Source organism: Aquimarina sp. Aq107 (assembly GCF_943733665.1).
Lineage (GTDB): Bacteria > Bacteroidota > Bacteroidia > Flavobacteriales > Flavobacteriaceae > Aquimarina.
On record NZ_OX030782.1, the window covers coordinates 2202227 to 2259897 of the forward strand.

A 57671-nucleotide genomic window follows, 5' to 3' on the forward strand; every position below is an offset into this window, starting at 1 on the left:
AGGAATTATGTTCTCAATAGTAGTTTTGAGACGAATTTAGGATTTTTAATTACCTGCAAGTAAGACAAACGAATTACCTGACACTGGCGACACATTATAACTTTTTACATTTTTAAGTGTCTTCATATATTTTTCTGCTTCTACAAAAGCACTTTCTAAAGGACTAACTGTCGATTTTTTATTCAACGTAATTGTTTTAGAAATTTGTTCCCCATTGGTATATTCTATTGTGATCTTCCATCTTTTTACAGAATGAAAATTTCTAGAGATTAAAGAATTATCTTCTTTAACACTCTTCTTCTCTTTTTTAGTTTTTTCCTTTTCGTTTACTGGTTCGGTTGTCGCATAACCTAGAGATACACAGAGTAAGGCAGTAATAAGTAAGAGTTTCATAGTAGATGATTTTTGGTTTTGACGAATATACATACATAATTTGATTAATCAAATTTTTTTTTAATAAAATTTTATTTGAATATTAAAAAAATACATGTATGTTTGAATTATGGTAAATAAGAATTTAAAAAAGCTCCTGAAAAAAAGTAAAGGAGCCAAAACGGTATACGGTATTTCTAAAACATTAGGAGTAAGTCCGCAAGCAGGAGATTATGTAGTAAAGCGTAAAAACTTGGCTAAAGATTTCGAAAGACTGCAAAAAATTGCAGATTATATGGAAGTAGATATAAAAGATATTATAGACGGAAAATATTAAACAACTACCCTACTTATTTGTTTGTATATAAATAATTTATGATACTTATATACTAATTATCACCTTATAAATCTTTCCAGAAAATCATTATTTAGTAGATAGTTAATTGGATAAATAGAAATTAAACTCAAACTTTATAACTATATTTCCAAAACAAACAACTTATACAACATACTATTTAATGAGACTGACCTTCATTATTTTTATTTCCTTTTTATTATATAATTCTTCTATTTCTCCTGAAACATATATCGGAAAATGGCAAATAGAAGGAGGTTCAATTATTGAAATTTACCGGAATAAAGATCTTTTTTTTGGTAAAATAAATAGACGCGCCGAGAATCCTATTTCTAATTTTAATGGCCTAGACAACAAAAATCCTGACCAAAAATTAAGACAACGTCCTTTATTAGGGATGGATATACTTAACAACTTAAGTTTTATAGACGGAGAACTAGATGGCGGAACAATTTATAATGCCGATAGCGGAAAAACATACTCAGTAAAAGTATGGATTGATTCGGATAACCAAGATAAATGTTACATAAGAGCCTACAAAGGTATTTTATTTAAAACTTTTGAAGCCATACGTGTAAAAAACTAATTAACTAGTTTTTTCTTACCATACGGTAAAAAAAATGGGTACAACTACATTGCACCCAATTAACTAATACCGCTATAAATTAACCTATTCATCTTCTAATAAAGTTATTTTATTCTTCAATCTACCTACTTGTTCACTTGTAAATTCTTTTCTTAGATAGGGTCTTATCTCACTCATAATATTTCCCTCTACGGGATAATGTAACAATCCTAAAGAATGACCAATTTCATGAGGTGTTGTTGATGTATACAGAAAATCATCAGTAACCAAAGCTCTCTGATCTTTTCCTATTCCTGCAATACCTATAGTATTTGATCTTTTAATTATATATATACTTACTCGATTATGATGGTATGAATCCTGAGTTTGTTGTAAGAACACACTACACTCTTGACCTCTGTTGTCTTTTAAATCATATAATTCATCATTAATTATTGTTCTAACATCTCCTTTCTGCAACTCAACACCATATCGATGAAAGAAACTTCCATTAAGAAATTTTATAAATTCCACTTCATTAAGATCATATTGCATAACTGAAGATCTTTGAGATGAAGGTAGTACATAGATTATATCTACTTTTAAAACTACATCAATATCTTCAGAAAAAACTTGTTCAATCTGATATGGTGTGTAGTCATCTTCTACTGTACAGGAAACAAACGCTAATAATAAAACTACTATTTTTAATAATTTCATGGCTATTTTTTTTAAGTTAAACATCTATCATTTAGATGAGATATATTTCCGAATAGAGATAGGTCGGGAACAGAATACTCATCACTGAGTTTTACTAAGCCATTTTATTTAAAAACAAATAAATTACACGAAGATGATTTTTAAGAAGATCGATCTATTCAAATATAATTTTAAGTATTAATAAATTATATGATAATTATCAGTTTAAAGAATACAAACATCTATAAGACACGTAAATAGTTAGCCTTAACAATAAAAAACATCCATAAAATGGATGTTTTTTAGAATTGAATTAATGCAGAATAATAACTGCTCTAAGGGTAAACACAGATTTTTCTTATTAAAAATCAAACAGATTAAATTGAAATAACACAATCTGTTTGATTAAAGGTTGTACAAACGCTCTTTAAAATAGTACTTAAAGAGCGATAATGCACACATACTAAAAGGGGATGTTCGAATAAATTGGGGCTATTGGTTGGGGCCTGAAATTATTTTTATTTTTCTTCTTCTATTTTCTCTAATGTCTTTTTAAGTCTATCTATTTGTACACTTGTGAAATCAGTTCTAAGATAAGGTCGTATCTGACTCATAATATTTCCCTCTTCTGGATAATGATGAAGACCTAAAGCATGTCCTATTTCGTGTGGAGCCGTGGATGTAAACAAAAATTCATCAGTAATTAAAGCTCTTTTATCTTTACCTATTCCAGCAATAGCAATTGTATTTGATCTTTTCATTACAAAAATATTTATTCTATCCTCACGGTAATAGTCCTGGGTTTCCTGCAAAAACACACTAGATTCGCGCCCTCTATTATCTTTTAAATCATATAATTCATCACTATTTAACGTCTTTATGTCACCTTTCTCTAAACCTATTCCATATCTATGAAAGAAACTACCATTTAGATTCGCTATAAAATCATTTTCATTTAGATTATAAGAAGATTTTCCCGAAACACCTGTTGGCTGTACATATATAATATCGACTTTTATAGTTTTCTCTAAGTTATCCGAAAAAATTTGTTCAATCGCATACGAATCAGAGTCATCCTCTGCAGCGCAGGAAACAAAAATCGATAACACAAATAATAGTTTTAATAATTTCATGGCTTGTTGTCTTTTTTTTGATTGTTGATCTTATATTTTAACTATATCAGTAAGTCTATTCTTACCTATATTTAATAAATTAAAATGAGTCTAACTTTTTAATTAAATAAGCCTTTAATTAATTTCTAACGAGCGCAAGTAATTATTGCTTGTAATCGTTATTAATACTTGTGTGAGAGTGAGTGTGATAATCGATCAATTCAAAGATAGAGAATAATGTCGCTTACATAATGGGGTATTTTCCCCCATGTATAAATATTAACTATTTATAAAATAGCGTGTTAACTTAAATTTTAACAAAAAGTAATTGTTAATATTAAAACTAGGATATTAAGCTGAAATTCTTTTGAGTACAGCGTAGAATAAGGAGTTAAGGATTTTAACAGTTGAAATGTTAAATTTTATTATTTACGGTTAAACCGTATTCATGGTACTGCAAAAATAAAGCATGACTAAAACCCAGTATATAAGCACTTTAACATATAAAAATAGAAAGTTTAACAAAATTAACAATGTATTTTAACGGCATTAAACGTTATTTCAACGAAAGTATTACGTATTTCACCTAAATTTTACCAGGACAGAACACAAAAACATATTTTTCTTTTCCAAAATCGATGAAAGATTACAAATTATCAATCAAAATAATATGGTTTGAATATTGTTATATTTGACTTCATTATATACCTGTATCAATTGCATCCAAAAAACAAACATAATTCTTCGTATAATTTTGAAGAACTTAAAAGTAATCATAGGGAATTATCTGATTACTTAATAAGCAATCCCCATAATAACAACGTCACTATTGATTTTTCTAATAGTCAAGCTGTTTTGGAATTAAATAAAGCAATTCTAAACTATTATTATGAAATTGAGAATTGGGATATCCCAAAAGGATCCTTATGCCCTCCTATCCCAGGAAGAGCTGATTACATACATCACATAACTGATTTACTAGCTGAGGATATAAAAAAATCAAGTCTTATTAAAGGATTGGATATTGGAGTTGGTGCTAACTGTATATATCCGATTCTGGGAGCAAAGATTAATGGTTGGAAAATGGTTGGATCTGACATTAATTTAGATTCGGTTTCTTATGCAAGAAAAAACATAGCATCTAATTATAATTTAAAAGATTATATAGAAATAAGGCATCAAGAGAACAATGCTAATATTTTTAGAGGTATAATTCAATCAGAAGATTATTTTCATTTTACTATGTGTAACCCTCCTTTTCATTCTTCTCCTGAAGAGGCAAAAAAAGGAACACAACGAAAATTAAATAATCTGTCTCGATCAGATAAAACGATTATTCCGCTAGAATTAAATTTTGGTGGACAGGCTAATGAATTATGGTGTAATGGTGGTGAAGCTTTGTTTATCAAAAGAATGATCAAGCAAAGTACCGATTTTAAAAATCAAGTCGGTTGGTTCACATCACTAGTATCCAAAAAAGAAAATTTACCTAAGATTTATAAACAACTTAATAAATTAAATACCATCTATAAAACCATTGAAATGTCACAGGGAAACAAGAAAAGCCGTTTTGTAGCATGGAAATTCCCTAAAGAATAGTACTTATAACTTATTCTGGTGGTCTTCCATGAATCTCTTCAAACTTCTCGTCAAAATTCTCTCTTAAATAAGAGTTAAGTTTTTTCCTATAGTCATCCTTCAACCAAGATAAAAAATTGTGGGTACTTCTACTGATACATTTTGCATAGCTCTGAATTCTGTGATCAATATCATCTCCTAACATTTTAGCTAACGCAATAGCATCATAAACATCTTCACTGTTTTCTATACAAATTTTAGCATGCTGAGCTATAGATCTTTCTAGTACAACTTTAGAAGACTCACCTTTTCGTACAGAATCTAAATATGTTTCTTTAATATCAAAATAAACTTCCTCGGAATTCGCAAACTCTGCTCTTAATTCCGCAGGCATTTCATGCTTAAACTTACTCTCTATATCCTCATCATTAAGGAGTTTATCCATATAATAATCAGGAGAGTTGAATATTTTTTGCCAATCCAAATCAGCTCCCCAAGGACCAAATCTATGATAGTTATTTCCTAAATCAATAACATTAAATGAAGATTTGTTCTTTAGAATTCGTGAGCCTCTACCAATCATTTGATAATATAAAGTCAAAGATTTTGTAGCACGATTTAAAATAATTGTATCTACTGTAGGTTCATCAAATCCTGTAGTTAAAATACTCACTGATGTCAAAATAGCATCCGGAGTTTCTTTAAACCACTGAAGTATCTGTTTTCTTTGTTTTTTCGTAGCTGTATTATCTAAATGTGCAATCGGATATCCCGCAGATCTAAAAGTGTCATACACATGTAATGAAGTGTTGATACCGTTATTAAAAATTAATGTCTTTTTACCTTTAGAATGTTTTTCATATGCCTGTAATAATTGACTAAGCATATTACTATTAGTATATAAATCTTCGGAGGATTTTACAGTATAATCACCATTAGATCCAACTTCTAAGGAAGTTAATCCCATGTTATACGCAAATACTTCTGCACGTGCCAGAAATTCATTTTCTATTAGGGACTCTATAGTTTCACCAACAATTAGTTCATCATAATTGTCCTTCATTGGTAACTTTATATTAGAACTTAACGGTGTTGCGGTAACTCCTAAAATAAAAGATCTCTCAAAAAACTTAAATAATTTAGTAAAAGAATTATAATGTGCCTCATCTATAATCACCAAACCTATATCAGAGATATCCAATTTATCTTCATTTAACCTATTGTTCAAGGTTTCTACCATTGCTACGAAACAACTATATTTTTCTTGATCATCTAAGTTAGCTTTACTATCAACTACTTTATTATCTACACCAAAACCTGTAAGCATATTAGATGTCTGCTTACATAGTTCTATACGATGCGTCATCACCAATACTTTTCGATTATGATGTTTTAGATATTGTCTAACTATTTCAGAAAAAATAACCGTCTTACCTCCTCCAGTTGGTAACTGATATAAAAGATGGTAATCCTCTCTAGCATCCTCAAAGCTTTTAAAAATCCTATTTATAGCCCCTTTTTGATAGCTATATAAGTCTTTTCCTGTTTTCTTTTCTTGTAATTCTGTAGTTGACTCCGACATATTTTCTCATTTCTAGGGCTGCAAAACTAATTCCTTTTATGCATTTTTGCAGAATTTTTATCATAAAATATGTCATTATTTTTTTACAATTGGTTGTTAAACAAGTAAAATTGGATATCTTAATTGTATTATTCGGTTAATAATTTGACTTCAAAATGTATTTCATCCGATAATAAATTATTTTTTAAGTTCCCGAAAACACTACCTGATGCGTATGTTATATCCCACCTTGTTCTATCAATTATAAATTTAGAGATAAAAATCAGCTTACTATTATTATATGTAATGTTCGCCTCAAACTCTATGGATTGTTTGATATCTTTAATAGTTAAATCTGCTGTTATTAAAACATTGGAATCATCATTGTAGGTTACATTTACTATAGAAAGTTTAGCTACAGGAAAATTCTCTGTATCAAAGAAATCAGAATTTTTTAAATGATCTACTAACATCTCACTATACCCTCCATCTATATTGGCTATGGTATTCATGTTTATTATGAATTCTCCTCCAGTAACCTTTTCTTTTTCTTTAAAAAATTCACCACTAATGAAATCTACAGTTCCATAATGTCCGCTAGTATGGAGTTTATTAAAACCTTCCCATCTAATTTCACTGTTTTCCTTATCTATTTTTAGGCTATTGCCGTTTGTAGTTTTTGGAATTGGTTTCTTTTCGAGAATATCAATTAATTCTATATCGTAATGTAATGTAGAATCAGGATGCGGGAATGAAATGTTTCCAGTTCTTTTGCTTAAAGAAGGGGGAACTATTAATTTTCGTACCTCTCCTTTTTTCATACCTAACAACCCTTCATCTACTCCTTTTATGACTTGATCTCCGCCTACTAAGATCTTAAGAGGCTCTTTTCTGTTTCTAGAAGTATATACTAAAGAATCATTTGTGTACTTTGTTGTTTCGTGAATAAGGACTTCTTGTCCTTTCTCTACCATAGGTCCTGAACCATTTTTTACAACCTTATACCGAAGTCCCGACTCCGTTGTAATAAAACTCGTTTTCCCAGAACATCCAATAAACAATATACTTAATACTAAAACTATATATATTTTAACAGTATTATTAATCAATTTATAATGTTGAATTGTTACTTTAGTTTTCATCAATTTTCTTATTTTTAATTTTATAAAAACGAAAGTAATTTAGGGCTTACCTTACTTTACTAAATCAATTGTAAAAAAGTGTATCACAATTGTAAATTTTTATTTATTTATAGGATAGAATCATATTATGAAGGATAAAATCAAAATATTTGTTGTTATAGTTATCTCATTAATAGCGTTTCTATCGATCCATAGTTTTTCTTCTAAAAAAGTTTCATTTTATCCGGAAAAAGTTAAAATAGCCTTAAGAAATGTTGGCAATAAGTTATTGCTTAAAAATGGTGATTCTACATCATTGGTGTTACCAGTAAAAGAAGTATCAAAACAAGTGTTTGAGCTATCATTTCAAAAAGATGTAGCCATTAATCCAGAAATATTAGTATCTATTATTGATAATGAGCTAAGAAATGCAGAGCTTCCTGATGAATATATTACTGAATTAATTAACTGTAATACAAATGAAGTTTCTTATAGTTATGAAATATTTGGACCATTAATAGAAAATGACATCCCGTGTCTAGGAAGAAATCTTCCTAAAAGTTGTTATACAGTAAAAGTAATTATGCTAAAGGATCAAAACTCTTCCTTATATAGTGCGATGGGTAGTACATATACTATTTCTTTAGGATTATTACTTATTGTTCTTGTTACTGGAACAACTTTCTTAAAAAAGAAAACAAGAAAAGACAATATAGATCAAACATCAAATCATATTCTTTTAGGGAATCTGATATTTTATCCTAATGAACAAAAATTAAGTAATAATACCGGCGAAACATCATTAACAGCAAAAGAAAGTGAACTCCTTGCTATTTTTGCACAATATCCAAACAAAATTGTAAAAAGAGAGCAATTGATTAAACAAGTTTGGGAAGACAATGGAGTTATTGTTGGAAGGAGCTTAGATATGTTTATTTCTAAATTACGTAAAAAACTAGGTAAAGATTCTGAAGTAAAGATCACTAATGTTCATGGTGTAGGTTATAAATTAGAAATAATCTCATCTAATTGAACCAATACTGACTTTTTTTGAAAGATTTCTCTACATTCTTAACATACTCTGGAATTAGTACCATTTTTTTTCTAATGCTACTACTTACTCACACTTGGAAAAAACGTGAAGCAAACAGAATTCTTGCAAGTATTCTTTTAAGTTTTTTATTTCTTTTTATAACCTATGCTTCTTCGTATCTAAAATGGAATTTTCTTAGTATCATAGTATCGCCTATCGGTTTTGTTGCTCCTTTTGTATTAGGTCCGTTAATCTTTCAATACATCAAAACAATTTATACATCCAATATAAATAGCAAAAGTTTTATATATAGTTTACTACCGTTTGGGATTGCTTTTATTTTTTATAGTATTCCCCAATATATTTTTGGATTACCTGTAGATGAGGAAATAACCTTGTTAAGAATTGTTTCTATCGTTATTCCTTTTTTAGGTATACTACACCTCTCCTATTACCTGTTTTTAAGTAATAAGTTATTAAATCGTTTTAAAAAACTAGTAAAGAATAATTATGCCAATTTAAAGAGATTAGATCTAAAATGGTTATCAATATGGATTCGAGGATTTATTGTTTTTTTAATTATAGATCTGATTAGTGGAGTAATAATTGTTTCTTATCCTATTATGCCTATTTTCATATACACCAATCTCTTTTATTTAGTATTACTAATTTGGTATATTGGATATTTTGGTATTAATCAAACTCAAGTTTTTTTGATTAAAGAAATATCTCAAAATCCGATTAATGATTCTGCAAACAGATCTAAGTCATTTTTCAATTGTGAATCAGAAGAACTTTTAAATCTTAAATCTCAATTACAAATCAAGTTTAGAGAAGAAAAGCTTTTTAAGGAACAAGATCTTTCCTTGAAAAAAACAGCCGATATTCTGAATGTTTCCGACAAAAAGTTATCGCACTTATTGAATATCTGTATGGATTCTAATTTTTATGAATATGTAAATACCTATCGGGTTTCTTATTTTAAAGAACAGTTAGAACTTGGAGTTGCAGAGAAATTAACTCTATTATCTATTGCTTTCGATTCTGGTTTTAACTCTAAAGCTACTTTTAATAGAGTTTTCAAACAACAAGTTGGAATGACACCAATAAAGTTCAAAAAACAATTAGAAAAAAAGTCTCAAAGCTTCCATTGAGTCGATTGAAACATTGTTTATCTATTTATTTGCCAATCAAATTAATCTGATAAATAATATCTTATGAATTCAATCAATAATACTAATGATTCTATAACATCAGTTACAAATCAATATCAAAAATCAAAAAAATACATCCTATTAGTACTTGGTATTTCTTGGATCTTTGGATTTTCTACTACTACCCTTTTAGATTTTTCAGATCCTATTGCATACACTATTATAACTTTCATTTACGCATTTATTCCTGCCATTATCGCAATTATAATTAACAAAAATGAAGGAGGATCCTGGAAGGATTTAAAATTTTTTAAACCAGATTTCAAAAGTTCATTATATTCATTTATAATTCCTATTATTTATTTTGCCGCCGTTATTAGCATTCAGATGCTCTTAGATATAAGAATTATAAAAAGTTTAGATCAGATTAATCAAACTCCATTAACCCTTTCTCTTTTATTGATATTTGGATATCCAATTACAGTATTTCTAATACTCGGAGAAGAAATTGGATGGAGAGGATATCTTCAAGAAAAATTAATGAACAGTTTCGGAGCTTTTACAGGAATTTTTCTTCTTGGATTAGTTTGGGGTATTTGGCATATGCCTATCGCGCTTCAAGGCTATAATTTCCCAAATCACCCTTATATAGAAGCTTTTATAACCTACCCACTAGTTGGTATGGCACTTTCCCTAATTATTGCTTACCTAGGTTTTAATCGTTATTCTATTTTTATAGGAGCATTAGTACACGCTAGTAATAATCATTTCGGAGGTACATTTCTCACCTTAACAGAAACTAATAATGAATTTGCTCATTCTATGATTTTTAATGGTTTTTATGTAATAATCATATTAATTTTTGGATACTTATGGAGAAGAAAAACATTTAAGAACATAAAATCTTAAAGACTTAAAACAGGATATCTTCTCGACACTGAGAAGATATCCTATTAAATAAAGTTACTAATGATGCTCTTTTTGTCCAAAAGGTTTAAGTATGATTCCTGCACTTAGTATAAATCCATCTGTAGGAGCATAGATTTCTGCAAAAGTAGGGTCATTAGCAGGAGGCAAAACTAAAGGAGAAAACCTACTCTGTCTTCTGTCTGTAAAGTTTTCGAAGTTGACAAAGATTGTCCCCCAATTAAAATTACGCATTCCTAGCAATCCCATTAAAACATAATCTGTAGTTTCTGAACCATTAGAAAGTAATTGTTTACCTGTATAATAGGTTTCAAAACCTATTCGCCATTTTTCATTTTCATACATAAAAACACTTCCTGCGTTATGTCTTGCCGTTAATGGTTTTTGTGGGTTTCCATCCAAATAATTTAGTTGAGTATCTATAAAAGCATAATTAAGAAACCATCTAAAGTCTTTATAACTAAACTTAATATTTGTTTCGGCTCCTTTGCTTACAATATTATCATTCGCATTTTCATATTCAAAAAAACCAGTACCAGTATCACTAAGTAATAATCCATCTTGGATAGCAGTTACATAGAATAACTGATTAATAGAAAAATCTATCTCATCCGTAAGGTAGGTCTCATAATTAAAATCTAGGTTTACTCCGTAAGACCTTTCTGCTTCTATACGAGTATCATCAATAGCTAAAACATTATTGAAATTAATTAGTTCTGCTTCTTCAGTAAAGATATCTGGGATCTTATACCCTAATCCACCTCCAATCCTACTGGAAAAGGAATTATCTGATTTAAATAACAATGATACTTTGGGTAACGGAAAAAATCCCCAATCATCAGCATAATCAGCTCTAAAACCAGTTTCTAATATCCAGTTTTCAGAAAAATCATAAATGTTATTAATAAATAATCCAGCAGTTACATCATTCTGATCTCTTTCTAAAGAACTAGAATCTTCATCAAAATCTATGGTATATAAATTAGCTCCAAAAATCCAATCAGTTCTCTGCCCATCTTTCTTATATGCTATTTCTGTAAAAGAATTAATTTGAGTTCCACTAAAATTAATATCTGGAACGATTAAATCACGATTAAAATAAGCGAAACTATTTTTTATGTTTATGGATCTTAAACTATCAATTTCTGTAGTATAGACGGCTTGTGTACTTACTCTTTTTGAAACATTTTCTTCTGTGTATAAATTATTATCGTCATTTTCAATCCCATTAACATCTCCTCCTATTCTATCATCATACGTTCCATTTACACCAAACCAAAACGTAGTTTTATCTGATGGATAGTAGAATAACTTAGGGTTTATAGAAATAGACTTAGTACGCGGTAAATTACTAAAACCATCATCCTCAGGATCATATTCTTTTTGATAATGACCAGATCCATAGAGGGTAATCCCAAACTTATTATTACGCTTACTAAAGAAAGTATTAAGTGTAGTTCCTAAAGCGTGTGTTTGCGTAAGCATAATATCTAAATCTGGTTCTTTTTCTGGTGTTTTAGAAATTAAATTCACTAATCCTGCAATAGCTCCACCACCATAAAGTGTAGAAGAACTTCCTTTGATGATTTCAAATTGCTTTAAATCTAAAGGAGGAATATGCAAAATACTAAGACCACTCGAAAACCCTGAATATAAAGGAAATCCATCCCTTAATAACTGAGTATATCTACCATCTAATCCTTGAATCCTTATATTAGAATTCCCGCTACTTAATGATGTTTGCTGCATCTGTATTCCTGTACTTTCTCTTAACACCATAGAGATATTGGTAGCATTCATAGCATTTTTCTCACTTAGCTCTTCGCCACCAATAACTTCTATCCTAGTTGGAATTCTTTTTATAGTTCGAGTGCTTCTATTAGATTCCAAAAACACTTCCTCCAAAGCTTCCCCATTTTCCTTAAGATACACAATCAATACTTCCTCATATGGAATTTCTAAATTGCGATCTAAAGAATTGAATCCTAAAAATGATATTTTAATATTATAATTTCCTTTAGGAATATCATTAATAGTTGCCATACCATCAAGTCCGGTTATACTACCTTTGTCCATATCTTGGATATAAACGGAAGCACCAACTAAAGGTTCTTGATTTGTCTCATTAAGTACTTTTATATTTAAAACACTATTTTGCGCATGAGTATATGCACATAGCGATATGAAGAGCATTACGCTCCATATTATGTTTTTCATTCTAAAATGATATTATTTATTAGATAAATGTATTCTTCCACTTTTATTCTGTGAAAGCCAATATTATATTCATCAAATAAATTGAGGCGGTTGCCAAATATTAGGAAGATAAAAGAAATTGTACTCAGGTTGATCTGTAAAATCATCTTTTGATATGATTGTACTTTTAACCTCTATATCAAATGGTTTTATCAATTCGTAAGTAATTGTAAGTCCACAACAGGTACAAACACATAAGGAAGCACAAGAATCATCTGTATCATCGGAATGATTATGGTTCTTATCATTTATTGACAATTCATCTTGATGTTCTACATTAAAAGAATCAGAGCATGGCGCTATTGTCATAGCTAATAAGAAAACAGATAATATTACGGTTAGAAATCTCATGTGTTTTACAAAGATATATGAAATAGATGGCAATGTTTACTTCTCTCCAACTAAAATCCAAATTCGTTTATCTTTCTCGTTTTTCCACCTACCAAAATCTTTAATTTCTGTTTTAATTCTAAATCCAGAATCAATCAATTCATCTTTTACATAGTGTATAGCTAACGTATGTGCTTCTGTTTGTTGATTTCTTGATTTATTAAGCATATGTTGTTTAAACTTTTCTATAACAACTATTTTTCCTTTAGACTTAAGAGCTTTCTTTACATGTTTTAATATTTTTATATAATCCTCCATTTCGTGATATGTATCAAGAATAATTGCAACATCGAGAGACTCATCTAGTAATTTAGGATTATCATAATCTCCTAAAATTGTAGTTACATTTTTTAAGTTTCTTTCAACAAGATATTTATTTAACTTTTCTAGCCTATCCTTTCGAACATCAACTGAAAATACTTTACCAGTTTCTCCTACTTCCTTGGAAATATGAATCGACAAGTATCCTTCGTGACAACCAATATCTGCAACAATACTTCCTAATTCAATTCCGGCTATTTCAAAAATTTCGGAAACTTTCATCCAAGTATCTCTTTCTTCCCAATCATATGCTTTATACTGAGCATTTGTTATTTGAAACCCTAATAGAATGAATAGAAATAAAACGATGTTATACGCTTTCATATTGTTAATATTTCATGATTAACATTGATTATATGATAGTTAGGTAAATTAAAATAGCTTATAATTAAACTACATCTATGTTTTTTAAGAAAAGTTTGTGCTTTATTTATAGGAAAAAAAGGATATTGAGCTAAAATTCTATGTAACACAGTCATTAATTATTCTTCTTATACAATAGATCATAAATTAATAATGAAAAAAGAACTACTTATTATACTTGGGGTATACCTATGTAATTGGATATTAAGTCTAATTCTTTTTGTTATAGGTGCCATGGTAATTGCTGATGTTACCTTTTTAGATTCTTTTACATATTTTTTTGAAGCATTACAAAGAACTAACTTTCTTAAAGCAATTCATGTTTTATTTATTATACTTTATTGCTGTTTTCTAATTTTCAGGTACTTCATTAGGTTACAGAGAAAAAAAGGTTTCAAATTAATGGCAAAACAACTATCACTAAGACTCTTTACCCCTGCCATCGTATTATTCGGTATTTATAAATTTATTGTCATTAAAAATAGCTACGAAAACTTCCAATATAATTGGATTCCTGCGGTAGAAAACAAAAGTGGTATATCTAAAGATTTATATGAAATAGATGGGAAACATCGTGGAATGAATGTTTTTGGTTGGAATAATGATCATACGAAGGCAATCAATGATTTAATTAAATCTAATATAGAATGGGTTGCTATTGTTCCTTTCTTAGATCAAGAGGATGAACAAACATTAACAATGCGGGTTCCTAACGAAATTGGGCAATGGTCGCGAAGAGATAGTTTGCATATCAAAACAATTAAAGAACTGAAGAAAAAAAACGTACATATCATGCTTAAGCCTCACCTGTGGTTATCTAATGGATGGAGGTCAAATATTACACATACGAATGAATCCAATTGGGATACTTGGTTCGACTCTTATCGTGCTAATATGATACATTATGCGAAAATGGCAGCATTAACAGAAGTTGAACTGTTTTGTATTGGGACTGAATTAAAAAGCTCGCTAAAAGCTCAGCCAAAAAAATGGAACTTATTGGTTAAAGAAATCAGAGCTATTTATAAAGGGAAACTCACCTATGCTGCAAATTGGGATGGAGAATATGAGTTAATTGATTTTTGGAATGATATGGATTATATAGGTATTCAAGCATATTTTCCTTTAACCCAAAAATCAAATCCAGAAATTAATGTCGTTAGGAGTGGGTGGAAAACACATATAGATCTGCTAGAATCATTATCCAAAAAACATAATAAACCCATCTTATTTACAGAAGTAGGATATAAAAGTGAAGCTTCAGGAACCATCAGGCCTTGGGAGTGGGGTTCAGCACTGAGTATTTTATCTAAACAAAAATCTGATAAAACTCAGCAAATAGCTTTTGAAGCATTATACCAAGAATTATGGAATAAAAAATGGTTTGCTGGCACCTATATTTGGCAATGGAATACTCAATCAAAAAAAGAAAATGCTGCCACAGACCTTGATTTTTCTCCAAGGTATAAGCCTGCAGAAAATACAATAGCCAAATGGTATTCTACTACCAATTGTGATTAAAATTTAGATAAAAAGACAGCTGGATTGTCACGCGCTATAATATCAAATTCTTCTACAGTAAGATTCCCAGTTGTAGTAGCTACCAAATTCTTTTCGGCAGAATGATTTCTAACGACATAGAAATCGGTCCCAAATAAAACTTTATCTCCTAATTTAGGATTATTAATAGTTTGCCTTAACAATGGAAAAATTTGATCATCATGTAGGATATAACTAATATCGGCATATACATTATCATGTTGTAACATCATACTACAAATAATAGAATACCAGTCAACATATTTCCAGCAATCCTGGAGTTTTTTCCAACTAAATTTTTGATTAGCAGTGTATAAAAAATCTATTCCGAAATCTGGTTCTTTTATTAATTCATTACTGTATCCGTATCGATCTAGCTCTAAATACTTATTCCACTGATCTTCTCCACCAAAATGAGCAAAACAAATTTTAAGATGAGATAAATTATATTTTAATTCTGTATTTAAATCAGTAAATCCAAATAGATCTCTTATATCCTGTCTACATTGGCTTACTAAAATTCGTAATAATTCTTCTTTAAGTAACACCAAGTAATTCATAGGATGTGTAAAATTTAAAGAAAAGTCCTTGTTTTTACGTTGTGGTAATAATAAAGGCTCATAAATTTCATTTTTAAGGTTTACAATCTCTTTAAAGATTGGATGCGACTCCCATTCCTTTTTCTTTGCTCCTCTATAAAATATTGTTCCCTTAATACAATGTGTCATAATTGGAAGTTGGTTATCTGCTGCATATTTCCAAAGTGGCAATAACTCTTCATCAAAAGGATAATAGCCTAATGCCGGGTAAATTTTAAACCCATCAAATTTTTTATCCTCTATGTATTCTTTTATAAAACAATCCTCTAATGTAACTGTGCCATTATTAAAAGTGTATTTAAAATGATCCTTTTCGTCTTTTATTCTGCGCGGTTCAGCAAACACGAATGGAAGAAAAGCATCTTTATTAATACTGTTTTCCTTTATATCAGCTAATTCTTGCATCTGATGTTGATAAGAATTTTCTGGTTTTAATCTACCAGCTCCCATATATTCCATATCCATTGGTAGAACTATAAATTTTGTTCCAGGCGGATATTGTTCTTTCATGGATGAAAAAATTTTACTTTGATTTTTATACAGAGTAAATCTCCCTAATAACAAATATCTTTCTAATAAATCTTTAGTCATCTTACCTGGTAGAATAGCGAAAAACTTAAAAGTCTTACTTAGAATAAACCAAATGAAATTACGTCCACTCTTGAAATAACTAAAAAGTATGAAAGAAAGAAGAATTTGCAGATATACATTTTTTATTGGAATCAACAGGTTATGATCTATTAACCAAGTCTGAAGTTTAACAACATATCCTATTATTTCATTTTGTTCGGGATTAAAAACAAGTGATAGCCATTTAAATATTATAAAAAACACATGAATAGTCAGTAACATTCCAATTAAAGACAACAATCCTGAAAGCAGTTTGTTTCTTCGTAATTTAATAGCTTTTAGTATTCTTTTACGTCTTTTTTCTATATAAGGATCCTTATATTTCCTATTATTACTTGATATGCTATTTTTAAATATTTTAAGTATTAATGTTGTATTTAATAAATAACTAAATGGCCAAGGAACAAAAGTTTTAGCTAAATATGGAGGAACATGTTCTCCTCTAAAAATATGGGTGTGACAATTTATTACAGGTTTTTTAGTACAATCACTCATAATCAATTGATTTAAAAAGAGTTATTTATTGTGGTTTATATCAAAGGGCTATCTATACTATATGTTCATTGGGATCTGAGCATATAAGGGTGCAATTATGAATTCTAAACCCAAATCTAATTTAATTTAGATTTAAAGTTGAATTATTAATGAAGTTTTTTTACCCTATCCTGGTACTCCTTCTTCTGAAGAAATTATATCATCAAGACAAATTACTATTTACAACAATTATGGTTAGTACTATTGGGAAACTAATTATTATGAAGTTTTGATAGAAAAATATTAATCTAAACTTATAGTATCATATATCTGTACTTTATTCCATAGCGAAGAAGCTTCTTTAATAAATAACAAATGAGCTTCTTCTTTTTGATATAAATCCTGCTCTTCTTTTGATGAAAAAGTAACGATTATAGAATACGTATATGTATTATCCACTACTTCTCGATCTGTACCTGCTGGAGTTCCAACAAAGTTAGTCTTCGCATATTTTGATGTATTAAGGAATTTAGTGAGAGATTTTTCAAAAAGTTCTCTTTCTTCAAGGTTATCAGGATTATTAAGCCATATGTAAACGGAGTGAACAAAGTTCTTATCAAATACTGGTTCTTTTTTATTGCAAGATAATACCGTAGAAATTAGTACAACAAAGATTAAAAACAAGAATTTTTCACCTATGTTATTATATATTTTTTGAAGGTTCATATTATTAATGATTAGTTAGATTTCTTAAAAATACGAAACAACTAGCAATCTTTATAATTCTAATATATTGAACAATAATTTACAATTAACAGCCTAAAGAAATTTGCGTTTAATTAGGTTTCTGCATACATTGTTAGCTCAAAACAACTTAATAATCAATTAATTATGAACACAACGAACAAATTACCTGTATGGTTTTGGGTCATCAGTATTATTGCTCTTATATGGAATATTATGGGAGTAATGGCCTATTTAGGTCAAGCATATATGACAGAAGAAATACTTAATGCAATGCCAGAAGCTGATCAAAATTTTTATAATAATATTCCTGCTTGGGTAACTGCTGTATTTGCTATAGCAGTTTTTTCTGGACTATTTGGTTGCATAGCTCTTTTGATAAGAAAAAAAATTGCCATTATACTTTTTATAGTGTCATTATTGGGGATATTAGCCCAACAAACGTACAACTTTTTCATACAAGATTTTGTAGAGCTATCTGGTCAAAGAGTGTATATGCCAGTTATAATCTTAGTATTCGCAATATTTTTAATATGGTTTTCTAAATTCTCTAACTCGAAAAGGTGGATTTCGTAAATCGTAATAAATAGAATTTAAAAAAAATCACAAATGGTATCTAATTTTAGATACCATTTGTATTATGTTAAAACAAACTTATTCATTGGATTGTAAGTCTTTTAATATATCTTCTGCATCATTGATATTCTTTCCATAGCATTTTTTAACCCATTTAGCAAAAAACACAAAAAAGGTAATCCCCATAGGTATAAAAACTAATAATGGCCAGAGGTTTTTAACACCTGTAAACATATCTTTTCCTCCCAAAATTTTAGAAGTAACTGGTAAAATAAAAAAGATTAGTAAAAAACTAAGGTAGTAGGATGTTTTTTGAAGTGATTGGAATTGTTTTTTATTTCTAGTATACTTTATTAATGTATCTCTATAACTATTTTCATAGAAATTGATCCCACTCATTTTATTAATAGACCTTAACGATAATATTGGTAATATAATTAGTATAATGGCGGATGATATACCAAAAAACATATTATACCAAGTTTCTAACTCATTAATATTCAATAAAATTAATAACGCCATACCGAAACAAATAATTGTTCCAAATATTTCTGGGTAAGCAATTCTATTCCATTTTTTTCTATACTGTTCTTGTGTCATCATCATAATCATTTTATCTGTTAGTTTTTTTTGTTTTTCTAATTGGCCGCTTATCTCAGACCATACGTTTTGCATTTCTTCTAATTCCATCTATTACCCTTTTTTAACTATTTGAGTTTTTAATTTTTGTTTTATCCTAGATATTCTAGTTCCCACATTGGTTGGTGTTAATCCTGTAATCAATGCAATTTCTTCATATTTCTTACCTTCTAGCAGTAATAGGATGAGTCCTTTTTCTAAATCACTAAGCATTTTAATATGTGCATACAGTATTTTTAATTTTTCTTCGAACTCTGTATTATAGTTTTCAGTTTGTTTAAGTACTATTTGATCAATCCCTACTCTATTTCCTTTTCTCTTTTCTTTTTTTAATCTTGTAATCGCAGTATTTAATGCTACTCGATACATCCAAGTACTCACCTTAGCATCTCCTCTGAAAGAATCATACGCCTTCCATAATTGATATACTATTTCTTGATATAAATCTTGCTGGTCTTCGGATTGATCTGTATAAACTGTGGTTATTTTAAAAATAACACCTTCGTTCTCTTTAATAATCCGAGTAAACTCTTCTTCTTTACTCATATTGAGTTTCTTTTTACCATTAGTATATGGTATTCCAAAAAAATCACAAAAAAATTAAAAATTATTAATAAAGCTATGAATTAAATGTGCTCAAAGCCTATAATACAAAGTGAAATATTATGCAGAAAAAAATACTGTAGTAAATAAGTGAAGAAAACTTATATAGATAATCGGATTAAAAAGAAAGAAGAAAATTGAATGATAAATAGTAGTTAAAAATCACTCCTTAACAACAATGATAGTTGCTTTTACTCCAGTAGTCAAATTCCATTCGTTGGCTGTAATAATATTACCTTGATCATCGTGGAGCTGAAACTCTGCTGTATTGGGTCCAGAAGTACCTTGATTAAGAGCTTCTATATCAATTTTATTAAATCCTTTAATAAGATCTATCTTAAACCCTTCGAAAATGCTATTTAAATAAACATTAGATCGGATTACATCATCATTTAAAAAGATACGGACTAAATCACCATCTACCGACTGATGATCGCGATAAATAAGATAGACAAATTCTGATTTACTTTTAAAATCTCCCAGATACTGATCTGACTTATACTCTTCCTTTATTTCTTTATCCTTTTGGAACCATTTAGGAACTACTTTAAAGTTAGGTTGTAATAGACCATTATCACCAGTCATATCAAAAGGCTTTTGAGTTCTATTAAACCTTATAGAATCTTTTGGACTTTTATATAAACTGAAGTTATTTTTCGGTTTAGTCAAACCTGGAGTAAGTTTATATGTGCTTGTTCCTAAAGTATTACTATTGTCATCTATTTTTATAGATGACAAAGGCTTTTCTATCTGTGAAATCATTGAATTCACAAAAAATAATAATAACACCGATATAACTGTAGATTTCATCTTCCTCACTCCTTTATCAGATATTGTCGTTAAAGATACTCATTCCCTTACTTTTTTTTATTATTAGTTATCAAAAACTCGACCAAACCACCAATATATTCAGTAAACCAATAAAAAAACCACTTTTATGAAAAAAACTCCTTTTTAAACTTGTAAGATAAATCCGATATCTTTTATTTTGTCATAAAAACAACCAATGATCTCTTATGCCGTCTGGACCTTATTATCCATCTTAGTTATTTTTTTAAGTTACAAGTGTTATTTATTAGCTTCTAATCTTAAAAAAAAGGACCAAGAACTAAGCTCTTTAAAAAATTCTTCTGAAAAGAAAGTACAAAAAAATCAAGAGTTTATATCGTCACTTAGTCAAGAATTAAGAACTCCTCTTTATGGAATTATGGGCTTGACTAATATTTTATATAATGAACATCCAGAATTAGAACATAATAAAAATCTTAAGTCTTTAAAATTTTCTGGTGATTATTTATTAACTCTTATTAATAATGTTTTACAGGTAAACATTCTGGAGTCGGATACAATTATTACCGATAAAAGACCAATTAATCTACGTGAACTTACTCAGAATATTGTACAATCTTTTGGTTATGCCACGGAAAACAGTGGTAATACTTTAGATTTAGATTTTGATAATGATATTCCAGAAAAATTACAAGGAAATCCAGCTATCCTATCACAGATATTAATGAATCTAATTAGTAACGCTTTACGATTTACTAAAAATGGAAACATTGTTTTTTCGGTGCATTTAATCAATAAAAAAGGAAAATTCAATAATATATCCTTTAAGATTAAGCATGATGGAAACGAAGTATCTGAAGAAGATGAAAAATCTATCTATCAAGAATTCATAGATATAGAAAAGGTTAAAAAGTCCTATTTAGGAACAGGAATAAATTCTACAATAGTAAAGAGACTTGCTAAATCAATAGATGGAGAAATCATTTTACAGAATAATTCTCAAGCAGGTTCTGAGTATGCTTTTGTATTAAACTTGGAAACAATTAACCCAAATAACAAAGGGGTCAATCCAGATGCAAATAATAACAAACAAAAAGCATTAATTGTTGATGATAATAAGCTTAATCTATTAGTTGCAGATAAAATACTCTCCAAAGAAAATTTTGAGTGTACGACTATCGATAATGGTTTTGATGCTATAGAACTTGCTAAAGATCATTCTTATGATATCATTTTGATGGATATAAATATGCCAAAGCTAAATGGAATTGGTACTACCAAAAGAATTAGAGAATTTGATAACAAAACACCTATAATTGCATTGACCGCAGTTGATGTCACGCAATTAAATAGACAAATTATGCAAGCTGGATTAAACGATTATATCCTAAAACCATATGACAAAAGCATCTTACTAGAGATGATTAACAAATACGTAGAAAATTAATATCTAGTAGATCACTATTTCTTGTCCTACGTTAAGAACAGAATTATATCTGATTTCATTTATTTTACATATTTCGGAAACATTAGTATCATGTTTCCTAGCTATACCGTGCAGCGTGTCACCCTTTTTTACTATGTAAATACTTTTTGTAGGATTTTTAATTTCATTTAAAGTTTCATCAATGTTCGTCTGAACTACAATCTTACTCTTTCTAGTAGAACGGTGAGATCTTGGCGTTATCCACTTCTTAGTAACCACTATATCATTTGCTCTTATTTTTGTGTCCGGAGAAAAATCAAATAGATATTCTGGGTGAATACTTTTTCCGTGATATCTTACTTCTAAATGTAAATGACTACCTCTAGCATTTCCTGACACCCCACCTTTACCAATTACCTGACCTTTTTCGACAATATCATTTTCTTTAACCAAATATTTCGAAAGATGTGCATATACTGTCTCTAAACCATTATAGTGCCTAATAACGACTGTTTTTCCATGACCTCCATGTCTTCTAGCATATCTAACCTTTCCTCTCAATAATGCTTTTACATTATCACCAGTCCTAAGATCAATATCTATTCCTTGATGTGGTCTACCCCTTCTCCATCCATATCTAGAAGTTACAACCATTTTATGATCTACTGGAGAAGAAAAAATTGTATCTTCAAAATGTAATAAAAAAGGATGTTTATTTTGCTTACTTCTCCAATAAGTATTGAATACTGTAGTACTCCAATCTTCATTATAAATTTTACTAAAATCCTTCTTAACAATGGTATCTACAGCATTGACAACAGGCATAACTTTTTTTCTATTTACTTTATATATAGGTAAATATGTTATACTTCCATCTAATACTAGTCTTTTATAATTCTGCAATATTACGTTATCTACTTTATCTGATTTTTGTGCAACAACCGTTTGCATTGTAACACATAATATTATTAATAAAGTTAATTTTCCCCTATTCAAAAACATGAAATTCCAAAAATTTAAATTCTAAAGTAAAGTTCATTCTGGGCGTTTCGTTTGTTATAAGACGATTTATTTATGGTCTCGTTACAACTATAATTATTTATTAACCAAACATTAGATTTATTAGCCAAACAGGCTAAAAAACTAAAGTATTGTAATTCAATTTATTACAAATAATTCGGCGATAAATTTACCGTAAAAATAATACGGTATACTAATTTTAGCAATTTTTTTTAACAATTTTTAAGAATTCAATGTGAAAAGTTTAGTAGGTAAAATTATAATAAAACTAAGAACAAGTAGTTTTAGGTAAGTATAAAAGATTAATTAAATAACCATGAAAAAAGTATTCACATTAATTGCAATATCGGGGGCTTTAATGACCACATCTTGCGTTTCGAAAAAGAAGTATTTAGCTCTGGAAGAAGATCTAAATAACACTCGTAGTACATTACAGAAAACAACAGTTGAAAAAGAAGAATTAGAATCTAAATTTGCTAAAATAGAAGCAAGAGTAGCTGATTATAATGCAAAAATAAATTCGTTAAAAGATTCTAATGATGAGAAAATGGTAATGGTAGATAACCTTGCGGTAATATCTAACAATACTAAAGAAAAAATGAAACAAACATTATCTCAGGTAGATCCAGAAAAACTTCAAGGAGCAAGAACTCTAGAAGATTCAATGAATTTAGCTGTTTCTCATAACCTAAAAAGTTCTTTAGACGATAGTTTAAAGGAGGATGAGGATATTTCTATCGACATTGATAACACTGTTGTGATGATTTCTATTTCTGATAAAATGCTATTTAATAGCGGAAGCTATCGTGTTAGTAACAAAGCAAATGATATATTAGAAAAATTAGCTCAAGTTATTAACTCTGAACCAAGTCTTGATGTAATGATTGAAGGTCACACTGATCCAAGAACGATTAGCACACCTGCATTAGAAGATAACTGGGACTTAAGTGTAAAAAGAGCAACTTCTATCACAAGATTATTACAAAAGAAGTATAATGTTGACCCATCTAAGTTAATCGCCTCTGGAAGAAGTAGCTATCAACCTTTAGTAGAAAATGATACAGAAGAGAATATGGCTATTAATAGACGTACTAGAATTGTATTATTACCAAATCTAGACAAGTTCTTTGCGATGCTATCATCAAACTAAGAAGAGAAAAGAAATTTTAAAAAAGGGATATGTATATAATACATATCCCTTTTTTCATTTGCATTCGTACAATTACAACCTAAAACATCAATTATCTTCTCAAAACACATTGATAAAACAATACTGTTTTATGATGATCTATTTTAATCAATATATGTATTAACACTTGTAGTCAATTTACAAGAGCTATGTAACATCTTTTTAAACTTTAGAGCCAAATGCTCATCATTAAACTTCATTGCTTCACTAATACTATTAGACAACACCAATTCCCCTATTAGATATTCTACAAAATAGGTTTGCTCATCAGTTAACAAAACATATTCAGTCATATAACATTCTTATTTTGGAACTCTATCATATTTTATATTCAGAATAAAATAATACAGATATATCATTTTTCTTGCCCAAATTTAAGTTTTAAGAACTTTACTTTTATCAGCCTCTCAAGTATGTTATCAAATTCTTATTCACAATCTCTCCTAAAGAAATTATAAAGCCTTTTTAAAACAAAAAAAAATCATATTTTTTTCGTAACTTATTGATGTTCAATTCTTAAAATCACTCCATCATGAAATCCTTCTTATTAATCATTTTTAGCTTTTTCTCCATAAATTCAATTTACAACACATCTAACACCTCTGATATCAATAATTTTAATCTAGAAGGTGTTTGGGATCTAAAACATCAATTTCTATATGATGATCATAATGAAATCTCTGATACTATTTTAAACCCAAATGGATATCGTCAGGTAAAAATGTATAGCAAAGGTAAAGTGATGTGGACTAGATATGACCCTGCTGACAGTAATGAATGGTTTGGTTATGGGACGTATTCTATTAAAGGTAATATCTTAGAAGAAAGATTAGAATACGCATCTGGACCAATGATGAAAATAGTAGACACTACTCAAGTTTTTAAATTTGAACTGGTTATGGATAAAAAATCCTATCAACAAATAACTATTGATGAAACTGGTCATTATTCGCAATCCGAAAATTATACTAAAGTAGAATAATTAGTATTTTTACTTTCCACTTCATTCCTTAACATAATATAAAGGGTATTCACCCAACAATTTGGGTTGTATACCCCTTTTTCATTGTATTACTAAAATGTAGTTTTGAAAAATAAATATTTGCATGATATAAAACCACACAAATATTATACAATTATCCCAACAATATTTTTCATATAGCACTTGATGTTTAAAGGAACACTTTTGCAAGAACTTATCGTAAAATTCAAACTAATCAACTGAAATTAAAATACACTACGATGAAAAAAATCACATTGTTAATGCTTTGTCTTATGGTTCTTATAACCAACTTCTCCTGTCAGAAAAAAGAAATTAATGAAGAAATCCAAGAAACACATAAGAAACCTACTAAAGAACAACTCACCAAGCTATTTAATATGGGAGTGAATATTGACGATGTTACTATCCAAGAAATTACCACTTTGGATGGCAAAACGAATACCTATTTAATATCTGGGGATATTACTATCCCAATAGATAATCTTAAATCTTATTCAGATTTAAAACCTTTAAATGGTGACAATAAACAATATAGAGATACTAATTTAGTCTCTCCTAATTATAGAGATATTGATATATTAGGATATACTGGAGGAAATTTTGCATTGACTTCTAAAATGCAAACTGCACTACGCTGGGCAGTTAATAATTATAATGCATTATCCAATAGTTTAAATTTCAATCTTACTTTTGGTACTGATTTCAGTAATGCGGATATGGTAGTTTATAAAATTAATATAGCCAGCGGAGGTGGAAATGCTAGTTTTCCGAACACACTTGGAGAGCCTTATAAATGGGTTAGAATCAACGCAGGAACAGATGCATATACAACCAACGTAAATGAACACGTAATAGGCCATGAAATTGGCCATTGTATTGGCCTTAGACATCAGGATTGGTATAATCGACAAAGCTGTGGTTACTCTGGTCCTCTTCCAGCAGAACCACCTGCTATTTGGATTCCAGGAACACCAACATCTGCTTACGCTGATTCTATAATGCAAGCTTGTTTTGGAACTACAGAAGATGGAGAATTTACCGATACGGATAAAACAGCATTAAACATTTTATATTAATACAAATATTATAAAAAATATACCTATTGGGCTACATACTTGAAGTGTATGTAGCCTATTTTTTTAAAAATTATAATTAAACCTTTAGTAATTAATATGGTCTTACTATTAAACACTAAAACATTGAATTATGGAAAATAAAAAAAGGCAAAAACTAATCCTACCATTTTTAATGGTATTATTTTTAGTAGCAAGCAGCTTTAGTACAGCTAAAATAAAATGGGAACATTTAGGGTCTAGAACAGTAAATTATAAAATTGATAGAGATGTTATTAAAGTAACAGCAAAAGATGGTGCATTTAAAAAACTAAAAGTAAAGGTTACCAATGGTTCTATAAATATGCATCGAATAGTTGTACAATATGGAAATGGAGAAAAACAAGTAATTCAAGTAAAAAAGAACTTCAAAAAAGGAAGTGCGACTAGAGTCATTGATTTAAAAGGTAACAAACGAATAATAAGAGATATTACTTTTTTCTACGACACCAAAAACTTTTCTAAAAACAGAGCAAAAGTACATGTATTCGGAAAGCACTGATAACAAAACAATAACAGATCCTAAATTTGGTTGAAGCATTTTATACATAATATTAATATGCTTCAACCTAGTTCAGGAATTAGTTATTTACATTAACTCATTTGATAATACACACACTTTAAATACGCTCCTTCTTCAAACGTTATCGGATGGTCTATATCGTGATATGTTTTTTCTAAAACACTAAAATTTCTTCCACTCTGAGAAATGTTTTCATGACATATATTAAAAAAATCTTCTGCTTTAATCCTAGAAGAACATGAAGCTAAAACTAAAATTCCTTTTTTACTAACCAATTGAGTTCCAAGTCTAGCTAACCTAGCATAACTGTTTTTTGCTTTAACAATTTCACTTTCTCTCTTAGCAAAAGATGGAGGATCAATGACAACAATATTAAATTTCCTGTTATTATTTATAAGACTCTGTAACCCTTCGAAAGCATCTACAACCATTATATCGTGGTTTCCCGAATGTTTATTTAAAGAAGCATTATCCTTTGCCATTTCCAGAGCTTGTCTACTTATATCGAGGCTCACAACTTCTGTAGCATTACCAGCTAACGCATGTACAGAAAAACCACCCGCATAAGAAAATACATCCAACACTGTTTTACCATTAGCAAGATCACCTACTCTTTTTCTATTATGCCTATGATCTAAGAAATATCCAGTTTTATGACCTTTAATTACATTAGCAGAAAACAAAACTCCATGTTCTTCGAACACTACTACTTCGTTCTCTAAGTCACCAAAGACTACATCTCCATCTTTTAAATTATATGTTTCCCCTCTAGTTTGTAATGATCTGCTTAGTCTCATTACAACAGTTTTACATCCTGTATTTTCAATTAAATGAGGTAAGATCCAATTTATATATGGAAACCAAATATGAGAATATAATTTTATCACTAAAACAGTATCATATACATCTGCAATAAAACCTGGCATTTGGTCATTCTCACCAAATATTAATCGATAACTATTTGTCTTTGATTTCAATAACTCTTTTCTAATATTATAAGCTTGCAGAATTCTATGACCAAACCATTCGTCATTTATTTGTGCTGCTTTCTTAAACTGAATTACTTTAATTCTAATTGGAGAGTACGGATCATATAAGCCTATTGCAATAATAGTATTCTTTTTGCTGTCATATATAATAGCTAAATCTCCTGAATTTCCTTTAGCACTTTGTTTAATAATACTATTTTCAAAAACCCAAGGGTGGCCTCTTTTTACCATTTTTTCTGCAGAGGGCTTAAGTTTTATTGCTAATCTTTGAGTATTGATTTGCGGGATAATATTCATCATATGCAAGAATAGTAATATTTTTTAGCATACAAGAACTATAATATATAAAAACGGGATTGTATCTGGAAACAATCCCGTTTTAACCAAAACTTTTCTAGCTAATGAACCTATTGAGGAATCGCCATTTTAGACTATTATAGGTGTGACATTTTAACTTCGGATTTTAAGAGATTTCCATGTGTAATATATATGTTGGTTGACAAAAACATGAATTAAAAAATAAAGTCTGGTTTACAAATTAAAAGTAAAACATTTATACAACTTATGGTTGCGTGTAAACCTCAAAAAAAGTAAACTAAAATAGTCCAATTTAGTATATAAAATAAGAAAAGCGCTTATCCCAAGGAGTATCAGGATAAACGCTCAAAAAAATATTGTTCGAACTTGTAATTATTTAGTAAAGTAAATCTCGCTTTTTGATTGTAAGTTAAACTTATATACTTTTTCTAAAAAGCATCAATCCCAAGATGTATCAGGATTAATCCCCTTTAAGTATTTACTCAACTTTTTTATCTAATAATAGATCTTGTTGATTTCTCTACTGTTTACATCTATATGACGAGCATCACTAAATTTTGTTACACTTTTTTCTTATAATTTTTTATTTTAAAGATCTAAAAATTAAAATAATCCAGTAAAATCAATAGTTACAATCGATATTTTTTTTGAAAAAAAATTATTCAATATTAAATAAATATCAAAAATTATAATTTTTTAGCATTCTTTACCTTACTCTTGGTTAATGCCAACTCTAAGACTTCACTCATTTCTTTAACGTAGTGGAATTTTAATCCTTTAAGATATTCCGCTTTAATTTCATCAATATCTCTCTTATTATCCTCACACAATAATATTTCTTTGATATGAGCTCTTTTTGCAGCCAGGATTTTTTCTTTAATTCCACCAACAGGTAACACCTTACCTCTTAGTGTAATCTCACCTGTCATAGCAATACTCTTTTTCACTTTTCTTTGAGTAAATAGTGAAACTAATGATGTAAGCATTGTAATTCCTGCACTAGGACCATCCTTTGGCGTAGCTCCTTCTGGAACATGAATATGAACATTATAGTTGCTAAAAATATCTTGATTAATTCCTAAAACATCTGCATTAGCTTTGATATACTCCATAGCAATAGTTGCAGATTCCTTCATTACTTTTCCTAAATTACCGGTAATTGTTAGGCTTCCTTTTCCTTTAGAAAGAATTGATTCTATAAATAAAATATCACCACCTACACTAGTCCAAGCTAATCCGGTAACAACACCCGCTACTTCATTATTCTCATATTTATCACGCTCTAATCTAGGAACTCCTAAAACCTCTACAACATCGTCATTACTTACTTTTACATTATAGGTCTCTTCCATTGCTATATTTTTAGCAGCGAACCGTACCATTTTAGCAATTTGCTTTTCTAATCCACGAACACCAGATTCTCTTGTATATCCTTCTACGATCTTCTCTAATTGTACCTTTCCAATTTTCAAATGAGATTTATCCAATCCGTGTTCAACCAATTGTTTTGGTAATAAATGCTGTTTTGCAATTTCAACTTTCTCTTCTATCGTATATCCGGTTACATTAATAATCTCCATACGATCTCTTAAAGCTGGCTGAATTGTATTAAGGCTGTTAGAAGTAGCAATAAACATGACTTTAGAAAGATCAAACCCCATTTCTAAGAAATTATCATGAAATTCAGAGTTTTGTTCAGGATCAAGCACTTCTAATAAAGCAGAAGAAGGATCTCCTTGGTTTCCTACAGAAAGTTTATCTATCTCATCCAAAACAAAAACTGGATTGCTTGTTCCCGCTTTTTTAAGGCTTTGGATAATACGACCTGGCATGGCACCTATATATGTCTTTCTATGCCCTCTAATTTCTGCTTCATCTCGCAAACCACCTAATGATATACGTACATATTCTCTACCTAATGCTTCGGCAATAGACTTCCCTAATGATGTCTTACCAACTCCCGGAGGACCGTACAAACATAGTATCGGTGATTTCATATCATTACGCAGCTTTAGTACTGCTAAATATTCTATGATACGTTTTTTAACTTCATCTAAACCGTAATGATCACGATCAAGAATTTTCTTGGCACGTTTTAGATCAAATTTATCTTTACTAAATTCATTCCATGGCAAATCTAAAAATAGATCTAAATAATTACGTTGAATAGAATATTCGGCTACTTGCGGATTCATACGACGCATCTTAGACAATTCTTTGTCAAAATGTTTCTTTACATTTTCATCCCATTTCTTATCCTTACTTCTAACCTGCATTTCCTCTATTTCATCTTCATGTGAGACACCACCTAGTTCCTCCTGAATGGTTTTCATCTGTTGATGAAGGAAATACTCACGCTGTTGCTGGCTCATATCATGCTGAACCTTATTTTGTATATCATTTCTTAGTTCCAATTTCTGAAACTCTAAATTCATATACTTCAACGTAGCTAAGGCCCTATCCTTGATATTATCAATCTCTAATATTTTTTGTTTTTCGTCTACTGGTAAATTTAGATTAGAAGAAACAAAATTGATTAGAAAAGAGTTACTTTCAATATTTTTAATAGCAAAAGATGCTTCTGAAGGAATATTAGGACTTTCCTTTATAATTTCTAAAGCCAATTCTTTTATAGAATCAATAATCGTATTAAACTCCTGATTTTCTTTAGCAGGTCTGGTTTCCGGAACTTCTAATACTCTTGCTTTAATATATGGTTCTTCTTCTAAGATCTCATCTATCTTAAACCTTTTTTTACCTTGTAAAATAACAGTTGTATTTCCATCTGGCATCTTAAGAACTCTTAAGATTCTCGCTACTACTCCAATTTTATTTATATCCTTAGAAGTAGGATTTTCTACATCTTCTTCCTTTTGAGAAACTACTCCAATCGTTTTGTTTCCATTATTTGCTTCATTAAGAAGCTTAATTGATTTATCACGACCAGCAGTAATTGGAATCACTACTCCTGGGAATAAAACAGTATTTCTCAATGGCAATATAGGAAGTGTTTCCGGAAGTTCTTCTTTATCGATTTCCTCTTCATCTTCAGGTGTCATTAAAGGTATTAATTCTGCATCTTCATTTATTCCTTGAAATGACAAACTGTCAAGAGTTGTTAATTTGGATTTCGTCATAAGTATATATACAAAGTCATTTTGTCATCTAATCAAAATGACATTCTTTAAAAGTTTATTAAATCTAATTTTAGAATCGATAACACTTGCAAAATAAGGCATTTGTACCTGATTCTACTTAGATAAGTCAATTGTTATGCCATAAACTTCAAAAAAATATTTTAAAAACTGTAACAAAAAGGATCTATCCATATCTTTATATAAAGTAAACTGAAATTTTTGACACTAACCAAACTAAATACTGAGCAACTGATAGAAAAGTGCCGTAAGCAAGATCAGAGTGCGCAGATGGAAATTTATAACAGATACTATAAAGCTATGTACAACACAGCTTATAGAATTATAAAAAATTCTGCAGAAGCTGAAGATGTGATGCAAGAAGCTTTCTTAACAGCATTTACCAAACTGTCAATGTTAGAAGACAACAAGGTATTTGGAGCTTGGTTAAAAAAGATAGTTGTTAATTCTAGTCTTACAATATCTCGTAAGCGAAATATTTATGGTGAGGTCCCTTTAGAAACCATTGAATATGCACTTACAGATGAAACAGAAGGGATTGTAAGAGAAGATTTGACTAGTGTTAAAGCTAATACAGTTTTAAATACTTTAAAAGAATTAAAAGAAAGCTATAGTACCGCATTGTCATTGCACTTGATAGAAGGTTATGATTATGAAGAGATTTGTGGAATATTAAATATATCATATTCTAATTGCCGTACACTGATTTCTCGCGCGAAAGAAAGTTTACGTAAAAAATTAATAGTTACATGAAAAAGGAAGATGAAATAGACAAGTTATTTGAACGTTTAGAAAATCAACTTGACGTATTTGAACCATCAGTTGATCATAAATCACATTTTTTAGAGAAATTGCAGGAGCAAAATAAAGTTGTTTCTCTTACATCTAAAAAAATAAATTGGATAAAACCATTAGCAATTGCAGCTTCTATAGCAATATTAATAGGTACCATATCAATAGCTCCTATATTTAACACTAATGAGAAAGCTGATTTAGCAAGTGTTTCTCCACAAATGGAGGATACTCAAAATTTCTTTACAGTTGCGATCAAAAACCAACTGGAAGAAATTGACAAAAACTCATCAGCAGAAACAACTGAACTAGTTGCGGATGCTATGAAACAATTAGAAAAATTAGAATCTAGTTATGAACATCTAAAAAAAGATCTAGTAGAAAGTGGCAATGATAAAAGAGTAATCAGCGCGATGATTAAAAACTTTCAGAAAAGAGCAACTTTACTAGAAGAAGTATTAGAAAAAATTGACAACATCAACAAATTAAAATTAAACGAAAATGAAACCAATATACTATAAACTAATATACATATTACTTCTTATACCAGCTATTTCTCTAGGGAATGGAGACATTAGAAAGAAAGGAAAATATACTAAAGAGAAATCTATGAAGAAAGAGTTTTCTGTAAGTAGTGATGCTTTATTAAAAATAAGCAATGATTACGGAAATCTAGATATTACTTCTTGGGATCAGGATAAAATCGTAATGGAAATTAACATAAAAGTTAATGGAAACGATGAAGAAAAAGTAATAGAAAAACTTGAAAGTATCGGTGTAGATTTTGAAGCATCATCGAAAATGGTAAGTGCAAGAACTACTTTTGATAAAGATAGCAAATCGTGGTGGTCTAAATTCTCTGATAGTTGGGGTGGAAATAACCTAAAGCTAGAAATTAATTATACAGTAAAAGTCCCAATCACAAACAGTGTAGATCTAAATAATGATTATGGAAGTATAACTCTTGATAAGACTAAAGGAAATGCTAAAATAAGTTGCGATTATGGACAGATCATTGTAGGCGAATTACTGGGAAATGATAACTATATTAGTATAGATTATACTCACAATAGTACCATTAAATATATGAAAAGTGGAAAAATAAATGCCGATTACTCCGATTTTATTTTAGATATGGGAGATGAAGTTCTACTTAATGCTGACTATTCTAAATCAAAAATAAAAGCAGTCAAAGAGCTTAATTATAACTGTGATTATGGTAGTTTAAAAGTAGAAAACGCAAGAGTTTTTAAAGGAAACGGTGATTACCTAGACACTAATATTGGAAGCGTAAGTAATAGTGTGAATATTAACTCTGACTACGGATCTATTGATATTAAAAATTTAGAATCTACAACAAAAAATGTCAATATTAGAACCGATTATACTGGTGTAAGTATTGGGTATGATTCTAATCTAAACTTTGATTTTGTTGTCAAAACTTCCTACGGAGGAATTAATCTTGATGACAGCATTAACACAATGAAAAAGAGTAAAGATAATTCTAGTAAAGATTACAGAGGATATCACGGAGAAAAAAACAGTGGAAATTCCATTGATATTTCTACCAGTTATGGTGGAGTTAAACTAAGAAAAAATTAATTCAAATATTCAATCAATTATGAGAACAGTAACAATCATTTTAGGCTTAGCATTATGCAGTATAACATCAATAAATGCGCAATGGTGGGGAAAAGGAAAAAAAATAGAAGGAAATGGCAATGTAGTAACTAAAAACAGAAATTTATCAAGCTACGATCAAGTAAAACTAAAAGGTAGTTTAGATGTCGCTTTAGTTGCTGGAACCGAAGGTAATATTAAAATTGAAGCAGAAAGCAATCTAATTCCTCACGTAATCACTGAGGTAGAAGGCGATGTTCTAAAAATCTATGTAGAAAAAGAATATTATTTAAAACCAAGTAGAAATAAAATAATTCTTATTACAGTACCTTTTAAAGATATATCTAAAGTAAGTTTATCTGGATCAGGAGATATTTATTCCAAAGATACTATAAAGGCAGAATCTTTTGAAACTAGAGTTTCTGGATCAGGAGATGTTGGATTAGAAGTACAAGCTAAAGAACTAGAAGGATCTGTATCTGGTAGTGGTGATTTAACGTTAAAAGGTTCTGCAGAAAATCTAGAATTAAATGTAACTGGTTCTGGAGATGTGAGAGCATATGACCTAAGAGCAAAAAATGTAGATGCATCTGTGACAGGTTCTGGAGATATTAAATTAACATCTACCCATTATTTAAAAGCACGTGTAACAGGTTCAGGAGACATTGATTATCAAGGGAATCCAGAAAAAGAAGATAAAAAAGTTTCAGGATCTGGTGATATCACAAAACACTAAAAAGAAGCATATTTCAATAATCCGAAAAACTGTTTAAGAAGTTTTACTTCTTAGGCAGTTTTTTTTACGTCTAATAATCTTTACTTTTGTAAGTAACTTGATGTAAGCTATTAAGAGATACTTGCATCACATTAAAGTTTAATACTTTAATTAACCCCAAAACAAGAACGAACACGTTGCATTTTTTATCAAAGAAAGAAATTCATCTTAAAGAGATCATTCCGCAAGGTTATGTAGATATGCATTCTCATTTATTACCTAATATAGATGATGGAGTCAAAACTGTATATCAATCTGCTTATATTATTGAACAATTTGGAAATTTAGGAGTAAAAAAAATTATTACTACACCACACGTAATGCAAGAGGTATGGCCAAATACCTCGGAGATAATTAAAAGTAAGCATCAAGAAATGAAACGAGTCTTATCTACATTAGATCTTGATATCATACTAGAAGCTAGTGCAGAATATATGTTGGATGACTTATTTTATCAAAGAATAAAAGCAAATGATATTATACCATTACATGAAAAATATATACTCGTTGAAATGTCTACTTTTAGTGCGCCAATTAATTTAACTGAACTTCTTTTCGAAATTAAACTAGCAGGGTACTCTCCTATTTTAGCACATCCAGAACGGTATTCATTTTACCAAGATCATATGGATAAATACATCGAATTAAAGGAGTCAGGATTTTTATTTCAACTCAATTTACTTTCTGTTTCGGGGTTTTATGGAGAGAAAGTTAAAAACAAAGCGATAAAACTACTCGCTGAAGGTTTTTATGATTTTGCCGGCTCTGATGTGCATAATTATCATCAGTTCGAGGTTCTTGAAAAAGGTTTTTTACCAAAAAATGCCGAAAAAATTTCGGCATTGATGAAAAAGAATCTATCCTTTAACTAGTCTTTTGCTCCGTATCCATAACCATAACCATATCCTACCTTATCACCTGCTGCATTTAGTAATACCGCCATATTAGGAAGACGTTTTTCTCTATAGAAATTTTCTGGAACTTGGAGTATTCTTTTATCTGAGTAATTTTCTCTTACGATGTAAATGCTTAAATCAGAAAAATGCCCAATCAATAAAGTATCCGTTACCAAACTTACTGGTGCTGTATCTACAACTATATAGTCATAATTATCTCCTAAATAATCGAACATTTCCTTCACTCTATCATTCATCAATAATTCAGCTGGATTAGGAGGTATCACACCAGAAGGTACTACAAAAAGAGGGTCATTTTCTCCTTGTTCATATACAACATCTTCTGGCTTAATATCCAAATTCATAATAAAATTGGTAAACCCAGGAGTATCTTTCCCTTTTTGTAATTCAAAGAAATTATGAAATTTTGGATCACGAAAATCAGTCCCTAAGTATGCCACTTTTTTTCCGGATATTGCCAATGTTTTTGCTAGATTAGAAGAAACTAAGGTCTTCCCCTCTCCAGAAATTGTAGAAGTAACAAAAATAATTTTACCAGTTTCCTTATGCGTACCTGCCATTAAGAAACCTAAATTTGTCCTAAGAATCCTGAAGGCTTCTGCAATAGATGATCGGCTATTTCTAGAAACCACAATCTTACTTTTCTTACTTTTTGTTTTTGGTATAGCTCCTAAAATTGGCATAGATAACGATCTTTCTAAGTCTTCTCTAGAATTTACCTTAGTATTGAATAGATCTAATAAATAGATAGTCAAAAAAGGCAACGCAAAACCAAAAAATATCGCTCCAAAATAAATCATCTTTTTATTTGGTGATACTGGGTAAGAACCTAAAGTAGATGCCTTATCAATTACACGTGCATTCGATAATGTGATATGACTTGTAATCTCGGCTTCTTCTCGTTTTTGTAATAAATATAGATATAATTGTTCTTTTATACCTTGTTCTCTTCCGATAGCAGTCAACTCCTTTTGTCTTAGTGGCGCATTATACAATTGTCCACTAAAATACTTGTCTTGAGTCCTTAAACTATTCAAACTTATGTTAATAGAGTTTTTTGCACCGTTTAAACTAGCAATTAACCCTTGTCTTAAAGAACCAATTTGCTCATCAATATTAACTACAACGGGATTTTGTACACTAGAAGATTTTAATAGTCTTTTTCGTTGACTTATTAATCCATTATAACGAGCTACGGTTGATGTAATCGAAGGATCATCAAAACCAAGTGTTGAAGGTAAAATATCATATTTACCATCTTGACTAAGCACAAAACGTCTAGTTGATTCAATTTTTCTTAATTGAGTTTCAAATCTATTAATTTCTTGTAAATTTCTAGAATCAATATCGGCAACTCTTTGCGTTTGTGCAGACACATCATTAGTCAATCCAAATTTAGATTTATAACCTGCAGCTTCATCATCCACTTCAGACAAGTCACCAGAAATTAGATCTAATCTCTCATTAATAAAACCAGCTGTTCTAGCAGATGTCAATTTCTTATTTTCAATAGTAGATTTATTATACTCCTCTACCAAATTGTTGATGATATCTTTTGCCTTTTCCTTTACTGGATCATTTAAAGACAATTTTACGATTGAAGATCCTTTGCCTATCGTAATAACAGATAATTTATTTCTATAACTCTGAGCTACAATATTTACCGGAGTTATTTTAATATGTATAACTTTTCCTTTGTTTGATTCTATTCCATCAATGTTTGGAGTTATTACGATATCTCCAATACTAGTATTAATAGTCTTTCCAAAAGAGTGATCACTCAATTTCTGTCCTTCTTTATCTACGAACGAAAAAGAAGTCTGCGAATTAATTAAAACTCTAAAATTCTTTGATTTTGTATGAACTATAGAATCTGCAGATAAAAAATTAATCTCAATTAAAGATTTAGGATAATTTTCCGATTCAAGAACCCTACCTTTGGTAAAATATTGAACATTTAATTTCAAATTATTAACTACATTGGTAAGCAATGTTCTGGATTTTATAATCTGAATCTCATTTTCTATTTTATTCTTAGAATCATCTAGTAAACCAAGGTCTTTAAAAGCTGACAGTTCTGATTCACTAACACTCTCTTCCTGAGAAATTAAAATTGTACCAGACACATTATATTGCGGTATGGTATAGCGTATATGTAAATAAGCTAAAGTTCCAAAAACAACAACACTTAGTAAAAACCAATACCATTTTTTTACATACTTTAAAATTTCATCTCTAAAATTGAAACTTGACTTAGGTGCATCTATAAAAGTGCTGTTATCAGTACTATTATCGGAATTATTATTAGAAATCATATATTGCTTATCTTAAAATAAGTGCTAATGCAGCTAAACCTACACTAATTACACTCAAAACAACTCCAACTGTTCTATCTTGTCCTTTAGAACTCTTTATTCTAGCATCATTAGGTTCGACATATAATACATCATTTTGAGCCAAATAATAAACTGGAGAATCAAAAATAGATTTAGAAGTAAGATCTACCTTATGATAGGTATTAACTCCGTCATTTTCTCGAATCACCATAACATTACCTCTTTTTCCCATAATAGTTAAGTCGCCTGCTAAACCGATTGCTTCAATAATAGTAACTCTTTCGTTAGGAATTGTAAAAGAACCAGGTCGACCAACTTCTCCTATAACAGTAATTTTAAAGTTTTTAAGTCTAACATTTACTATAGGATCTTTTATATATATTTTTAGCTTCTCCTTTATCATATCCTTAATCTCAACTCTAGTTAAGCCAGAAATTTTTAATTTCCCTAGTACCGGGAAATCAATATTTCCTTCTTCATCAATAAGGTATGTAGGTTCTACTCCTCCACTTCCAGTAGATGATCCTGCATTATCACCAGAAGGAGAAGGTAAACTAGCTCCTTGCATTAAATTAAAAGGTCTTGCAGCATCCATATCGGTTGCAGAAACTAAAATACTCACTACGTCATCCACCTTAAAAACTGGTGTAAATGAATTTGTAGATTTAATTTTTTCTAAATCTTTAGATTCTTGAAAATAAACAACATCAGTAGGTGTTTTGCAAGAAAAAATAAATGATGATACTACTAATAAAAGTAAAAACTTGATTGAATGCATATTTTAAATTCTTTAGGGCATTTTGATCTATAAACAAAAGTATAATAATATTCTTGTTTATAGCAACTATTTTAAAAAGAAGACTAAACTAATACTTTTTGTACTTTATTATTAGTTTCGTTGTTTTCGATATCGATACTTTCGAAAGTAGAGTTCTTAGAAATGAACTCAGGAACAATCTCTTTAAGCTTTCCAACGATTTTATGATCTTGATTAAATAAATTCATAATACATAAATCATCAATCTTATCCATTATTAAAGGACAATCTTCATCATCGTGCTTGCTTATCATTATCTTTTTATGATATGTAGGTAACGTATTTTCTGTATCTGCTAAAAGTTCTTCGTATAACTTTTCACCTGGTCTTAATCCAGTTATCTCAATATCAATATCATTTGGATAATTAAGTCCTGATAATCTGATCATTTTTTTAGCTAGATCAAATATTTTTACAGATTCTCCCATATCAAAGATAAAAATCTCGCCTCCATTCCCCATAGTACCTGCTTCAATTACAAGCTGAGATGCTTCTGGAATTGTCATAAAGAAACGTGTAACATCTTTATGAGTTACTGTAAGTGGTCCTCCTTTATCTATTTGTTTTTTAAACAATGGAATCACTGAACCATTAGAACCTAAAACATTACCAAATCTTGTGGTAATAAATTTAGTTTTACTTGTTCTATGTAAACACTTGATATACATTTCGGCTACTCTTTTAGTAGCACCCATTACGTTTGTAGGGTTAACAGCTTTATCTGTAGAAACAAAAACAAACTTATCTACTCCATATTCAGAAGAAAGATCAGCTAGTTTCCTAGTTCCTAAGACATTAATTTTAATTGCCTCACAAGGATTATTTTCCATTAGAGGCACATGCTTATATGCAGCTGCATGGAATACCATGTTTGGTTTAAACCTATCGAATATTGTTTCTATACGTTGGTGATCTCTTATATCTGCTACAATTGGCGTAAAATTAGTAACACCTTTACTTAACAATTCCTGTTGAAGATCATACAATGGTGATTCTGCTTGATCAACTAATACCAAATGTTTATAGGTATAGAATGAAGCTTGCCTAACAATCTCACTACCAATAGATCCCGCAGCACCAGTTATTAAAACAACTTTATTATCAAGTTCTCTCTTAATATTTTGATTTTCTAAAGCGATTGGAGCTCTATCCAATAAATCTTCAATTTGTATCTGTTTTATTTGAGAAACATTTAGTTTACCATCAATCCAATCGTTTATTGCAGGTATAATCTTAACTTTCACAGATAGCTTTAGCAAATTATCTGATATTTTAGATAAACGATGCTTGTCTATATGAGGAATTGAAACAACTATTTCCGTTATATTATGTTTTGTAATATAACTTTGAGTAATTGCCTCAGAACGATATACTTTTATTCCATTAATTGTTTTTCCAACTTTTTGCGGGTTGTCATCAATAAATCCAACTACAGTTACAGATTTATGAGAATCATTTGTAATTGCAGCCAATGTTATCAAACCAGAATCACCAGCTCCATAAATCATTACTCTTGAAGAATCTCCTAATTTTGATTTCACATATAAGTAACAATATTTAAATATCAAACGACTGGTTGTAAGGGTGATAATATTTAACAAATAATGCACACATATAATTGATACCGGTATATTTAAAAGCTCTGGCATCAATGATAATCTACTAGAAACCATTAACGCACCACTTAACGAAATTAATACGGTAACAGCTAAGAACAGATTATAAGCATCCCTCATCCCAGTGTGCCTTACAACACCTTTATACGATCCAATTAGTAAGAAGCTAATTCCAGCTAACGCTGTCATAACCGGAACTTGATATATGAAATTAGTTAGATCAAAATCAAATGTAATCCCAAATCTAACTACATATGCCAAAAAGAAATTGAAAATAGTGATTGCAATATCAATAGATAATACAAGCCATTTCGATGCATGTTTATGCGAGTTATTAATTATGTAATCCTTAATCATCTCAATACTTTTTTAATTACCGATACAATTCTAAATAAATCTTCTTCTTCAAGATTAGACCCGCTGGGTAGGCAAAGTCCTCGATCAAATAGGTCATCAGAAATTCCATTGAGGTAGACATCACAATCTGCGAAAACAGGTTGTAGATGCATGGGTTTCCATAGTGGTCGGGATTCTATATTTTCTTTTGCTAAAGCTAACCTCAACTCTTCTCTCATTTCATAAGAAACAGTCGTTATACAGGATAGCCATCTGTTAGAATAAAAACCTGATGGTTCTTCTAGAAATTTAATTTCTTCGAAATCAACTAGGTTTTCTTTATAAAAATTAAAATTACTCCGTCTATTAGTAACATGTTTGTCCAATACTTCCATCTGTCCCCTTCCAATTCCAGCAATGATATTACTCATTCTATAATTGTGGCCGATTTCCGTATGTTCATAATGTGGAGCATTATCTCTTGCTTGTGTAGCAAGAAAAATTGCTTTGTTTTTAAGTTCAGGTTTTTTTGCTATTAATGCGCCTCCTCCAGAAGTGGTAATTATTTTATTCCCGTTAAATGAGAGAATAGCAATATCTCCAAAAGTTCCACACTTTATATTGTGGTAAGAACTTCCTAAAGACTCTGCGCTATCTTCCAAAACAGGAATTCCATATTCCGAAGCTATTTTATGTATCGCTTCTACTTTATATGGCATACCATATAAATGTACTGCAATAATAGCTTTTGGTTTTTTACCTTTTTTTGCTATTCTATCTTTTATAGCCAATTCCAATTGCTCAGGACAGATATTCCAAGTCTGTTCTTCGCTATCAATAAAAATAGGTTTTGCACCAAGATATACTATTGGATTTGCAGAAGCAGCAAATGTCATACTCTGACATAACACTTCATCTCCTAAAGTAACTCCCAAAAGTTTAAGTCCTAAATGTAGTGCTGCTGTCCCCGAACTAAGCGCCGCTACATTACTACTCTCTCCGAGATAATTCTCAATGTCGTTTTCAAAACCATCAACATTTGGACCTAAAGGGGCTACCCAATTGGTGTCAAACGCCTTTTTTACATAGCTTTGCTCCGTCCCCCCCATATGTGGTGAAGAAAGCCATATTTTCTTGGACTCTACTGCATTCATAATTTTCCCCATTAATTAATGAACAATAATTTATCCTCAACAATTACAACATATATGCCATAATCATCAATTTTTTTATTAATACTCTAAAAATTTTAGGAAGAAGGGGGTAGTACTTCCAACTTGTATTTTTCTCTTACTTGCTTTAACCAATGCTAAAATAGTTTAGTTACATTAAAAATCACTAGAAAAACTCATATTTTAGATAGAATACTTAAAAAATGCGTTTAACAGCATAGCTAGTTTACAATTACATCTAAAACAAGGGGTTTACCGTAAGAAAATTACTATATATTCCTACGTTAAATACCCGTAAAAACTTACAAAAAAAAGCTCAACATTCTCTAAACTACCTGATAACAGCACTTTTAACATTTTTTAAACAAATTTTATAAAATAATTTATCAGTAATTTCTTACTTACCCCATTTTAGATACTCTATGCAATTATACTGGTAAATTTTGACAAAATAAGAAGGGAATTACCTGTTTCTTAACAGGGTTTTTCCCCTACTCTATTTATTAATTAGATATGAAATAATTCTATTAAATAAAGAATTATAAAAAAAAAGAGATAATTCTTGATTTATTAAATTAATTAAATAAAATTTACACGCTTCAAAAAAAAGAAATTACCTAATTGTAATTGTAATTAAACAAATCCCCCGAATTTTATATTAATGATTATTCATGTTATTTAATTCTTTAGATTTTTTCATCTTTTTGCCAGTAGTGTTTATTATTTACTGGTCATTATTTAGTAAAAACGTAAAGCTTCAGAATTGTTTTATTCTGATGGCTAGTTATGTGTTCTACGGAATGTGGGATTGGCGTTTCCTATTTCTAATTTTGGCAAGTACAATTGTTGATTACATTGTTGGGCAATTTATTCACAAAAACGAATCTAATCACCTTAAAAAAAGATGGTTATTAGTTAGTGTGATTTTTAATATTTGCCTTTTAGGTTTTTTTAAATATTATAATTTCTTTATCGATTCTTGGGTTGATTTCGTTACTATTTTTGGATATGAGATACAAAGTTCTTGGACTTTAAAAATTATACTTCCGGTAGGAATATCATTCTACACATTCCAGACAATGTCTTATTCGTTAGATATTTATTATAAACGATTAACTCCAACTAAAGATTTTATTTCATTTGCAACGTTTGTTAGTTTTTTCCCTCAACTTGTAGCTGGTCCAATCGAAAGAGCATCCAATTTACTTTCTCAGATTACGGTAAAAAGAACGTTTAATTATAGACAATGCAAAGAAGGATTAAAACTAATTCTCTGGGGACTCTTTAAAAAAGTAGTTATTGCTGATTCCATCGCTCCCATAGTAGATGATATTTTTGCTAATTACCATGATTATTCCGCTTCAACGCTTATACTTGGAGTTGCCTTATTTAGTTTTCAGGTATATGGAGACTTTAGTGGATACTCTGATATTGCGATAGGTACTTCAAAACTATTTGGTATTGAATTAATGTCTAATTTCAAGTTTCCAAACTTTTCTAGAAACATGGCCGAATATTGGCAAAGATGGCATATATCTCTATCCACTTGGTTTAGACATTACGTATATATTCCGCTTGGTGGTAGCAGAGTTAGTAAGCTAAAATCTATAAGAAATATTTGTATCATTTTCTTAGTTAGTGGCTTTTGGCATGGAGCAAATTGGACCTTTATAGTTTGGGGAGCGATTCATGCTATTTTATACATTCCTGTTTTTCTTATGGGACGTAATAGAATATATATGAACAACGTAGTTGCAGAAAATAGATGGCTTCCTTCAATAAAAGAAATATGCCAAATGCTTCTAACCTTCTCTCTTGTAACCTTCTCCAGAGTATTCTTTAGATCCGAATCAATTACGGACGCTTTTGGTTTTCTAAAACAGTTGTATACTAATTTTTATTTTGAAATATATGAACACCCTTTAGGCTATCGTATGATAGATTATTTTATACTTTTAGTAATCTTTATTATATACGAATTTAGAATTAGGAGAGATGAAAGATCTCCATTTAAGTTTAAATCAAAAATTATTCGATTTGTAGTCTATACAATAGTAATTCTTGGAATGCTACTTTTCTTTGATGATAACATAGATAGATCCTTTATTTATTTTCAATTCTAAAATCATTAAATAATCTAAGTAAAATGAAAAAACTTGTTCTTAAAAGCGCTTTTTATTTTTTTCTGATATTAATATCATTGGAGTTGTTAGTTCGTTGTTTTCATCTAGCGAAGGATACTCCTACTCGATTTTTGGATGAATACAAAGTAGAAAAATGGGTTCCAAATCAAAGCGGGTTTTCAGTTACAGGAAACAGAAAACAAAATTTCTCTGAATACCATATAAATAAATCAGGATACAACTCTTATAGAGAATTTAACCCAACCAAAGATAAAATTGAAATTGCCTTAGTAGGAGATTCTTTTATTGAAGGGTTTCATCAAAATTATTACAATTCGATCGGAAAAAAGATTGAAAATTCTGTACCAAATATTGAAGTTTATGAATACGGATATGCTGGATATGATTTTGCTGATCAGTTACATCTTATCAATGCCTATAAAGAGCAATTCGATAAAATAGATAAGGTCATTTTGGGAATCAAATTTTCTAATGATCTAACAAGAAGTAAATACGCAGTAGTAACAGGACGTTTAGCCTTAGAATCACCTATGAATAAACTTCTTAAAAAAAGTAAATTATTGGTTTATTGCAAAAGTATAGGTATCCTAGATCCACCGCAAAGGTTGGTATACCGATTAATGAACGTTCTAAAAACCAACCAAAAAAAACCACCTCTAGATAAAAATGAGTTATTACGAATCAAAAAGGAGAAAGAAGATAAGTATCTAGCAAATTTTAATAGTTTAATTAGTGAATATGGTTACGATAAAGATCGTTTTATATTGCTTTTAGATTCAAGTATAACAAGCCCTATTTTTCTTTCCTATTTAAAAGAAAACAACTTTAAATACGTTGATTTTTCAACATATTTTGATAAAAGTACAACTTCTACCACTTTAATATATGATAGACATTGGAATAACCATGGAAGAGGTTTAATTGCTAAGGCTATCAGTGATTATATCAACAAATTGGATGAATAAAAAAAACTAACAACTAACCTTTTGCATCTTTGACTGCCCAACTATTAGAAAACTATTTTCTTTTTCAGAAAGTCGTAAAACTTTCACATTTTTAACGTTATCGATACTTGTATACAAAAAATCAAAAACAATTTTTCTTAACCAACTATATTCTTGGGTATTATAGTCGACAACAATTAATTCTTTATCATAATTAACATCTTCTATAGGGGCAATTTGATACTCTTTTGTAAGAACAGCAGGATTTTTCTTTTTCTTTGCTTTGTATTCTTTATATCTTACATACGCTACTTTGAAAACAAATTCCTTAATTTTTACTTTAGTGTATTCTATGTTCCCTTTAATAAACCCCATAATAGACCTTTTAGGGTATATGATTTGATGCTCAAAATTATATATGTGATTACACCATTCTCTCTTATAGCTCAAGTCTCCCATTCCCATTTCATAAGATTTATGATCATTTTCTATCAACCAATCTAATTTTTTATAAATCTCTACACTTCCTAAACTAAACTTAGAATAATCAATATCATATGATGATATTGCACTAAATAATCTATTTTGAAAATGATGATTTAAAGAAACTATGATAGGTTCATTACTATCATATGCCACAAATAGAGAAGCTTTCTTTTCATTTATCAAAGAAAAATACATTTTCTTATAATAATCCCATCTTAACAAAGTCTGGCTAACATCATTACGTTGTTCAAATCTCCTAATCAACATTTTTTCTAAACAGTCCATAAAAAGGTCGTAGTCTTCCTTTTTTATGGCTCCGTAGTATGTTTTATATTCAATATCAAAACATGTTTCTAATCTCTTAATTCTTCTTCGTATTCCTTTGGCATTACTCCGAAAACGATGTTTAACATAAGCATCCGCACTCGTGAAATCATCTAAAAAAATAGCGTATCCTTTAAAAAATTGACCAACCTTTTTAACGATCAAATTCTTAGTATCTAAATCTGGTTTTAAATAATCGGGAACAAAAAAAACAGAATGTATACTATTCGGTTTTTCTATCAGAGTAATATCAAAATCTGGGTTAGCCAAAGACTCCTCACCTTTTCCCGAATGTATTCCTGAAAATATCTTTGGTATTGAACATTTTTCGAAAAGCTGGAAAAAATAATCTATATTTTCTTTTTTCATCTATTATTCAATCTATAAAATGGAAAAAAATATTTTTTTAGATCTTCCTTCTTAATATCCTTATACTCTTCATCGGATGACATACATAGTTGATCATATATCTCCTGATTTACTACCTTTCTTCCTGTACAGAATACCACATCTTCATCTTTAGGGAAAAGAGATTTCTTATTTTTATATAAACCATCACCATCCTTCATTCCTCCGCCTAGAACGTAATGTTTTTTTCCATTTTTAACAGCCCATTCTATAACTTTTACTCTTAAAAAATCATTCGGTCTGTAACTAAAATATTCTGCATTAGTACCTCCTAAAAAAGCGAAAATTATATCCTTATAGTTTATTATCAATTCAACTGAAATTGGTATTCCTTCGTAATACACTACTACAATAGAAAAATTATCTAAATTAGATAATATCAAATCCTCAAAATAAGCACTAGAAAAAAAGTAAATACTGTCGGCATTATTCCGTGTCATTGTAGCTACATAAATATCATTGAAGATTGTAATTATCTCTTTAGTAATTTGATCCTTATGGAACACCTTAAAATCTAGATTATAATTTACCGCTTTTCGATAATTATTTCTCACCTTAGGTAAAAATGCATTCCATTGATCCTCAAAATCATCCAATAATAGCCCTTTTACATTTGATAATGTCTCTATTAATGATCCTGAATAATTCTTATGATTTTCGTTTAGACTAAATCGTATAAACTCTGTTACAACCATATTATCACGATACCAGCTATCTACTTGTTTCCAAAATTCAGCTAAATCCTCTGAAGTAACATGATCACTATAAAGTGGACCACTATAACCATAAGGACTAATTACATCCTTGTATGGATATTCCTTTCCATCAATTTTTATCTTTCTTAAGACAAACGGCATCAATACAATAGGAACATCATTTTTTTCAAACAAAAAACATCTTAACTCATCAGAATCTTTCTCTAAATGACGTAAATGTTCTATAGAATAGTACACATTATTATTCCATTCATTTTTAAGAAGTGATTTATACTTCGAAACTTCTGCGCCATCATCAAGATCTTTTATTAATATTTTGTAATTTTTATCCAATGCTAAAGTTGTTTATTAGTAATTCGTTTATTGATTGATTCTTGTGCTAACTGCTCACTACATTTTGATTAAAATAATTATACAATTTTCCAGCTAACAGGTTTGATAACCATATAATTCTGCCACAATGTTCGACGTGCCATACCGCTTTTCCATCAAAAATATTACCTGCTAATAATGGACCTACAATATGTAAATTGTCTGAAGCTTCTAAAGCGTCATTAACGTCAAAACCAATCTTAGATTCATTTGGAACACATAATTTATTGGCAATAACTTTGCTTAGTAACGTGGGTATGTCCGAAGCCGTTAAATTTGTACCACCAATACAATTAAAAACAATATGTACCGGATCGCTATCGATTTTATTTGTTTTTGATTTTGTATCTAAATATTCTAAAGAATACTGATTATTATCCGCTTTATTTATATTTATAAATCGTCCAGCAATATGTTCAAAACGATTCTCTCTCTTAAGAGTATCAATAGTTTTAGAATAATGATATCCCGCACAACGTTGTCTTCTGCCAATATCATTACCATATAAACAAGCAAACTTTTTAAGCTCTTCTGTACTCAATTTTTGTAATAATGAACCAAAGGCACTTGAAATAACATCTACCGTAGATGCTGCTCCTAAATGAATCTCGTCTGCTACATCTAAATCCTTATATGTTGCTTCTGCTATTTCTTTAGCGCTTAAATCCTGTTGATTAGCAAGAGAAAGTAAATTTTTAGGCGAATATCTTTTTTTACCCTCTTCGTCAACTACAGAATCTGGAGACAATCCCTGGGTAGAAAGTAATGTAAATTTATTGATTCTAGATTTTAGATTTTCTAAATCATTTAATTTATACAACATTTCTAATCCACTGGCATTTGCACCTACGATTAAAGCATTAATTTTTTCTGTTTCCCTCTTTTCTAAAAAAGCATCAAGCTTATTAAGCACATCTTTTAAACAAGGCTTATATGGGTTATTGATAAAGATTAAATTATCGTCCGTTATTAAGTCTTCATTTTTCCATAATTGCAGTGTAGGTAATGAACCTACAGAAAGAATTACTTTTTCTGAAACGATTTCTTTATTATCCTGAAGTGTTATAGTATATTCATCTCCATTTTTATCTAAGTCAATTACTTCAGAGTTAATATAATCTACAGATATACTATTATTTTCTTGCGCTTCCTTTATGTTACTTTTAATTTTTTGATCAATATAGCTCCCGAAAAAACGTCGAGGAATAAATAAATCTTCCCATTGATTATTTTTAAGCCTCTCTTCATGCGTAGAAAGCCATTCTGCTGATAACGCTCCCCCATCCAATCTAAACTCTTCTAACAACCATTCTTTATTAGTATTAAGCCAAGCAATAAACTTAGTTCTTTCTGGTTCAGGCAAAAAATTCTTTAGAGAAGTAATTAATAAGACAGAAAACCCAGATCTTATACCATATGGTATTCCTGTATAAAATTCAGGATATTTATCTATAATTGTTAACGATATTCTCTTATCAATTGGGTTTGTTTTTAATTGATCAAGAAAATGCAAAATAGTAAATGACGATGAGATACCAGATCCTATAAAAGTGATATCCGTGTGGTTAGTTTCAAAATCCATAAACTATGGTTTTTTTGTTTTTATTACGCGAGCTGGATTACCAACTACTGTCGTATATTCTGGAACATCTTTAATTATTACTGTTCCTGCCCCTATTAATGTTTCTTTCCCTATTTCTTTAACACCAGTCATAGCAGTAACTCCCATACCCACATAAGCATTTTCTCTTACATTGATTAAAGCACCTATATTAACTCCAGACGACATAAAAACTCCATCTTCTAATGTTACATGATGGGCAATAGTACTATCCATATTAATCATTATATAGTTCCCGATAGTTGTATGTGGCATCACAATATTACCGGCTAGCATATATACAGCTTCTCCTATAGTAACATCTGGCGCTATAGACACAGTATGATGTAAAAAACCAGGTATTCCATACCCTTCTTTTTTTAAAGTAGATAAATATTCTACTCTTACAGCATTTACACCAATAGGGCAATATACATCTTGAATTTTATTTTTAAAATCATCTAAAAACAAATCCTTATATCTACCAATAACAGGTATATTAATAACATCTTTACCTGCGAGATCAGGATTATCATCAATAAAACCGACAATATTAACTCCTGCTTCTTTAAGGTACGAAGCGTATACCTGACCTTGTGTACCTGCTCCTATTATTACAGCATTTTTCAATTTTTAAAATATAGTTTTTAGTGGTTTTTTAATCTTTTTGGTTAATTGTTACCTGTAAAAGTAGGCATATTTACATTTTCTCCGCTGTTTATATCTTCTTTGAATAGAACTTTCTTTACTGTCATAAAAATAATCTTTAAATCAAGTTTAAAGCTTTTATTCTCAGTATACCAAACATCCAGTTTAAATTTCTCATCCCAAGAAATCGCGTTTCGCCCATTTACCTGTGCCCAACCTGTAATGCCAGGTCGTACATCATGTCTTTTTTTCTGATAATCATTATATAGCGGTAAATATTTTACTAAAAGTGGTCTAGGTCCTATTAAACTCATATCACCTTTGATCACATTAAATAATTGAGGTATCTCATCTAAAGAATATTTTCTTATAAACTTACCAGTTTTTGTAATCCTATCCTCAAAAGGTAATAACTCTCCTTTTTCATCTTTTTTATCATTCATACTTTTAAACTTAATAATCCTGAAAACTTTTTCATTTTTACCAGGTCTCGATTGAAAAAAGAATGGCTTACCATTATTAGCTATCATTAACAATATAATTAAAACTAATATCAATGGTGATAGTATCAAAACACCTATAAAACAAAGTGTAAAGTCTATAAAACGTTTAATAAATGAATTATACATATTAATTTACGCTTGTAATTCGGACTCGATACTATTAAGTAAATCTCCAACATTATTCATATTCATTAAGTCCATTAACTTAAATTTTATATCAAATGTTTTTTCTACTTCGGTTATGATCATCATATGTGTAATAGATTCCCATCCATCTACATCATTTGCTGTGGTTTCATTAGAAAGTTGGAAATTTTCATGTTCTAATACAGAAACAAATGCTGTTTTTACCTTAGATAAAATCTCTTCTCTACTCATCAATTGTTTGCTTTAATTGTTTAATTTATATTAAAATGTTTTTTTAATTCTTTTCTATCAATCTTTCCATTAATACTATGAGGAAATTCTTTTATAAATCTCACATGCATAGGTATCATATAGGATGGCATTTTTGACTTCATATAATCAAAAATGTATTCAGTATCGAACTCTTCGGACTCAATAGCAATTCCAAGCTCTGCATTACCAAGAGAATTGGTAATATCTAACGCTACCATATTCACTTTTTTCTCTGATTTATACTTCGCATGAAATTCGATTTCTGCAAGTTCTACTCTATAACCTCTTATTTTAACCTGAAAATCTGCTCTTCCCACATATAAAAAGTCTCCATCTTCATCTTTTAAGCACAAGTCACCTGTTTTATAATATCTTATATTATTTCCGTTTTCATCTCTAGTAAAAAAACTTTGCACATTTCGTTCTTCATTTTTCCAATATCCAGGTGTAATCTGTGGTCCACCCAAACATAATTCTCCAGTCTCACCTATCGCAACTTGTTCATTTTTTTCATCCACTACAAGATACAATGTATCTTTTTGTGGAGTACCAATGGCTATTATTCCATTATGTGATTTAGTGTCTGTTTCCTTATGGTATGGATAAAATCCACTATACACGGTAAACTCGGTAGGACCATAATAGTTAAATATTTTACAATTCGGAAGACAATTACTCCATTCTTTTGCTATATCACTATGTAAAGCTCCTCCGCCAAAACTACAATACCTAACATCAGGAGCATTTATCTCTCCAAAATATGGTCTCAAATAATTAATTATAGATGGAACCATTGTAAGCACCGTAAGTTTTTGTTCATTAATTAACTTAAAAATATAGAAATATTTAATTGCACCCTTGGGAATTGTATACATGCAAGATCCTGCAAGTAGCGGAAACAAATATGTTACAACTGAAAAATCAAAAGTAAGTTCGAACATCTGCAAACATCTATCCGATGGAACTAAATTAAATGTTGGTTCTGCATCAATTGCTCCCACCAATGCCTGAACATTATTAAAAGTTATTGGAACGCCTTTAGGCAAACCTGTAGTTCCAGAAGTAAATAAAATATATGCTAATTCATCACCTGAAAATTGCTTAGGTTCTAAATTAATTTCGGCATCTTTTAATTGATTAGTAGCAATAACCTGATAATCATTATACATCGAACTTTCTGATGAATCTAAAACGAATTTAGTCTCTGTAAGTTCAAAAACTTTTGAATTTCTTTCAAAAGGAACTTCTGGATTAACCGGTACGTAAGCTTTACCTTCTAGCCACAATGCTATTATACTCGCATATGTTTGAAGATCATCATTAGTAACTAAACCAATAAGTTTTTCTGAATCCTCAATCTCGCTTGCGACCGTTAATCTAATTTTAGATATTTCTAAAGCAAACTCCTTATACGTATAGAAAACACCATTAATACATAAAACATTGTGATCTGTGTGTTTTTCTATTGATTCTTGTAATTGTTTTACGAATTCCATCTGTAGTCGGTTATACTAATTGGTTTAATAAAAATGTCCATCTCGGTTTAACATCGAAAAATTCTCTGAGTCTATTTTTGTGTCATCATGCGCTAATCCCTTTTTAGTCACTTTATGCGTAAAAATTGTCTTATATCTTTTCGTAATCGTATTGGATAACTTGGTGTCATCCGTGAATATGAATGTTCTTTTTTGTTTTACAAAGTTTTCCATCAATGCGTCTACGCAAGCATCATAATTCTCTTCATCCTTAACAATAAAATACTTTATATTAAACTCATTATAATTAATCACATATGATAAAAAACCAATAATTTCTTCTCCTTTAACAATTTTTAAGTTATGAAGATAAATATTATTACTAATACCTGTTTGTAATGATTTATGAGGATGTCTTTGGGGTACTGGAGTCTGTAAGTATTGATTTGCGTCAATCTGCCAGTTCACATATTCTTTATTTTTATAAATTAAATCATTATCTAACAGAGGTTGTATAAAGCTCCAAGTTTCATCATCTAGTTGATTCACATACTCATAAGAAAGATTTTGTACGTTTTTTTTGAATTTTGATGTATTTAATGACCGAATCATCCATCCAGTGAAACTATCAAATCTGTCTAATATAAATTTAAATGATTTTAAAAACTTAAATCTTCCAATTAACATAGAAGCATCTAAACTAAAAAATATGGTATGCCTTAACCTAGAAGCGATTACTTTAAATGGTTGTTTTTCATAAAATGTAGTAACATTCTCCGCGTATGATTTTATTAAAACCTGTTTACCTGTTAGGTTCACGGCTTCATTATAGATATAAGTTCCTAATACGGTATCCTTATATGACTTATGAACCCACCAGGAAATCATCCAATATACTTTTTTAGGATCTCCATTCTTTACATTCAATAAATCTGGAAACATAAATATAAAAGAAATCATCTTATCCCCTTCATATCCTATTACACCACAATAATCATCCTCCTGAATTCTATTGTTAGCAACTAACCATAATGCCTTACTTTTGGGTAATGGCGCTAGATCATTTTTCCAATAAGTATTATTATCAATAGCTTCGCTTAACATTTTTTTTGTTAAGCCTATTACTTGTAAATCCTTACTCATTTTTTTATTAGTATAATATAACTAGTTAGTTCCATCAAACCATTCTGACGTTAATTCTTTTGATAAATTAACATCTTCCTTTTTTACTACTTTTTTTAAAGTTAGACCTAATATCTTTAGGTCTAACAAAAAACTACAATTCTCAACATACCAAACATCATATTCGAACTTCTTTTTCCAAGTAATGGAATTTCTACCATTAACCTGTGCCCAACCTGTAATACCAGGTCTTACATTATGTCTTTTTTTCTGTGTTTCATTATAAACTGGTAAATACTCAATAATCAAAGGTCTAGGACCAATTAAGGACATATCACCTTTTAGCACATTAATCAACTGTGGAATTTCATCCAGCGATGTTTTCCTAACAAAAGTACCTACAGTCGTCATTCGTTCATTATCTGGTAATAAATTACCTTTATCATCCTTTAGATCATTCATAGTTTTAAACTTAATGATACTAAATATTTTTTCAGATTTACCAGGACGTTTTTGTACAAAAAATGGTTTCCCATTATTTGCTATTGCAAGAAATATTATCAATACTAAAAATATAGGTCCAATACATATCAATAGCATCAAAGAAATGCTAAAATCAAAAACCCTTTTAAAAAAATACCTATACACCTTTTTCTAGTTAAAAATGACTACAATAAAAATCATGGAAAAAATTCCATGTCATACTTTTATACTTAAAAAACGGGGGAAATAAAATAGATAAACGATAAATGTCTGTCAGGGGGAATGCAGTGATCATCATATCTATAATTCTATCGTTAGAATCGCTGGCAAATATACAATGTATATTTTACTTTTTTAACTTAAATTAACTACTTTTTGATAAAAAACAATTCGTGCTTATATTTAAATTTTGAAGGCTCTTTAAGCACTGAATTCATTAACAATAGCTCTTTGTTTACCCGAATTTAATAAAGGGATTTCTGAAACATATTCTAATTTTATCAATGCATCTTCTCCTAGATATTCTTTAAACTCCTTTATAAACTCATTTTCTTTTTCAAAAACATTATTTTCAGTTTTTAATTTTATAAGATATTGATTTGCTGTCTTCTGGATAATTTGTCTTTGTTTAACTTCTTTGTACTTATTAATTACCAAAAGAATACTTGTGGATAATATCTCTCCAGATGTACTACGTATCATATCCATCTTTCTACCTTCTACTTTAGTCAACACTAACCTTGCTATATTCTTATTTTCTATATAATTCATAATACCAATATCTCCAGTATCATATCGAATCATAGGGGTATCATAATTAAATAAGTCTGTAATTACAATTCTTCCTAATGTACCAGGCGTTACTCTAGTATCACTATTGAAATCTAAAACTTCTACATAATAACTTGCCCAGTTAATGGTAAAATATTCTTTCTGACAAGGTTGTTGCGCAATCATTCCATTTTCTGCGTTAGAATATCTAGATACCATATCAACATCAAAATATTTTTTCATTGACTTTTTAGTTAATGGGTCTAAACGTTCAGACATTCCTATTACGGATCTTAATTTACAATGAATTGGTTTAGAATTTATAGTATCTAAATACTTACATATTTTATCAAATGATGACGCATACCCTAACATTCCTTTATTTGATTTATCGTTCTTTAAGACATCAACCAAATCCTTAATAGAATCTGACGATAAATCAAATACATCAATTGGAGTAATATTTTGAAAAAAAGATGCTAGTTTATTTTTCATTTTAAACATATTCCAAAAACGTAAATAGAATAGTTTATATCCAATATAAAACCCACACAACTCAGAAAAATAAATGATATCAGCGGTATTTCTAGCTTTTTTATTAATATCCTGATATACGGTAAAAGAGGCTCCAGTAGACCCACTCGTAGACACTCCAATTTTCTTGCTATTCTTATGTTTTTGAGATTGAATTTTTTGATAAGACGATCTTACAATTTCTTTATTAACCACAGGAAAATTCTCAAGGTTTTCTGGATTTATATCTTTGTAAAACACAGTAGATGTTACAGCATGCTTTAATACATCTTTCAAAAACTTTGATTGTTTATCTAGTACGGCCTTTTCTAAAGGGTTCTCTATACTATCTTTGATATCAAGATAATGTCTTCTAACTTTTCCTCCAGAAACAAAATCAACTATCCAAAAAGAAATATTCCTAATCTTTTCGTTAACTCTCATATTCTATACTTACTCTTAATGAATAAAGCCCCGAAATAATCAAAGTCACATATTGATATTGTGTGTATAATAGATGAAACTAAGATAAAACATATTGTGGGTAATACTATATTTTATCAATCTAAATTATGACGATGTTATTTACTTTTCTTGTTTTGGGTAAAATAAGAAATTGTTTCTAAAAACTAAAGGAAAAATGAAATTACAATTCGTTGTGTTTTTTGTTATACTTTATTATTGTTAATAATATTAACACGCTTAAAATTCCACAACCAAAAATCCAATATAATAAAGTACTATTCTTAAAAGGAATTGGTGAAGAATCTCCAATAAGGTAAAATCCTCCCCAATAAAAAGGGGCCTTATAATCAATAGTAGTAGTATTAAGAAATTTTAATTTAGCATTTTGAAGTGCTTTATCTTTACTCATACCTTTTTTAAGATTAGAATAGAAATACTCCATTAACTTTGGAGTAGTTTCGTCTGATACTGACCAATTCGTTAATAATAAGCTTTTAGTTCCTGCATACTGAAAGGCATTCCCCAAACTCATTATTCCTTCACCTTTGGCTATTTTACCAGAACCTGTATTACAGGCACTAAGAACTGCTAGATCCGAAGGAATATTTAACATCATTAATTCATGGCTATACAGTAAATTATCTTCTTCCGTATTGTTATTATTTGTAAAAAAAAGTTTAGAATTCTCTGGGTTTTGGTTATCAATCACCCCATGAAGCGCTAAATGTAAAATACCATATTTTCCAGCATATTTCTTAAAGTTAGCTTCAGTAGATTGAGAATCATAATAATATTTTCCATCAACAATTTTAGAGATTTCTTTAATCTCTTTACGAGTACCAGGTAAATCCCTAAGTATATCAGCAGCTCCTATATTATCTTTTGAATTAAAGAAACTTTCTGAATAGGAAAAGGCAAGACACTCCTCTTGTAACATATCAGGATTTATATCATTTTTAAAAGATGTCCACAATAGATTAGAAGAATTGGCATAACTAATTGCATAATCCTTGAGAAAATATGAAAATTGTTCCGGATCATTAGATCTATCATTTTGTGTTAATAATAAATCAAAATTAATATGCCACAAAAATCCATCTGGAACAATTATCAATCGATCTCCTACAAGATCATTTTCAAAGGGTTTTATTAACTTAAAATATAATTGACTAGAATATTTTTGGTATTTAACTAAATCTTTTGTGGTAATACTTTCATGAAATTCTTCAACCTTTTTCTTAGGGTTTTCTAACAATAATTCTTTTACGGAAATGGTGTTTTTGGAAATCACAAAAGCATAAATCAAATCATTATCAGTAGTAAAAAACTCTATTAAAGTAGTATTTTTATTTAATTTTTCTTGAATATTGGCAACTGAAATAATTTCCTTTTTATACTTAATTTGATGATACTTAGGGTAATTTTTTTCCAATATTTTTAGTAATGAATCTTCTTTTCGATTAACATCAAATAGTTTTATTTCATTTTCTGTTATTCTTATTGTATCAATAGGGTTATTTAGAGAAGAAGAAATAATCTGTCCTTTATAAAACGCTCTTTTTCTTTTAAGATTTTCAGCTAGGTTAATTATTTCTGAAGGAACAATAGAATTTTTAGCATATGAATCTTTCAATAACTGTTTAAGTGTGTTTCCTTTACTTTTCTCCGAATAATAAAAAGCATTCAACAACCTTTCTTTATTTTTTGTTTCTTCATAAAATAACATTTGCGAATTTATAACATCTGTATAAATTTCTTTTGTCTGTTTTGCAAATGCCACTTTATCCTTATAATTATTGGAAGTACTGCGAATCCTATCAATAACTATATCTATTTTATCGTATATACTTAAAGATTCATTTAAATAATTCAGATCTTTATTTTTAACAAATATTGCATTTAACGTTTTTCCTTTGTTGTAATATGTCATTAATATTTTTTGCAAATCATAGAAATTACCTGGATCAAAACCATCTTTACTGATAGTTTTTTTATCCTTAGTATTTGCTAATAATGACTTATTAAAATATTTAATTGCTTTTTTGTACTTTTTTTGATTGTGATAAACTTTAGCTATTGCTAAATAAAAATCTGAAGTTATAGGATGCTCTTCACTAAATTCATTAAGTAATAAATTTAATCCCTTTTGATAATATAATTGTGCTTCTTCATAGCTCTTCATTTCACTATAAACATTTCCTATAAACTCAAATGCTGATGCAATCGCACGATGTTTTCCAAATAATGAATTACCAATCTCAATAGATTTTTTATAATATTCTATTGCTCTATTATATTCTTTTATTTTAAAATAAAGATCTCCCATATATAAATATACCGTTTGAATACTAGTATGATTCTCACCAAAAATTGATTTAGAAAGTATTAGAGCTTTATTATAATATTTTAGAGCTTGATCATAATCTTCATTATAAAAACAGACCCTCCCCATATTTCTATATATACTTCCAGAATGAGGATGCTTTTCACCATGAATTTTAAGACCTAAATTCAAACTTTTCCTTAGATATTCTAGTGTTTTATCGTACTCCCCTTTTTGATAAAAAACTATGCCAGTATTAAGGTATAATATTTTCTGTCCATTTAAGAAATTTTCATTTTTGTAAATTGTTAAGGCTTTTTCATAACATTTTAGTGCATATTCATATCTCATCATTCTAAATGAGGTCAAACCAGCATTAAGGTTAACTTGTCCTACATAGAGATGATTATCCCCAAAATTTTTGACAACAATATTTAAAAACTTATTATAATATTCTAA

The 57671-nt window shown here is 29.5% G+C and carries 52 protein-coding genes (1 of these 52 cut by a window edge); 20 read left to right on the plus strand and 32 right to left on the minus strand.

The window, feature by feature from the left end; translation table 11 throughout:
• Window positions 1-45 precede the first annotated feature (45 nt).
• The gene (locus NMK29_RS09265; RefSeq protein ID WP_159092275.1) at window positions 46-393 is read right to left on the minus strand and encodes a hypothetical protein; all 348 of its coding nucleotides are present in this window, start codon (window positions 391-393) and stop codon (window positions 46-48) included.
• Window positions 394-502: 109 nt separating this feature from the next.
• Between NMK29_RS09265 and NMK29_RS09270 the strand changes: the two genes are divergently transcribed.
• Together NMK29_RS09270 and NMK29_RS09275 are read left to right on the plus strand one after the other, a co-directional pair.
• Window positions 503-709, plus strand: a complete 207-nt coding sequence (locus NMK29_RS09270; RefSeq protein WP_108804162.1) for a hypothetical protein — start codon at window positions 503-505, stop codon at window positions 707-709.
• A 181-nt stretch (window positions 710-890) separates the two neighbouring features.
• Window positions 891-1313, plus strand: coding sequence for a DUF2147 domain-containing protein (locus tag NMK29_RS09275; RefSeq protein ID WP_108804161.1), 423 nt, complete (start codon window positions 891-893; stop codon window positions 1311-1313).
• Window positions 1314-1397: 84 nt separating this feature from the next.
• On the opposite strand, the gene NMK29_RS09280 is transcribed toward NMK29_RS09275, so the two are convergent.
• Both NMK29_RS09280 and NMK29_RS09285 read right to left on the minus strand, forming a co-directional pair.
• Window positions 1398-2012, minus strand: a complete 615-nt coding sequence (locus tag NMK29_RS09280) for a M66 family metalloprotease (protein WP_159092274.1) — start codon at window positions 2010-2012, stop codon at window positions 1398-1400.
• Between the two features lie 497 nt (window positions 2013-2509).
• Window positions 2510-3124 carry a matrixin family metalloprotease gene (locus NMK29_RS09285; RefSeq protein ID WP_108804159.1) on the minus strand — a complete coding sequence of 205 codons (615 nt, stop codon included), beginning with the start codon at window positions 3122-3124 and terminating at the stop codon, window positions 2510-2512.
• A gap of 696 nt (window positions 3125-3820) precedes the next feature.
• Between NMK29_RS09285 and rlmF the strand changes: the two genes are divergently transcribed.
• A complete protein-coding gene (gene rlmF, locus NMK29_RS09290; protein WP_108804158.1) occupies window positions 3821-4702 on the plus strand; it encodes a 23S rRNA (adenine(1618)-N(6))-methyltransferase RlmF in 882 nt (293 codons plus the stop codon).
• Window positions 4703-4712: 10 nt separating this feature from the next.
• Here the strand turns inward: rlmF and NMK29_RS09295 are convergent, their stop codons facing one another.
• Both NMK29_RS09295 and NMK29_RS09300 read right to left on the minus strand, forming a co-directional pair.
• The gene (locus NMK29_RS09295; RefSeq protein WP_108804157.1) at window positions 4713-6263 is read right to left on the minus strand and encodes a DEAD/DEAH box helicase; all 1551 of its coding nucleotides are present in this window, start codon (window positions 6261-6263) and stop codon (window positions 4713-4715) included.
• 128 nt (window positions 6264-6391) lie between these two features.
• On the minus strand, window positions 6392-7384 hold the full coding sequence (locus tag NMK29_RS09300) for a YceI family protein (protein WP_108804156.1): 993 nt from the start codon (window positions 7382-7384) through the stop codon (window positions 6392-6394).
• 127 nt (window positions 7385-7511) lie between these two features.
• Here NMK29_RS09300 and NMK29_RS09305 point away from each other — a divergent pair, with 127 nt between their 5' ends.
• From NMK29_RS09305 to NMK29_RS09315, 3 genes are all read left to right on the plus strand, one after another.
• Window positions 7512-8396 carry a winged helix-turn-helix domain-containing protein gene (locus NMK29_RS09305; protein WP_108804155.1) on the plus strand — a complete coding sequence of 295 codons (885 nt, stop codon included), beginning with the start codon at window positions 7512-7514 and terminating at the stop codon, window positions 8394-8396.
• Between the two features lie 17 nt (window positions 8397-8413).
• A complete protein-coding gene (locus NMK29_RS09310) occupies window positions 8414-9550 on the plus strand; it encodes an AraC family transcriptional regulator (protein ID WP_159092273.1) in 1137 nt (378 codons plus the stop codon).
• A gap of 63 nt (window positions 9551-9613) precedes the next feature.
• On the plus strand, window positions 9614-10459 hold the full coding sequence (locus NMK29_RS09315; protein WP_108804153.1) for a CPBP family intramembrane glutamic endopeptidase: 846 nt from the start codon (window positions 9614-9616) through the stop codon (window positions 10457-10459).
• A 57-nt stretch (window positions 10460-10516) separates the two neighbouring features.
• On the opposite strand, the gene NMK29_RS09320 is transcribed toward NMK29_RS09315, so the two are convergent.
• From NMK29_RS09320 to NMK29_RS09330, 3 genes are all read right to left on the minus strand, one after another.
• On the minus strand, window positions 10517-12694 hold the full coding sequence (locus tag NMK29_RS09320) for a TonB-dependent receptor (protein ID WP_108804152.1): 2178 nt from the start codon (window positions 12692-12694) through the stop codon (window positions 10517-10519).
• Between the two features lie 72 nt (window positions 12695-12766).
• Window positions 12767-13084, minus strand: coding sequence for a DUF6660 family protein (locus NMK29_RS09325; RefSeq protein ID WP_108804151.1), 318 nt, complete (start codon window positions 13082-13084; stop codon window positions 12767-12769).
• Between the two features lie 36 nt (window positions 13085-13120).
• Complete coding sequence (locus tag NMK29_RS09330) at window positions 13121-13768, minus strand: class I SAM-dependent methyltransferase (protein WP_108804150.1); 648 nt, start codon at window positions 13766-13768, stop codon at window positions 13121-13123.
• Window positions 13769-13960: 192 nt separating this feature from the next.
• Between NMK29_RS09330 and NMK29_RS09335 the strand changes: the two genes are divergently transcribed.
• Window positions 13961-15328 carry a hypothetical protein gene (locus NMK29_RS09335; protein WP_108804149.1) on the plus strand — a complete coding sequence of 456 codons (1368 nt, stop codon included), beginning with the start codon at window positions 13961-13963 and terminating at the stop codon, window positions 15326-15328.
• Here NMK29_RS09335 and NMK29_RS09340 read toward each other — a convergent pair.
• Window positions 15325-17070, minus strand: a complete 1746-nt coding sequence (locus NMK29_RS09340; protein WP_108804148.1) for a hypothetical protein — start codon at window positions 17068-17070, stop codon at window positions 15325-15327. The two genes, NMK29_RS09335 and NMK29_RS09340, sit on opposite strands and share 4 nt — an antisense overlap.
• Window positions 17071-17352: 282 nt before the next feature.
• Window positions 17353-17775, minus strand: coding sequence for a Dabb family protein (locus tag NMK29_RS09345; protein ID WP_108804147.1), 423 nt, complete (start codon window positions 17773-17775; stop codon window positions 17353-17355).
• Between the two features lie 165 nt (window positions 17776-17940).
• Here NMK29_RS09345 and NMK29_RS09350 point away from each other — a divergent pair, with 165 nt between their 5' ends.
• Window positions 17941-18369, plus strand: coding sequence for a hypothetical protein (locus NMK29_RS09350; protein ID WP_108804146.1), 429 nt, complete (start codon window positions 17941-17943; stop codon window positions 18367-18369).
• 78 nt (window positions 18370-18447) lie between these two features.
• Here the strand turns inward: NMK29_RS09350 and NMK29_RS09355 are convergent, their stop codons facing one another.
• The 3 genes from NMK29_RS09355 to NMK29_RS09365 all read right to left on the minus strand — a co-directional run bounded on the left by NMK29_RS09355 (window position 18448) and on the right by NMK29_RS09365 (window position 20421).
• Complete coding sequence (locus NMK29_RS09355) at window positions 18448-19059, minus strand: hypothetical protein (RefSeq protein WP_108804145.1); 612 nt, start codon at window positions 19057-19059, stop codon at window positions 18448-18450.
• Window positions 19060-19062: 3 nt separating this feature from the next.
• Window positions 19063-19554 carry an RNA polymerase sigma factor gene (locus tag NMK29_RS09360; RefSeq protein ID WP_108804144.1) on the minus strand — a complete coding sequence of 164 codons (492 nt, stop codon included), beginning with the start codon at window positions 19552-19554 and terminating at the stop codon, window positions 19063-19065.
• A 219-nt stretch (window positions 19555-19773) separates the two neighbouring features.
• Window positions 19774-20421 carry a hypothetical protein gene (locus tag NMK29_RS09365; protein WP_108804143.1) on the minus strand — a complete coding sequence of 216 codons (648 nt, stop codon included), beginning with the start codon at window positions 20419-20421 and terminating at the stop codon, window positions 19774-19776.
• A gap of 196 nt (window positions 20422-20617) precedes the next feature.
• Between NMK29_RS09365 and NMK29_RS09370 the strand changes: the two genes are divergently transcribed.
• Entirely contained in the window at window positions 20618-21847 is a 1230-nt protein-coding gene (locus NMK29_RS09370) for a response regulator (RefSeq protein ID WP_108804142.1), read from the plus strand.
• A gap of 3 nt (window positions 21848-21850) precedes the next feature.
• Here NMK29_RS09370 and NMK29_RS09375 read toward each other — a convergent pair whose 3' ends face one another.
• Complete coding sequence (locus NMK29_RS09375; RefSeq protein WP_159092272.1) at window positions 21851-22777, minus strand: peptidoglycan DD-metalloendopeptidase family protein; 927 nt, start codon at window positions 22775-22777, stop codon at window positions 21851-21853.
• 385 nt (window positions 22778-23162) lie between these two features.
• Between NMK29_RS09375 and NMK29_RS09380 the strand changes: the two genes are divergently transcribed.
• The gene (locus NMK29_RS09380; protein ID WP_108804140.1) at window positions 23163-23996 is read left to right on the plus strand and encodes an OmpA family protein; all 834 of its coding nucleotides are present in this window, start codon (window positions 23163-23165) and stop codon (window positions 23994-23996) included.
• Window positions 23997-24139: 143 nt separating this feature from the next.
• On the opposite strand, the gene NMK29_RS09385 is transcribed toward NMK29_RS09380, so the two are convergent.
• The gene (locus tag NMK29_RS09385) at window positions 24140-24328 is read right to left on the minus strand and encodes a hypothetical protein (RefSeq protein WP_027391591.1); all 189 of its coding nucleotides are present in this window, start codon (window positions 24326-24328) and stop codon (window positions 24140-24142) included.
• A gap of 239 nt (window positions 24329-24567) precedes the next feature.
• On the opposite strand from NMK29_RS09385, the gene NMK29_RS09390 reads away from it, so the two are divergent.
• The 3 genes from NMK29_RS09390 (at window position 24568) to NMK29_RS09400 (ending at window position 26652) form a co-directional block, all read left to right on the plus strand.
• On the plus strand, window positions 24568-25017 hold the full coding sequence (locus NMK29_RS09390; protein WP_108804139.1) for a hypothetical protein: 450 nt from the start codon (window positions 24568-24570) through the stop codon (window positions 25015-25017).
• A 260-nt stretch (window positions 25018-25277) separates the two neighbouring features.
• Window positions 25278-26114 (plus strand): M57 family metalloprotease, encoded by an 837-nt coding sequence (locus NMK29_RS09395; RefSeq protein WP_108804138.1) that lies wholly within the window; start codon window positions 25278-25280, stop codon window positions 26112-26114.
• A gap of 130 nt (window positions 26115-26244) precedes the next feature.
• Window positions 26245-26652, plus strand: coding sequence for a DUF2541 family protein (locus NMK29_RS09400; RefSeq protein WP_108804137.1), 408 nt, complete (start codon window positions 26245-26247; stop codon window positions 26650-26652).
• A 92-nt stretch (window positions 26653-26744) separates the two neighbouring features.
• Here NMK29_RS09400 and NMK29_RS09405 read toward each other — a convergent pair whose 3' ends face one another.
• Both NMK29_RS09405 and lon read right to left on the minus strand, forming a co-directional pair.
• Window positions 26745-27962: a class I SAM-dependent rRNA methyltransferase gene (locus NMK29_RS09405; RefSeq protein ID WP_369863024.1), complete on the minus strand. Its 1218-nt coding sequence runs from the start codon at window positions 27960-27962 to the stop codon at window positions 26745-26747.
• Window positions 27963-28666: 704 nt separating this feature from the next.
• A complete protein-coding gene (gene lon / locus NMK29_RS09410) occupies window positions 28667-31117 on the minus strand; it encodes an endopeptidase La (RefSeq protein WP_108804135.1) in 2451 nt (816 codons plus the stop codon).
• A gap of 219 nt (window positions 31118-31336) precedes the next feature.
• Here lon and NMK29_RS09415 point away from each other — a divergent pair, with 219 nt between their 5' ends.
• The 5 genes from NMK29_RS09415 to NMK29_RS09435 all read left to right on the plus strand — a co-directional run bounded on the left by NMK29_RS09415 (window position 31337) and on the right by NMK29_RS09435 (window position 35194).
• A complete protein-coding gene (locus tag NMK29_RS09415; RefSeq protein ID WP_108804134.1) occupies window positions 31337-31888 on the plus strand; it encodes an RNA polymerase sigma factor in 552 nt (183 codons plus the stop codon).
• Window positions 31885-32448 (plus strand): hypothetical protein, encoded by a 564-nt coding sequence (locus NMK29_RS09420; protein ID WP_108804133.1) that lies wholly within the window; start codon window positions 31885-31887, stop codon window positions 32446-32448. The genes NMK29_RS09415 and NMK29_RS09420 overlap by 4 nt, the downstream gene beginning before the upstream one ends.
• Window positions 32429-33529, plus strand: coding sequence for a hypothetical protein (locus NMK29_RS09425; RefSeq protein WP_108804132.1), 1101 nt, complete (start codon window positions 32429-32431; stop codon window positions 33527-33529). The genes NMK29_RS09420 and NMK29_RS09425 overlap by 20 nt, the downstream gene beginning before the upstream one ends.
• A 19-nt stretch (window positions 33530-33548) precedes the next feature.
• Window positions 33549-34283 carry a head GIN domain-containing protein gene (locus tag NMK29_RS09430; protein ID WP_108804131.1) on the plus strand — a complete coding sequence of 245 codons (735 nt, stop codon included), beginning with the start codon at window positions 33549-33551 and terminating at the stop codon, window positions 34281-34283.
• Window positions 34284-34459: 176 nt separating this feature from the next.
• Complete coding sequence (locus NMK29_RS09435; RefSeq protein ID WP_108804130.1) at window positions 34460-35194, plus strand: tyrosine-protein phosphatase; 735 nt, start codon at window positions 34460-34462, stop codon at window positions 35192-35194.
• Here NMK29_RS09435 and NMK29_RS09440 read toward each other — a convergent pair.
• The 4 genes from NMK29_RS09440 to NMK29_RS09455 all read right to left on the minus strand — a co-directional run bounded on the left by NMK29_RS09440 (window position 35191) and on the right by NMK29_RS09455 (window position 41498).
• Complete coding sequence (locus NMK29_RS09440) at window positions 35191-37554, minus strand: tyrosine-protein kinase (protein WP_108804129.1); 2364 nt, start codon at window positions 37552-37554, stop codon at window positions 35191-35193. The genes NMK29_RS09435 and NMK29_RS09440 overlap by 4 nt on opposite strands.
• A 7-nt stretch (window positions 37555-37561) precedes the next feature.
• Complete coding sequence (locus NMK29_RS09445; RefSeq protein ID WP_108804128.1) at window positions 37562-38353, minus strand: polysaccharide biosynthesis/export family protein; 792 nt, start codon at window positions 38351-38353, stop codon at window positions 37562-37564.
• 83 nt (window positions 38354-38436) lie between these two features.
• Entirely contained in the window at window positions 38437-40365 is a 1929-nt protein-coding gene (locus tag NMK29_RS09450) for a nucleoside-diphosphate sugar epimerase/dehydratase (protein ID WP_108804127.1), read from the minus strand.
• Window positions 40362-41498: a DegT/DnrJ/EryC1/StrS aminotransferase family protein gene (locus tag NMK29_RS09455; RefSeq protein ID WP_108804583.1), complete on the minus strand. Its 1137-nt coding sequence runs from the start codon at window positions 41496-41498 to the stop codon at window positions 40362-40364. The genes NMK29_RS09450 and NMK29_RS09455 overlap by 4 nt, the downstream gene beginning before the upstream one ends.
• 689 nt (window positions 41499-42187) lie before the next feature.
• Here NMK29_RS09455 and NMK29_RS09460 point away from each other — a divergent pair.
• Complete coding sequence (locus NMK29_RS09460; protein WP_108804126.1) at window positions 42188-43639, plus strand: MBOAT family protein; 1452 nt, start codon at window positions 42188-42190, stop codon at window positions 43637-43639.
• Window positions 43640-43662: 23 nt separating this feature from the next.
• On the plus strand, window positions 43663-44625 hold the full coding sequence (locus NMK29_RS09465) for a hypothetical protein (protein WP_108804125.1): 963 nt from the start codon (window positions 43663-43665) through the stop codon (window positions 44623-44625).
• Window positions 44626-44631: 6 nt separating this feature from the next.
• Here NMK29_RS09465 and NMK29_RS09470 read toward each other — a convergent pair whose 3' ends face one another.
• The 11 genes from NMK29_RS09470 to NMK29_RS09520 form a co-directional block, all read right to left on the minus strand.
• Complete coding sequence (locus tag NMK29_RS09470) at window positions 44632-45783, minus strand: GNAT family N-acetyltransferase (RefSeq protein ID WP_108804124.1); 1152 nt, start codon at window positions 45781-45783, stop codon at window positions 44632-44634.
• Window positions 45780-46871 (minus strand): GNAT family N-acetyltransferase, encoded by a 1092-nt coding sequence (locus NMK29_RS09475; protein ID WP_108804123.1) that lies wholly within the window; start codon window positions 46869-46871, stop codon window positions 45780-45782. Before NMK29_RS09475 ends, NMK29_RS09470 begins: the two co-directional genes overlap by 4 nt.
• A gap of 46 nt (window positions 46872-46917) precedes the next feature.
• Window positions 46918-48492: an FAD/NAD(P)-binding protein gene (locus tag NMK29_RS09480; RefSeq protein ID WP_108804122.1), complete on the minus strand. Its 1575-nt coding sequence runs from the start codon at window positions 48490-48492 to the stop codon at window positions 46918-46920.
• A gap of 3 nt (window positions 48493-48495) precedes the next feature.
• The gene (locus tag NMK29_RS09485; protein ID WP_108804121.1) at window positions 48496-49140 is read right to left on the minus strand and encodes a NeuD/PglB/VioB family sugar acetyltransferase; all 645 of its coding nucleotides are present in this window, start codon (window positions 49138-49140) and stop codon (window positions 48496-48498) included.
• 41 nt (window positions 49141-49181) lie between these two features.
• Window positions 49182-49787 carry a sugar transferase gene (locus NMK29_RS09490; RefSeq protein WP_108804120.1) on the minus strand — a complete coding sequence of 202 codons (606 nt, stop codon included), beginning with the start codon at window positions 49785-49787 and terminating at the stop codon, window positions 49182-49184.
• 6 nt (window positions 49788-49793) lie between these two features.
• Window positions 49794-50039, minus strand: a complete 246-nt coding sequence (locus NMK29_RS09495; RefSeq protein ID WP_027391611.1) for an acyl carrier protein — start codon at window positions 50037-50039, stop codon at window positions 49794-49796.
• Window positions 50040-50059: 20 nt separating this feature from the next.
• The gene (locus tag NMK29_RS09500; protein WP_108804119.1) at window positions 50060-51556 is read right to left on the minus strand and encodes an AMP-binding protein; all 1497 of its coding nucleotides are present in this window, start codon (window positions 51554-51556) and stop codon (window positions 50060-50062) included.
• A gap of 24 nt (window positions 51557-51580) precedes the next feature.
• Window positions 51581-52678, minus strand: a complete 1098-nt coding sequence (locus tag NMK29_RS09505) for a hypothetical protein (protein ID WP_108804118.1) — start codon at window positions 52676-52678, stop codon at window positions 51581-51583.
• A gap of 21 nt (window positions 52679-52699) precedes the next feature.
• Window positions 52700-53305, minus strand: a complete 606-nt coding sequence (locus tag NMK29_RS09510) for a sugar transferase (RefSeq protein WP_108804117.1) — start codon at window positions 53303-53305, stop codon at window positions 52700-52702.
• Between the two features lie 255 nt (window positions 53306-53560).
• Complete coding sequence (locus NMK29_RS09515; protein ID WP_108804116.1) at window positions 53561-54868, minus strand: phenylacetate--CoA ligase family protein; 1308 nt, start codon at window positions 54866-54868, stop codon at window positions 53561-53563.
• 202 nt (window positions 54869-55070) lie between these two features.
• Window positions 55071-57671: the 3' portion of a CHAT domain-containing tetratricopeptide repeat protein gene (locus NMK29_RS09520; protein ID WP_159092271.1), read on the minus strand. 522 nt of this gene lie beyond the right edge of the window; 2601 of the gene's 3123 nt are visible here — the last part of the coding sequence; the start codon falls outside the window, past its right edge; it ends in the stop codon at window positions 55071-55073.

What these genes read in the sequence shown, in the direction of transcription:
- NMK29_RS09265 (WP_159092275.1), bottom strand. Translation starts at nt 393, where the DNA reads ATGAAACTCTTACTTATTACTGCCTTACTCTGTGTATCTCTAGGTTAT.
- NMK29_RS09270 (WP_108804162.1), top strand. Translation starts at nt 503, where the DNA reads ATGGTAAATAAGAATTTAAAAAAGCTCCTGAAAAAAAGTAAAGGAGCC.
- NMK29_RS09275 (WP_108804161.1), top strand. Translation starts at nt 891, where the DNA reads ATGAGACTGACCTTCATTATTTTTATTTCCTTTTTATTATATAATTCT.
- NMK29_RS09280 (WP_159092274.1), bottom strand. Translation starts at nt 2,012, where the DNA reads ATGAAATTATTAAAAATAGTAGTTTTATTATTAGCGTTTGTTTCCTGT.
- NMK29_RS09285 (WP_108804159.1), bottom strand. Translation starts at nt 3,124, where the DNA reads ATGAAATTATTAAAACTATTATTTGTGTTATCGATTTTTGTTTCCTGC.
- NMK29_RS09295 (WP_108804157.1), bottom strand. Translation starts at nt 6,263, where the DNA reads ATGTCGGAGTCAACTACAGAATTACAAGAAAAGAAAACAGGAAAAGAC.
- NMK29_RS09300 (WP_108804156.1), bottom strand. Translation starts at nt 7,384, where the DNA reads ATGAAAACTAAAGTAACAATTCAACATTATAAATTGATTAATAATACT.
- NMK29_RS09305 (WP_108804155.1), top strand. Translation starts at nt 7,512, where the DNA reads ATGAAGGATAAAATCAAAATATTTGTTGTTATAGTTATCTCATTAATA.
- NMK29_RS09315 (WP_108804153.1), top strand. Translation starts at nt 9,614, where the DNA reads ATGAATTCAATCAATAATACTAATGATTCTATAACATCAGTTACAAAT.
- NMK29_RS09320 (WP_108804152.1), bottom strand. Translation starts at nt 12,694, where the DNA reads ATGAAAAACATAATATGGAGCGTAATGCTCTTCATATCGCTATGTGCA.
- NMK29_RS09325 (WP_108804151.1), bottom strand. Translation starts at nt 13,084, where the DNA reads ATGAGATTTCTAACCGTAATATTATCTGTTTTCTTATTAGCTATGACA.
- NMK29_RS09330 (WP_108804150.1), bottom strand. Translation starts at nt 13,768, where the DNA reads ATGAAAGCGTATAACATCGTTTTATTTCTATTCATTCTATTAGGGTTT.
- NMK29_RS09335 (WP_108804149.1), top strand. Translation starts at nt 13,961, where the DNA reads ATGAAAAAAGAACTACTTATTATACTTGGGGTATACCTATGTAATTGG.
- NMK29_RS09340 (WP_108804148.1), bottom strand. Translation starts at nt 17,070, where the DNA reads ATGAGTGATTGTACTAAAAAACCTGTAATAAATTGTCACACCCATATT.
- NMK29_RS09345 (WP_108804147.1), bottom strand. Translation starts at nt 17,775, where the DNA reads ATGAACCTTCAAAAAATATATAATAACATAGGTGAAAAATTCTTGTTT.
- NMK29_RS09350 (WP_108804146.1), top strand. Translation starts at nt 17,941, where the DNA reads ATGAACACAACGAACAAATTACCTGTATGGTTTTGGGTCATCAGTATT.
- NMK29_RS09355 (WP_108804145.1), bottom strand. Translation starts at nt 19,059, where the DNA reads ATGGAATTAGAAGAAATGCAAAACGTATGGTCTGAGATAAGCGGCCAA.
- NMK29_RS09360 (WP_108804144.1), bottom strand. Translation starts at nt 19,554, where the DNA reads ATGAGTAAAGAAGAAGAGTTTACTCGGATTATTAAAGAGAACGAAGGT.
- NMK29_RS09365 (WP_108804143.1), bottom strand. Translation starts at nt 20,421, where the DNA reads ATGAAATCTACAGTTATATCGGTGTTATTATTATTTTTTGTGAATTCA.
- NMK29_RS09370 (WP_108804142.1), top strand. Translation starts at nt 20,618, where the DNA reads ATGATCTCTTATGCCGTCTGGACCTTATTATCCATCTTAGTTATTTTT.
- NMK29_RS09375 (WP_159092272.1), bottom strand. Translation starts at nt 22,777, where the DNA reads ATGCAAACGGTTGTTGCACAAAAATCAGATAAAGTAGATAACGTAATA.
- NMK29_RS09380 (WP_108804140.1), top strand. Translation starts at nt 23,163, where the DNA reads ATGAAAAAAGTATTCACATTAATTGCAATATCGGGGGCTTTAATGACC.
- NMK29_RS09385 (WP_027391591.1), bottom strand. Translation starts at nt 24,328, where the DNA reads ATGACTGAATATGTTTTGTTAACTGATGAGCAAACCTATTTTGTAGAA.
- NMK29_RS09390 (WP_108804139.1), top strand. Translation starts at nt 24,568, where the DNA reads ATGAAATCCTTCTTATTAATCATTTTTAGCTTTTTCTCCATAAATTCA.
- NMK29_RS09395 (WP_108804138.1), top strand. Translation starts at nt 25,278, where the DNA reads ATGAAAAAAATCACATTGTTAATGCTTTGTCTTATGGTTCTTATAACC.
- NMK29_RS09400 (WP_108804137.1), top strand. Translation starts at nt 26,245, where the DNA reads ATGGAAAATAAAAAAAGGCAAAAACTAATCCTACCATTTTTAATGGTA.
- NMK29_RS09405 (WP_369863024.1), bottom strand. Translation starts at nt 27,962, where the DNA reads ATGATGAATATTATCCCGCAAATCAATACTCAAAGATTAGCAATAAAA.
- lon (WP_108804135.1), bottom strand. Translation starts at nt 31,117, where the DNA reads ATGACGAAATCCAAATTAACAACTCTTGACAGTTTGTCATTTCAAGGA.
- NMK29_RS09420 (WP_108804133.1), top strand. Translation starts at nt 31,885, where the DNA reads ATGAAAAAGGAAGATGAAATAGACAAGTTATTTGAACGTTTAGAAAAT.
- NMK29_RS09425 (WP_108804132.1), top strand. Translation starts at nt 32,429, where the DNA reads ATGAAACCAATATACTATAAACTAATATACATATTACTTCTTATACCA.
- NMK29_RS09430 (WP_108804131.1), top strand. Translation starts at nt 33,549, where the DNA reads ATGAGAACAGTAACAATCATTTTAGGCTTAGCATTATGCAGTATAACA.
- NMK29_RS09440 (WP_108804129.1), bottom strand. Translation starts at nt 37,554, where the DNA reads ATGATTTCTAATAATAATTCCGATAATAGTACTGATAACAGCACTTTT.
- NMK29_RS09445 (WP_108804128.1), bottom strand. Translation starts at nt 38,353, where the DNA reads ATGCATTCAATCAAGTTTTTACTTTTATTAGTAGTATCATCATTTATT.
- NMK29_RS09450 (WP_108804127.1), bottom strand. Translation starts at nt 40,365, where the DNA reads ATGATTAAGGATTACATAATTAATAACTCGCATAAACATGCATCGAAA.
- NMK29_RS09455 (WP_108804583.1), bottom strand. Translation starts at nt 41,498, where the DNA reads ATGAATGCAGTAGAGTCCAAGAAAATATGGCTTTCTTCACCACATATG.
- NMK29_RS09460 (WP_108804126.1), top strand. Translation starts at nt 42,188, where the DNA reads ATGTTATTTAATTCTTTAGATTTTTTCATCTTTTTGCCAGTAGTGTTT.
- NMK29_RS09465 (WP_108804125.1), top strand. Translation starts at nt 43,663, where the DNA reads ATGAAAAAACTTGTTCTTAAAAGCGCTTTTTATTTTTTTCTGATATTA.
- NMK29_RS09470 (WP_108804124.1), bottom strand. Translation starts at nt 45,783, where the DNA reads ATGAAAAAAGAAAATATAGATTATTTTTTCCAGCTTTTCGAAAAATGT.
- NMK29_RS09480 (WP_108804122.1), bottom strand. Translation starts at nt 48,492, where the DNA reads ATGGATTTTGAAACTAACCACACGGATATCACTTTTATAGGATCTGGT.
- NMK29_RS09490 (WP_108804120.1), bottom strand. Translation starts at nt 49,787, where the DNA reads ATGTATAATTCATTTATTAAACGTTTTATAGACTTTACACTTTGTTTT.
- NMK29_RS09495 (WP_027391611.1), bottom strand. Translation starts at nt 50,039, where the DNA reads ATGAGTAGAGAAGAGATTTTATCTAAGGTAAAAACAGCATTTGTTTCT.
- NMK29_RS09500 (WP_108804119.1), bottom strand. Translation starts at nt 51,556, where the DNA reads ATGGAATTCGTAAAACAATTACAAGAATCAATAGAAAAACACACAGAT.
- NMK29_RS09505 (WP_108804118.1), bottom strand. Translation starts at nt 52,678, where the DNA reads ATGAGTAAGGATTTACAAGTAATAGGCTTAACAAAAAAAATGTTAAGC.
- NMK29_RS09515 (WP_108804116.1), bottom strand. Translation starts at nt 54,868, where the DNA reads ATGAGAGTTAACGAAAAGATTAGGAATATTTCTTTTTGGATAGTTGAT.